Raw genomic sequence first — 46,088 nt, 5'->3', positions numbered from 1 at the left:
GCGTTATCGCACAGAGCGCGATGATGTTGCACCCAGTTTATGCCTGACGGCAATAGCGATACGGTACCACCTGATCCCATTTCGAACTCAGAAGTGAAACGTATTAGCGGCAATGGTAGTGTGGGGTTTCCCCATGTGAGAGTAGCACACCGTCAGGCTCCCATTTAAGAGCCCGTCCCTGTGACGGGTTTTTTCTTTCTAGACGTTAAACTATTTAGCTATATAGTTTAGTCTTCAACGATACAGTTCAGCGCGGCGCGTGAGTATCCGCAAGCACCATTCCGCAATAGGTATTGGCCTAAGCTGACCTCCAATAAGAAATACAATGCGGTTGTTATTCATCACTGCCAAATTTTGTATAATAGTAATTGTTTATGAATTTTAGCTAGAGCTCAACTAGCCTAAATTCAGTTTTTTTCCACTTTACCGCCCAAATATCCCGCTTTAGCGTATTTAACGCCTATTTATTAACCTTTGCGTTACAATTTTCACATAGAATTTTCATCGAGGTATTTCCCAAGCATTTTACGCTTGTAGATTTTATTTAGAAAATGAATTTGTCGTGTTATAGCAGTATATGAAGCGCTTAACGTTTTTTGCTGACGGGGGGTAAGTACCTACACGGCCTTGTAAACATTTGAACAGTATGACTAAAAAAAAGAAATTTAAGGACACACATGAAAACTAGAATTTTTACGAAAACCCCTTTGGCAGCTAGCCTGTCATTAATACTTGGTGCGGGTATCATGGCGCCTGGTTTTGCACAAGAATCGCCAGACACTGCAGAGTCAGATGCGACGGAAATTATCGAAATTAAGGGTATCCGTGGCAGTATGATCAAATCCATGGATGTCAAACGCACATCTACTGGTATTGTTGATTCTATAAATGCAGAAGATATCGGTAAATTCCCTGACAGTAACTTAGCAGAGTCATTACAGCGTATTACCGGTATTTCTATTGAACGTTCAAATGGAGAAGGCGCCAAGGTCAGCGCTCGCGGTTTTGGCCCAGATCGCAACCTAGTGATATTGAACGGCCGTCAAATGCCAACAACGACCGGAGAACGTAATTTTGATTTCTCTAATTTAGCGGCCGAGGGTGTGAGCGGCGTAGAAGTTTATAAAACATCTAAAGCAGATATACCTACTGGTGGTATCGGCGCAACGATTAATATTTTAACCGCAGAACCACTGAATAGCCCTGGTATGAAGGCAACGTTCAGTGTCGAAGCGTTAGATGATGCTACAACCAAAAAAGGTGGATTCACGCCGCAACTATCAGGACTATATTCAAATACCAGTGATGATGGGAAGTTTGGTATTGCACTTTCGGCCAGTTATTCAGAGCGTGAAAGTGGCAGTCAGCAAGCACAGACCTCGTTTTTCCGAAGCTTTGCCGGTGATTTTAACAACTGGGGCGGCGTAGCAAACGATGATTCACAAACGAATCGATTTGGCGACAGTGATATTTTTTCGGTACCGCAAGCCACAATCTATAAGTTTGAAGAACAGCAGCGTAAAAGATCTAATGCGCATTTAGTGTTGCAGTATAAGCCAATAGATAATCTTACCGCTACAGTAGATTATCTTTATGTACAAAAAGAAAATGATACGCAAAGCAACGCTATTTCTGCTTGGTATAATTTCGGTGACACAACGAACGTTTGGTCTGACGGACCTATTGCTTCTCCTTTAATATATTCTGAAGATCACAACGTTGACCTTAACGCTAATCCTCAGGTTTTACCTGCAGATCTAGCTATTGGTGGACAAAACTTCAGCGTTAAAGATGATACCAAGTCTCTAGGCTTAAACCTAGACTGGAAAGTGAATGATAATCTGACCCTGATACTTGATCACCATGAATCTTCTGCAAATAGCAGCCCTAATAGCCCACTAGGCTCTGGTAACGAAATGCAGCTGCGCGCTTTAGTTCGCCAAAATACAGCCACTGATTTCACTGGCGAAAGACCTGTGCTATCCGTCGTAGGCGGTAACTCAGCCACAGCCACAGATTTTCAGATTACAGGGAGCGTGTTTACAAACACTAAAAATGCATCTGAAATATCACAAACGCAATTTGGTGGTGAATATGTCTTAGAAGAACACGGCAGTATCGATTTTGGTATCGCATTAACTAATTCACAAAATAGGGCACGTATAAAAGGTGTGCAACGCAATAACTGGGGTGGCGAGGGCCCAACTGGTTTGTTTGACGATTTATTATTTCCTCGTGACATATTGAGCCAATTCGACAATCTAAGTGGTGGCAATTTTGACGGTCATACGGGTCCTGTGGAGATTTTGAATCAATATTTTGAATTCGATTTTGCTGCGGTAAGAGATATAGCCGCCGCAAACTTAAGCGTTCAATCTGCAGCTACAGGAGATTGCGGTAATTCCTTCTGCCCATCTACTAACTACGGTACGGATGCAGACCAATATACCAGAGAAGAAATGACCTCGGTATACGTTCAGTATAATTATGAGGGTGAGATTGGTGACATGTTCTATGACGTCCACCTTGGCGTCCGCTACGAAGAAACAGATATAGAGGCGATTTCTTCAGTACCTGTATTTTTTCCTGCAGCTCTCTGGAACGGTGTAACTGAGCTTGCACTTGTCGGCACCGGTAATGTGTTATACGAAACAAAAGAAGCTAGCTATGACCATACTCTGCCAAGTATTAACTTCAATTTAAATGTGACTGATGACATCGTCTTGCGTGCTGCCTATAGCAAGACTATCGGGCGTCCAAGATACAATCAAATGATAGGTGGTATTAGATTGGACGCTAATGCTCGATTTAATGGTGGTACTGGTTCTACGGGTAATCCGGGGCTATTACCTCTTGAGTCTACCAATATCGATTTCTCGGCCGAATGGTATTATGACGAAGGTAGCTATATTTCGTTGGGATACTTTACTAAAGATGTTGAAAACGACATTCTAACACTGCCTATAGACAACCAGTTCAATATACTTAACCCAGCTACTGGTCCTTATGTAGAAGAGGCGCTTGCCGCAGTAGGCACTGACGGTTTAGCGCAACGTCAATATATATTTGATACCTACGGTGCAACTGACCCTAATGTTTATAAAGACGAGGGCAACATTGTTATTGCGGGTAACCCAGCGCTCAACGACTTATTGAATTTCAAAATTGAGACACCACTAAATGTTAGCGGCACAACCGGTTACGATGGTATTGAGTTTGCAGTACAGCATTTATTCGGCGAATCTGGATTTGGCGGCATAATCAACTATACCGCGACTAATACCGATAATACTCACGATGACTTTGTTTTAGCCCCACAATTGGCTGAACTGGGTATTAGTGATTCTGCTAACGTGGTCGGATTTTATGAAATGGATGGCTTGTCAATACGTATTGCGTACAACTGGCGTGATAAATACATTGTATCGTTAGTGCAGGATGGCAGTGCAGGTCCTGGCCCTCGTTATATTGAAGAGTATGGGCAGTTAGACTTAACGGTAAGTTATGACGTACCACAAATCAAAGGCTTAACGGTTTACTTGAATGGTATCAACGTGACGGAAGAGAATCTGCGTGTAAGTGGACGTTCTGAACAACAGGTTCTTGCGGCTATTCAACAAGGATCTCGTTACTCGTTTGGTGCACGTTATACTTTCTAGTAAGCACACAAGCTGTTGACCGCAGTCAATAAATAGCTCACTAAGGCCGCAAGAATTAATCATAATTCATGCGGCCTCTTTTATTTTTTGTATCAAAATATTTTTCCAAAAGAATCACAATTACGCTGTAAATGAAAGTCTATATTTTTTCTCTGTGATCAATACTGTTTTCCAAACCGTTAAAAAGAGTTATGTGGTTTATTGAAAGCTCACGGGGAGCTTGTAGACGGTTACATACAGAGTTGTTAAAACCTTTATACACGGTGAGTTGTAATCGTAATGTTGGTTTAGTAATATTTTTGGGTCTTTTTGAAATATAGTTAAATTCAGGTAAGTAAATGCACAAGCCCTTAAGAAAAATAGTCATTGTCGGTGGTGGTTCTGCAGGGTGGTTAACCGCTGGAGTTATCGCCGCAGAGCATTCAACAGATCCTAATGTCGGTATCGAGGTCACTCTGATTGAATCGGCCGATGTCGCTCCTATTGGCGTAGGTGAGGGTACATGGCCTACTATGCGCAGCACCCTGAAAAAAATGGGTATTAGTGAAACCGATTTTTTGTTGGAATGTGATGCGAGTTTTAAACAAGGCTCAAAATTTTCAAATTGGCGTAGCAATACCAACGAACATTATTATCATCCATTTACATTACCGCATGGATTTAATGACACCAACCTTGCGTCATTTTGGCAACCCTATCGGCACAAAGTAAGTTTTGCCGACGCAGTTGGCGTGCAAAGCCATTTAGGTGAGCATGGCTTGGCGCCTAAACAGATTTCTACTGCAGAATACGACTTCTATGCTAATTACGGGTATCATTTAGATGCGGGTAAATTTGCGGCCTTGCTACAAAAGCATTGCACCACAAAGTTAGCGGTCAAACACATCATCGACCATGTAACGCAGGTTAATAGTTCTTCAAACGGAGACATCGCTACTATTACCACTAAAAATAATGGTGATATTACAGGTGATTTGTTTATAGACTGCACAGGTACTGCTTCTCTTTTGCTAGCTAAACATTATGCAGTTCCTTTTGTTAGTACAAAACATATTCTGTTTAATGACTCTGCGTTAGCGGTACATGTGCCTCATCAGGACTCAAACAGTCCGATCGCTTCTTTTACTTGCTCTACTGCGCAATCTGCGGGTTGGATATGGGATATAGGACTGCCGTCACGCAGAGGAGTTGGTTACACTTATTCCAGCCGACATATTACTGATGTTGAAGCAGAAAAAGCACTACGTGACTACATTACTCCGATAATGGGCGAGAGTGCAGCGCAGTCGACTAAAATCCGCAAGATAGATTTTTCGCCGGGACACAGAGAAAAGTTCTGGCATAAGAACTGTGTAGCAGTGGGTTTATCTGCTGGCTTTATTGAACCTTTAGAGGCCACAGCTTTAGCCTTAATAGAGCTTTCTGCAAAAATGATCAGCGAACAGTTACCAGCGGATCGTGAAGCAATGGATCTTGTAGCCAAACGTTTTAATGCTAAATTTTTACACCGTTGGCTTAATATCGTTGATTTTCTAAAGTTACACTATGTGCTGAGTAAGAGAACAGACTCAGCGTATTGGCGTGAGATATCTGATGCCGAGCAACTTCCTGATACCTTAAAAGAACAATTACTATTGTGGAAAACTCGGGCGCCTTATCATTACGATGCTACCCACACAGAGGAAATGTTTCCACCAGCTAGTTATCAATACATCCTTTATGGTATGGACTTCATTACACAGCCGGTCAACACAAAAAGGGTGGATGAGTCGAAAAAAGCGCAGGTATTATTTGCTGAAAACGTTAAACAAACGAAGCAACTTTTATCCTCACTACCGTCGAATCGTGAGTTAATTAATAAAATCAAACTATATGGCTTACCAAAAATTTAGTCGCAATATGTGTTTCAATAAGCAGTAGACTATCACACAGATAAATAATGAAATTTGGAATGAAAATGGCAACTACCGTATTACTTAATAGTATCGATCATCAAGATGTAAAAATAATTACCGAACGTTCGCAACAATACGGTGACAATCTTTGGTATAGCCTGACTTTCCCAGCTGAATTTAGAAGTGTACAAGCCTATTACCCTATATTTTTTAACAAAGATGTTAATACTGGCGAATTCTTTTCAGTCGCTATATTTGGGTTTCAAGACAAAGAAAATCTTTTTCTGACTGATAATAAGTGGGACGCGCCTTACATTCCATTGAGCGTTACCCGACAACCTTTTTTGATTGGTGTGCAGAAAACCAATGAGGATGGCGAAGACAAAGAGCAAAGAGTATTGCATATTGATATGGACCACCCTAGAGTAAACCAACAACAAGGGCACGCGTTATTTTTAGAATTCGGTGGTAACACACCTTATCTTGATAGTGTGGCGGATATGCTGGAAGCTATTCATCATGGCATGGTGGATAGTAAAATATTTATAAACCTGTTAGTTGAACATAAATTGCTAGAACCGTTCACCTTGGAAATTGAGCTGAATGACAAAACTCAAAATCAAATGCTGGGTTTTTACGTCATTAGTGAAGATAAGGTCGCTGAATTGAGTGCTGACACATTAGCGATATTGCATGCAAGAGGTTACTTGCAAGCGATATATATGGCTATCGCGTCTCAATCTAATGTACGTGGGCTTTTAAATAGAAAAAATATACAACTGGGTCTGTAATATTTAAATTACATGATTTAAAGGGTGTTTTTAGTGAAAGCGATAGATAAGAAAGTGAAAGAAATTAATAATTGCCAGCCCGGTGATATTCCTGATTTTGTGTTATCGTCTTCGCAACCACTTATTCTCAAAGGTTTTGCCAATAAATGGCCAGTCGTCATTGCAGGAAAAGAGTCACCGCTCAAAGCTGCTGATTATTTGCGTGATTTTTATTCCGATATTCCTATAAATGTGTACTACGGAAAGCCAGAAACTAAAGGTCGGGTGTTTTATAACGAGAAGATGAATGGTTTTAATTTTTCCAGTTCAAAAGCTAATCTGAATCAGGTACTGGATAAGCTACTAGCACATGTTGATGACCCCGAGCCTCCTACAATGTATATAGGCTCTACCGAAATTAATAATTGGTTTCCTGGCTACAATGAACAGAATAATGCGTCGATAGACCACCTCGATCCATTAACCACTATTTGGATTGGCAATCGGAGCAAAATAGCAGCACATTATGATTTTCCTAATAATTTGGCTTGTTGTGTCGTTGGAAGGCGAAAATTCACATTATTTCCACCTGAGCAAATTGCTAACCTATATGTAGGACCAATGGAATTTGCGCCCGGAGGCCAAGATATTAGCCTAGTCGATTTTGAGCAACCGGATCTAGTTAAATATCCGAAGTTTGAACAAGCAATGGCTGCAGCTCAGGTAGCTGAATTGGAGGCTGGAGACGCACTTTTTATGCCCAGTATGTGGTGGCATCATGTTGAGGGCTTAGATGCATTTAATGTGTTAGTCACTCACTGGTGGCGAGATAGTCCCGCTTTTATGGGCCGTCCAAATAATGCACTGATGCTAGCCATGCTGAGTTTACGAGATTTACCAAGGGCACAGCGGCAAGCGTGGAAAGCACATTTTGACTATTATATTTTCGATCACGATGAGCAAAATCTGGATCATATTCCTAACCAAGCAAAAGGCGTATTGTCAAAGCCTCATGATGAATTAGCGGCAAGAAAATTAAGAGCTGACCTATTAAATAAATTAAAACAGTAAGCCCCAAGCAAAAGCTTAGTCTGTCATATTAAACATTAAGATTAATTACCAAGGTTTTATTTTGAAAAAACAACAGAGAAAAATTAAGAAGGTGATTATTGCAGGCGGAGGCACCGCTGGTTGGATGGCCGCAGCCGCATTATCAAAATTAATTGGTAATAATCTGGACGTGTCCTTGATAGAGTCCGATGAAATACCCACCGTTGGTGTCGGGGAAGCCACAATTCCTACCTTACATGTTTTTCATCAGTTATTAGGTATTAGCGAACAAGAATTTATGGCGGCCACTAATGCGACCTTTAAATTGGGTATTTCTTTTGAAAATTGGCGCGACGTTAGTAAAGACTATATTCATTCTTTTGGCTTCTTAGGACAAGGTTGCTGGGCAGCAGGTTTTCAGCATTTTTGGCTGAAAGGACGCGAACGCGGTATAGCCTCACAACTTGGTGATTATGTGCCAGAGCATCTAGGTGCTAGAGAAGGCAAGTTCGCTGTGTTAGCTGGACAAGAACTAAATCATGCTTATCATCTTGACGCCGGATTGTATGCTAAATTTTTGAGGAAAATAGCCGAAAAATACCGCACAAAGCGTATTGAAGGCAAGATTGCTAAGGTCACTTTGGACGAAGAGTCAGGTTATATTGATTCACTTACCCTTGCTTCAGGTCAGGTAGTCGAAGGCGATTTATTCATAGACTGTACCGGCTTTAAAGGTTTGTTAATTGAAGAAGCATTGCACACTGGTTACGATGACTGGAGTCATGTACTACCTTGTGATAGTGCAATTGCGGTACAAACCAAAACTGTCGGCAAGCCTGTACCTTATACGCGAGCAATCGCGCGTGACGCTGGTTGGCAATGGCGTATTCCATTGCAAAATCGAACCGGTAATGGTTTTGTCTTTTGCAGTAAATACATGTCAGACGAGGAAGCCACAAAGACCTTACTAGATAATATCGAAGGCGAGCGTCTAAACGAGCCACGTGTCATCAAATTTAAAACCGGCCAACGCAGAAAACATTGGAATAAAAACTGCATAGCAATGGGTCTGTCATCTGGATTTATTGAGCCTTTAGAGTCTACTGGTATTCATCTGTTTCAAAGGGCAATTGTACGTTTATTGCTAATGTTTCCGTCACAAGGTATTAAGCAGTCAGACATCGAAGAGTATAATGTTCAGACTAAAGAAGAAGCAGAAAACATCAGAGACTTTATTATTCTTCATTATCATCTGACCGAACGCAAAGACACCGCTTTTTGGCGATATTGTAGCAGTATGGATGTACCTAACAGCCTGAAACATCGCATGAGTTTATTTAGAGAAAGTGGCCAAGTTTTTAAAAAAGCAGACGAATTGTTTGGCGAAACGTCTTGGATACAGGTGATGATGGGTCAGGGCTTGATGCCAGAGCAATATCATCCTATTGTCGATATGATGAGTGACAATGAACTGCGTGATTTCTTAAATAATATTAAATCCAGAGTAAAACGACAGGTTGAAAACTGGCCTGACAGCAATGATTTTATCAAGCATTATTGCCCATCGAGCGTTAACACTTAGCGTTATTTACTATTTAACAGGGTTGAGCAAGCAAACGGCTCCACCCTGTTACCATTTTATCTAGGGTTTGAATAACGCATGCAAGAACAACAACCCAGTTTTTTAATTAATCCTAATATTAAAGCTGAAATTATTCAGATCGGGGAAGAGAAAACACCAATCATAATAATCGATGACCTAGCAGTCGATAATAAAGATGTAATTAATTACGCCTGCACTACAAGTAAATTTACTAATGACCTTGCAACATTTTATCCTGGTATACGTTCCCCACTTCCACAACCTTATGTCATCACCATTCTGCAGGCTGTTTATCGAGGGATTTGTCAGGTCTACCAAGTACCCATAGAGTTAAAGTTAATACCACTCAATCAAAGTTACTCATTGTTGACTAAAGCACAAAGTGAATTACACCTCTTACAATGCATGCCGCATTTTGACACCAGCAAAGCCTATCATTTTGCTGTGTTACATTATTTAAATTCAGGAAGCCATGGAAATACCGGTTTTTTCCGTCATATTCCCACAGGCTATGAAAGAATTAGTGATAGCCGCAGCGAACATTATGTCAGTTCAGCAAAAGCATTCATCGCTGAAAACGGCGACCCAATGCAGAAATATGTGACCTGTTCAGATAAGCACTATGAGCTTTACCACGAAGTTGAATACAAACCAAACCGGCTAATTATCTATCCTGGGAATTTATTACATTCAACCATAGTTGATATTGATACTGACATTAATTCAGACCCAAAATGTGGTCGTTTGACCGCAAATATGTTTATTGATTTCCAGTGAATGTAAATTAGTAAGTCAAGCACACATAGCTTTCTGTGATATTACTTCAGTTCGCTCACAACTGTTTTAAAGTCCACTTGAACGCTTTAAAAGTTCACTTAGTCTAGTTTAAGTTGATCACAATTCCTTCTCCTTATAATCTCAAATGTGAATATAAAGTAAACGTAACGTAAATACTTGTTAACGTATTGCGGTGCAAATTTATAAATAACTAGATAGTTATATAGGAATGAACAATGAAAGCTAGTACACACGGATTCAAATTAAAAAGGCTAGTTCTGATAACAGGACTGGTATTCGGAATGGCGGCATGTGGAAATGACGATCTAGCACCGCCTCCGTCTCCGCCGGCGGCCAACAATGCGCCAGTAGTAGGTAGCACCGGAATAACCACAGCAAATGAAGACCAAGTATACACTTATACTTTCGCTGCAACGGATGCTGACGCAGATACATTGACTCTTGCAGCAACAACGTTGCCAGCATGGTTAGTATTTGATCCTGCTACTGGCGTTCTTTCTGGCACTCCCGTAAGTGCAGATGTCGGTAATCATGATGTTACGCTAACCGTTACCGATGGCACTGATACGTCAACTGAGTCATTTACCATTGTGGTTTCAGCTGCGCCAGACCAAGTTGCGCCTACTTTTACTAGTACTGGAATTGTAGCGGGCATGGTCGGTTCTGCCTACTCCTACACAGCCACTGCAGAAGATGATAATTTTGATGATCTGACTTTCTCTGCTTCAGTCGTGCCAGCGTGGGCTGCGTTTGATGTAGCTACCGCTATTCTATCGGGTACGCCTGATATCGCAGGTGATTACGACGTAGAATTAATGGTCAGTGATGGCACTGATGCAGCGACTCAAATGTTTACTATTGCTGTTGCTACAGCTAATGTGGAAACGTTGGAGCTTAGCGTATTTGAAAATGCTGAGTTACCTGAATGGGCAGCTTGGACGGACAATGGTGGCCCAACAACTATATTCACAGTTCCCGATGATGCTGATCGTGACCAAGCTATGAAGTTTGGCCCACTAACTAAACCAAGCGTGGCAGGCTTCATTGCGCGTGAAGGTGGAAGCAGTACAGCTGTCAACGGCGTGCCTTTCGATGCATCCGGCATCGTCTCTAATGGTCAGATTAAGTTCGAGTTACAACTGCTTGCAAATACAACTGCGCCTAATAATGGTTGGTTCTTTAAAGTTGAGTCTGGCAGTGGTGCGAACGCAGTTGAAGTTCCACTATCGAGCAGTGTTGAAGGTCATTCAGCGCCAGCATTGGACACTTGGCAAACATATACATTCCCACTTTCATCGCTTAGCGGCGGTAGCTTAAATTTTAGTGGAATCGATGTATTTATGGTATTCCCAAGCTATGGTGAAGCGGCTGGTGCAGAGTACCTTATCGATAACTTCAAGATAGTTAGTGTTGAGGGTGGCGGCGATGTAAGCGGCGGAGATGGCACAGTTACTGATTTTGAAGGAGCAATTGAGTCTTATGCTTTTTCTAATTTTGAAGGCGGTGTAGCAAGCATTATTGCTAACCCGGACGCTTCTGGCATCAACACTAGCTCACAGGTTGGTCAAATGGTTAAAAACGCCGGTGCCACTTTTGGTGGCAGTACGTTAACCCTAGACAGCGCTGTCGATATCCCGGCTGGCGCCATGATCACGATGAAGGTATGGTCTGAGCGAGTAGTGCCTGTTTTGTTTAAACTTGAAGGTGGACCCGTAGGCGAAATAACGGCAACTCATGGTGGTTCGGGTTGGGAAGAGTTAAGTTTCGACTTTACTGGGATCTCCGGTGCAGGTAATACTGGCGTCACTCTAATCTTTGACAATGGCACAGCAGGCGACGCAGAAAATGATGCAGCAAACTGGACATTCTACTTTGATGACATCATATTCCCAGTAGCAGGTGATGATGGTGGCGGCGAAGTTGGTGACACCACGGTTACCGATTTTGAAGGTGCAATTGAGTCTTATGCTTTCGCTGATTTTGAAGGCGGTGTAGCAAACGTTATTGCTAACCCGGACGCTTCTGGCATCAACACTAGTGCACAAGTTGGCCGAATGGTTAAAAATGCTGGCGCTACTTTTGGTGGCAGTACATTAACGCTAGATAGCGCTATTGATATTCCTGCTGGCGCCATGATCACGATGAAGGTATGGTCAGAGCGACAAGTGCCTGTATTGTTTAAACTTGAAGGCGGACCCGTAGGTGAAATAACGGCAACTCATAGTGGTTCGGGTTGGGAAGAGTTAAGCTTCAACTTTACCGGGATCTCCGGTGCAGGTAATACTGGCGTCACTCTAATCTTTGACAATGGCACAGCAGGTGACGCAGAGAATGATGCAGCCAACTGGACATTCTACTTTGACGACATTACGTTCCCTGGAACGGCAGGCAGTGCTGAGCCGCCTGTTACCCTGAGCACTTTAGGTTTTGATTTTGAGCCTGCTGGCAACACAGGTACGTGGACCGTATTTGAAGATACTACCGCTCCATTAGAGTTTGTGGCTAACCCTGATATGACGGGTGCGAATACGTCAGCGACGGTTGCTAAGTTTACTGCACCTATCGGTGCTGCGTTCTATGCAGGAACAGAAACTGAGTCTGCTCCAACCTTTACGCTAGACGCGACTAATTCGATTGTGCGTATTATGGTGTGGAAAACGACGATTAGTGATGTTGGTATCAAGTTTGCTAATGCAGCAGGCGGAGCTCAAGGAGAGCTTAAAATACCTAATACAGTCGTTAATGCTTGGGAAGAAATGACTTTTGATTTATCGGGTAATATCGGTCTTGGTGATACTTCGGACCTTGTTGACGTGATCGTATTTCCTGACTTCATTGCGGGCGAGAGAACCGTAGAAAGTGTTGTTTATTTCGATAACATCACCTTTAGCGCTAATTAATAAAAGTTTGTTTTATTAACGGTAGCAGGCTATCTCTTTATTGAGATAGCCTACCTCTTCAAAAACCACTATACGGTGGTTTTTTTATTTTTAGATAAACGTTGGTCCTTAATTTTACGTCTACTTTTCTGCGCACAGAACATGAACCGCCTTTTTTGTTAACCACCTTCTTTGTTAACCGCCTTCTTTATTAACCGCCTTCTTTATTAACCGCCTTCTTTGTTAACCGCCTTCTCTATTAGTCACTAGCGTATCCATATTGATCATTTCCAAATATAAGTGTCGTCCATTTCATACAATAAATTATCTAATAGTTACATGTACTTACTCGTTTATTCATAAAAGCTATTTTTATGCGTTGCAGAAAAGAAACACATTACCTTATATGTAATACGAAATTTTGCTGCCGATGAATTTAACTATATGAAATGTATGTAGAAATTAAAACTGGCATAGATTCTGATATAGCTGTCTTGAGAGAGTATTGTTTCTCACCAACTTTTAATGTAACTGGAGAATTATCACTATGAGTACAAAACGCAATATATTCCTATCTATAGCGGCTTTGGCCTTCACATTAGCCCTCACATCAACAAGTGCATTCTCAAATGAAGACCTGTTTAAAGCTTTGGATAGCGATGCTGATGGCTTGATTTCTAAAGCGGAAGCAGTATCTCATGACGTGCTCAATGAGTTATTTGATTCACTGGATATTAATACTGATGGTTTTATTAGTCCTGACGAGTTTTCAGTTGCTAATTTAGATAAATAATTTTTAAAATACGCAGTTGATGTAATACAAAAATCCCTTTTTTTGCCTCATGGATGAGGCTTCCCTTCTTGACTCAGCCCTTCATTACTTTGTTATTTTTTATTGACCTGCGACAAAAGTCGTAGTTAATAAGTTTGCTTTTATGGCGATAACCTCCCTATTATCGTGGTCTTATAAGTTTTTCCACATGCATGTTGCTCACATAATTAATGACTGACTGAGGGCTGTATTTTGAAATTATTTGTTTTTGCTAGAATGCTAGGTTCGATTGCTTTATTTGCGTTAATGTATATTTGTTTTGGCTTAGAATTAGGACCCATGTTCACTGGTTTTGTTGCTGCTATTGCCTTTTTAGCTGCCAGTTTTCTTATTGACCTTGCAGCTGGGACTTCGCAGTCTCCCGCAATTGAGCAAGCTGATAGTAGGCTAATAAAGATGCGAAACGCAGGCGAAGATATTGCTCAGCAATCGAGTAGCATAGCGATAGGCAGCGCCAATATTTCTCATTTTGTTGACAAACTAGCAAATTTATTTGACGCTCAAGTTGATAGTACCAAACAGATTGCTGAACGTGTTTGTATAATTGAAACGTCAAATGAGTCAATCATTCAGCTTAGCCAGCAAGCATTAAGCAATATTTCTGATTCCTATGGGGATGCAAATGATTCAGTGCAATTACTGCAAAAAGTGTCAACTCAACAAAATATCCTGCAGTCTCAAATAAACGATACAAATTCTCTGCTACTAAGTTTGAGAGAAAATGCAAATGACATAGCGAGTATCGTAGAAACTATTAATCAACTTGCTTCGCAGACTAACATGTTAGCATTAAATGCTGCTATTGAAGCGGCTAGGGCGGGGGAGCAGGGCCGGGGTTTTGCGGTTGTTGCCGATGAAGTGAGAAATTTAGCAAAAAGAACGACTGAAGCAACCCAAGGTATTGAGTCTGTGTTGGAGCAAATCACCAATGGTAGTAATGCGTCCGTGGTTGCCATTGATAAAGTAGCTACGGCTGGTAATCAAATGGCTGATTACGTAGCGCAGGCTGCAGAGCGTGTAGGTAAATCAGCATCAACGTCAATGTCAGCCAAAGAATCGATGGATGCTCTGTCTGCTTGTGTGGCCCAGACAAAAGAGGTTAATAGCGGTATTTCTACGCACGCTGAGAGTCTATTTTTGTCTACAGGCTCACTAAAACACGAACTTGAAGATGTCTCTGAAAAAGTACTTCAGCTATGCCATCAAACAGAGGGGGTTTTTCGTTCTTTAATCAATTTTGATTTAGATAACAGAAACGCATTAGTGCAAAAAATGGCTATTGACGTCGCTTCTAAAATAGCCGCCTTGTTTGAACAATCGATTCAAAATGCATGGATAAGCGAGATTGATTTGTTTGATACCGATTATAAAGTTATTTTAAATACGAACCCAATAAAGCATGCTACCAAATTTGATAAATTCACCGACAAAGCGTTACCTGTGATACAAGAACCAATCCTAGAACAACATGCGTTTATTATTTACGCTGGCGCAGTTGATAGAAACGGTTATTTTCCCACTCACAATAAGTGTTTTTCGAAACCTCTGTGTGGCGACTACGAAAAAGATTTAGTCGGTAATAGAACAAAACGTATTTTCGATGACTACACGGGAGCAAGATGTGGGAGTAATAAAGAGTTGTTTTTACTACAAACTTATAAGCGTGATACAGGTGAGGTTATGCATGATTTATCCGCTCCCATTTATGTCAATGGAAAGCATTGGGGTGGTTTTAGAATAGGTTACAAAGCGTCTTAGCCAATGCCCCCATAGTAAACGTTGGCGTAAAGTTGCATGCCAATGCCGTGCGCGTATTATTAACGTAAATAGTTAACATTTGAAGGAGTTTACAAACCACGCTACGATATGCTCAACGTGGCTATCTGAACTTTGACCATAGATAAAAATCTTCTATTAAGAAATCGATCAAATCCTGTTTTTTTTGACTTCGATCAAGTAACATTCACCGCTCTAAAATTACAGTCAACAAATAAGGTTGTGCCAATGAGTGATGACACTGAATTTAAAGAGGCTTTTAACGGCTGGTATCTGTTAGTTATTTTGGTTACTCTGCTTGCACTCCCTCTTATGCATATAATCTCTGGTTGGTATGTATTCTTTTTCAGCAATTAATCTGTTTTAGGTAGCTAAGTGACAATTGAACTAATCAAATCTGCAATAACCACAATCCCTGATTATCCAAAGAAAGGGATCATGTTTCGTGATGTAACGAGCATACTTCAAGACCATGAAGCTTTTACCGCGTGTATCGAACAATTGAAATCTCAATTTAATGGAATGACTTTTGAAAAGATAGTTGGCACCGAAGCCAGAGGTTTCTTTTTTGGTGCGCCGTTAGCATTAGAAATGGGCATTGGTTTTGTCCCAGTCAGAAAACCTGGAAAGCTACCCAGAGAGGTGATTTCCGAAACTTATGAGCTCGAGTACGGCACCGATACATTAGAAATTCATACAGATGCTATTTTACCCGGTGATAGGGTACTAATGATTGATGACTTGTTAGCTACTGGTGGTACTATGGTCGCTACTGCTAACTTGATCCGTCGTTTGGGTGGAATTACTGAACATGCAGGTTTTGTTATATCACTGCCTGAAATTGGCGGTGATAAAAAGTTAAAAGAACATGGTGTAACACCATTTAGTTTAATTGAATTTGAAGGTGAGTAACTAATTACTATGAGCTATCAAGTATTAGCAAGGAAGTGGCGACCACAAAAATTCGCTGAGCTAGTAGGCCAAGAGCATGTTGTTAGTGCTATTTCCAATGCACTTGATAACGACAAATTGCATCATGCATATCTTTTTACCGGCACAAGAGGCGTCGGTAAAACAACCATCGCTCGCATATTTTCAAAAAGCCTAAACTGTGAAACAGGGCAAAGTGCAACGCCATGTGGAACATGCGATGCGTGCAGAGATATTGACGAAGGTCGCTTTGTTGATTTACTTGAAATTGATGCTGCGTCGAGAACAAAAGTCGAAGATACTCGCGAACTACTCGATAATGTTCAGTATAAACCTACTCGTGGGCGTTTTAAGGTGTATTTGATAGATGAAGTGCATATGCTCTCCAAGCATAGTTTTAACGCACTATTGAAAACATTGGAAGAGCCTCCTCCTCACGTAAAGTTTTTATTGGCCACGACTGATCCGCAAAAGTTACCCGTCACTATTTTGTCAAGGTGCTTACAGTTCAGCCTTAAAGCGTTGTCCAGAGAGCAAATTCAAAAGCAACTTGAGTATATTTTAATTCAAGAAAGCATTCCATCTGATCCCATCGCTTTATCGCATTTAGCAAGAGCTGCACAAGGCAGTATGCGTGATGCCTTGAGCTTAACTGATCAAGCTATCGCTCAGGGGAATAACCAAATAACGTCACAAATAGTCACGGACATGTTAGGCCTCCTAGACAAAAACCAAGTGTTACGTTTGGTAAAAGCCGTGATTGAAAAAGACAGTCAGGAAGCGCTCAAACAGCTAGATGAAATTTGTGTGCATGCGCCAGACTATTCACAAGTGCTATCAGAACTCTTAAGTTTGTTGCATCAAGTGTCGTTAACTCAAATCGTGCCTGATATTTGCAAAATTGAAACTGTGAGTGCGCGAGCGGTTTACCAATTGTCCAAGTCGGTATCTGCTGAACATATTCAGCTACTATATCAATTAGTTTTGCAAGGTAAGAAGGACTTACCTTTTGCGCCAGATGCTTTTACAGGCTTGCAAATGACTATACTACGAATGCTCGCATTTAGTCCCGCGCAAACAGTTGAGCTTGATTTAAAAAGCGCACACAGCCACGCTATAGCAGAAAAAAAAACAGCTGACCTAGTTGAAACTGATCCTGTCGCTACAACAGAGCCTAATATTACTGACGTTTCTGAACCACTAATACGACATAAAGAAGCGGGTTTAGTTGAAATAAAACCTGAAATCACGCCACAACCACTTGACACAGAAACCACCAGAAATACGCTATTAGCTGAACAAGCTGAACAAGCTGAACAAGCTGAACAAGCTGAACAAGCTGAACAAGTTGAACAAGTTGAACAAGTTGAACAAGTTGAACAAGTTGAACAAGTTGAACAAGTTGAACAAGTTGAACAAGATATTTTTAACAGGTCTTTTGTTGATGAAGATGCAGATCAATCGATGTTTGACGAGTTTCATGAATTACATGATGAGGCGCAAACACAGCGGGAAAACGCCGCCAGTTTGTTGACAACAGAAGTAACAGATTCAATGCTGCATACCCTGAGTGGCGAAGCAACGGGTGAAGAAAAAACACAAGACAATCTAAGCACGACTTCGGACCTACTCGCACTTCACGAGTTACTTGAAAACGAGGAACCGGAAGAAGAAGTCGCAAACGTAGAAGTTGAGAGCAGCACACTGTCATTGTTTGATCGCTTAATGAAGCAGGAAAATTCAATATTCGTTACCAATGATGGTTTACCTGAGTCGCCGCAAAACAAAAGCGCAGGCGAACGAGGAAGTAAGTTAGTTCGAAATCCATTGATTGAAGGCGAAATTCCACCTTGGGATAACGGTACTTCAGCAACTGGTAATGCGTCTGGTCTAGCAGTCGACCAATTTACTGCTTCGGATGTTGAGCCTCCATCGGAACCAGTCTATGCGCAAGATGAAGACGATATTAATTTTGATGAAGCTGATGATGCTCCCTTTGAGAAAGTAGCTATAATATCTGCAACAGAAGTTCAAACACACACATCAGTTGAGCTTGAACAACAGAACTCTGAAGCACAGAAGTCTAGTCATCATTCTTTTGATATGCCAACTGCTAAGGTTATTGAAAAAACACAAAGCGCGGCGTTCTTTAATGATCCAGCTGATAGCCAGCAAATAGCAACTTATGAACAAACTGACGTTAGCACAGCACAGGTTCACGATGATGAGGTGGATAGTCTTTCTGAAAAACAATTTTTAGATACAGCAGATGAAATCGCTGCGATGTTTGGTCACGGCGTGAACGATTTAAGCAACGTCAAAGTAACTCATCCACAAATTGCGCCTTATTTAGAAAATGGCGACAAGCTTTTAAGAGCCAAACAAATCAATAAATGGAGTGATTTTATTGAAGAGCTTGGTGTCGGTGGGTTGAATAAGCAACTTTTGCTACAATCTAATTTAGTGCAACATGGTGAACATTTTATTATTCGTATTGAAGAACGTAATCGGCATTTGGACGAAGAGCAACATCACGCAACGATTACACAGGCGTTAAGCGCATTCTATCAAAAACCAGTTGCCTTTGAAGTGCAATATGGCGGAGTTGACGAAACCCCTTTTCAAATACAGCAGCAGATATCGTTAATACGACACCAACATGCTCATAATGTTGTGGCAACGAATGATTCAATTCAAGAATTGTTAAAAGCGTTTGAAGGGCGAGTTATTGAAGGTTCTATAAAACCAAGGTAACAACGGGCTCTTAATGATAAATATCCACAGAGTAGATTTATAATTCTGTCTAAAATAATCAGGAGATGACAATGTTTAAAGGCGGCATGGGTAACATGATGAAACAAGCCCAGCAAATGCAGGAAAAAATGAAAAAAGCACAAGATGAGCTTGCTACTTTAGAAGTAACGGGTGAGTCAGGTGCGGGCTTAGTGAAGGTGACAATGTCTTGTAATCACAATGTGAGACGAGTAGATATTGACGCGTCGCTAATGGAAGATGATAAAGAAATGATTGAAGACTTGGTGGCCGCGGCAACAAATGATGCTGTTCGTCGTGTTGCAGAAATGAGCCAAGAAAAAATGGGTTCTCTAACGGGTGGGATGGATTTACCACCTGGCTTTAAGATGCCTTTTTAGTTTTTCCACAAGACCTAAATCAAAAAAAGCTGATTTTGAGCATGCTGCTAGCATCTAGGCACATTGCTTTAATCGGCTTTTCTATTTTAATTTAAGCCGACATAGTGCGCTGAAATCTATCTCGATTAAGCATCTCTGATACCCTAACATCCGTATACGTAAAGTTCCTCAACTCAACGCATTCTTTAACACCAATATATGCCTTGTTAAATGTGCCCTTTCTATTAGCTGTTGTGAACCAGACGCCACTAATAACCAAGTTAAAAATACAGAAAATCTTGCTTGCGTAATATAACAAATCCATCACTTCATGGTATTATTTGGTTTTATTATTTAAGAAGTTTTATACATGTCATTTAGTCCTCTTATTAACGAATTGATTACAGCCTTGAAATGCTTACCAGGCGTTGGTGCAAAAAGCGCTCAGCGTATGGCGTTTGCATTGTTGGAAAGAAACCGTGATGGCGCAATGACCTTAAGTAAAGTGTTACATGACGCTATGGAACATGTCTCACATTGCGAACATTGTCGCACTTTTACGGAGGCACGCCTGTGTAAAATATGCGAAAATCCTATGCGCAGCGAAACGGGCCAGCTTTGTATTGTTGAATCACCTCAAGATGTATTAGCGGTAGAACAAACCTCAGAATACAAAGGCAAGTACTTTGTATTAATGGGCCATTTGTCTCCTATCGATGGCATTGGCCCGGCTGAAATTGGTTTGACTGAGTTAGTTCAATTATTAGATAGGGAATCTATTCAAGAAGTTATTCTCGCTACTAACCCAACGGTGGAGGGCGAGGCAACAGCGCATTATATTGGGCAAATATGCAGAGAAAAGCAAATAAAAGCGACTCGTATTGCGCACGGTGTTCCAGTTGGTGGCGAGTTAGAATATATCGATGGGAATACCATAAGTCATGCCTTTGCTGGAAGAAGACCGGTATAAGCCGACCTATGGCGTATAAATACTGACAAAATCCAAATTATTTTTGGCTTCATTTCGTTTTTTCCCTTGAAAATATCCCTCTGTGTCCTTACATATCTCTTCAATCGACGAATTTTATGGTGGCATTCTACACTTTTTATTAATAGAACGGTGTTTTGTGCCACTTGGCTTCATATAACAGAAAACAAAGTAGGAGATACTTGGCTATGGCTGAGACAGTCAAACAAGAAACCCACGGATTTCAAACCGAAGTAAAACAGTTGCTTCAACTGATGATCCACTCACTTTATTCGAATAAAGAAATATTCTTAAGAGAGCTTGTATCAAACGCGGCCGATGCTGCTGATAAGCTTCGTTTTAAGGGCCTCTCTAACGGCAGTTTGTATGAGAATGATCCTGACCTCAACGTTAGAATTAGCGTGAATAAAGAGGCTGGTACGCTAACCATATCCGATAATGGAATTGGTATGAACAAAGAAGAAGCTATTGCTAACTTAGGCACTATCGCTAAGTCGGGAACAGCCGAGTTTTTTAGTAAATTATCTGGCGATCAGACCAAAGATTCTCAACTTATCGGTCAGTTCGGTGTTGGCTTTTACTCTTCGTTTATCGTTGCTGAAAAAGTAGTTGTTAAGAGTCGTGTTGCAGGTGCTGATAAGTCCGAAGGCGTGCGCTGGGAGTCTGCTGGTGAAGGTGAGTTTTCAGTTTCCACAATCGACAAAGAAAGTCGCGGTACTGAAATTACCTTATTTTTGCGTGAAGATGAAAAAGAGTTTGCTGATGATTGGCGAGTACGTTCAATTATTACCAAGTACTCTGATCACATCAATATTCCCGTGCAAATGTTTAAAGCAGAAGTGCCTGAAAGTGACGGTGAAGGCGACGAAAAAATACCTGCAGTTCCAGGTTTTTGGGAATCAGTCAACAAAGCGACAGCGTTGTGGACACGCGAAAAGTCAGAGCTTAGTGACGAAGAATACATTGAATTTTATAAGCACGTATCGCATGATTTTGCCGATCCAATAAAGTGGTCGCATAACCGTGTTGAAGGAAAAACAGAATACACCAGCTTATTGTATATTCCAGCTAAAGCGCCATTTGACATGTGGAATAGAGATCAAGCCCACGGCCTGAAACTCTACGTTCAACGTGTTTTTATTATGGATGATGCAGAGCAATTCATGCCAACCTATTTACGTTTTGTAAAGGGCTTGTTGGATTCAAACGATTTACCATTGAACGTATCTCGTGAACTTTTACAAGATAACAAGATTACTCAATCAATTCGTCAAGGTTGCACAAAACGTGTGCTTCAGATGCTTGAAAAAATGGCAAAAAATGACGTTGAAAAGTATCAGGCATTTTGGTCTGAATTTGGTAATGTTGTTAAAGAAGGTCCAGCTGAAGACTTCGCCAATAAAGAAAAAATTGCAGCACTACTTCGTTTCTCTTCAACGGCAGATGAGTCAGGCGTACAATCAGTTTCGCTTAAAGACTATATTGACCGTATGCAAGAAGACCAAGAGAAAATTTTCTACGTAACTGCTGATAGTTATCAAGCGGCTAAAACGAGTCCGCATTTAGAAATTTTCCGCAAGAAAGGTATCGAAGTTTTATTGATGGGTGAGCGCATTGATGAATGGTTAATGTCACACTTGACAGAGTTTAGTGAGAAACAGTTCCAGTCTATTGCGGGAGCTGACCTAGACTTGAGTGACTTGGATGATGAAGAATCTAAGAAAGCCAAAGAAACTGCTGAAAAAGAAGTTGAAGGAATTATTGAGCGAATTAAAACAGCACTTGGCAATAAAGTGGAAAACGTTAAATTTACTCACCGCTTAACTGATTCTCCAGCATGTATTGTTGCAGATGAAAACGGAATGACAACGCAAATGGCGAAATTGATGGCTTCAGCCGGTCAACCTGTACCTGAAACGAAGTATCATTTTGAATTGAATCCAGAACATCATCTGGTTAAATTAATGTCTAACGTGCAAGACGAAGCGCAATTTAAGTTGTGGTCTGAAGTGTTATTTGATCAGGCATCATTATCTGAGCAGGGGAGTTTGAAAGATCCGTCTGCTTTTGTAAAAAACTTAAATGGCCTGTTGGCTAGTTTAGCTAAGTAGTGGTTAATACTGTGCCTTTTAATAAACCTGCATAGGCTTATTTTTGGGAAATCATTGGGATAGTGAAAGCGGGCTTAGGCTCGCTTTTTTATTTATTGAGTAAATCAGGCCTGGTCGGCTGGCCGTTTTTTCGACAGTTCGAGATAATTATTCGCTATTAGTCTTAAGTTATGATTTTTAAGCATAATTTGACTTGTGAACTGGAAGCCTAAGTTGTAAGGTTTGCTCGTTTACAATTTACCTTAATTATTTGTTGGAGGATGCTCAATGCGCATCATATTACTTGGCGCACCAGGTGCCGGAAAAGGAACACAAGCTCAGTTTTTAATGAAGAAGTTTGGTATTCCACAAATTTCTACTGGCGATATGTTACGTGCAGCTATTAAAGCGGGTACTGAAATGGGTCTTGCAGCTAAGAAAGTAATGGACGCTGGGAAACTGGTTTCTGACCATATTATTATCGGTTTAGTTAAAGAACGTATTGCACAAGAAGACTGTGCAAACGGTTTTCTTTTAGATGGATTTCCACGAACTATTCCGCAAGCTGACGCAATGAAAGACGCTGGTGTTAAGGTTGATCATTGTATTGAGTTTGACGTGCCAGACGACGTTATCGTTAACCGTATGAGCGGTCGCAGAGTCCACCCTGCTTCAGGGCGTGTCTATCACACTACTTACAATCCCCCTAAAGTGGATGGCAAGGACGACGATACCGGTGAAGATTTGATTGTACGTGATGACGATAAAGAAGCCACAGTGCGTGACCGTCTTGCCATTTACCACGACCAAACCAAGCCGTTGATTAACTATTATGAAACAGCTGCAAATCAAGGTTTATGCCATTATCACAAGCTTGACGGCACAAAAGTCGTTGCCGTCGTAAGTGCTGAATTAGAGAAAATTGTTAGTTAAGAAGAGTAACGGGACTGTGCTGTTATGACAGTCCCTTTTACTATTTTACGCTAAAGCTGAGTTTTTGGGCGTAGCAATTATATGCAAACTAGCTTTGAGCAGATCGGCTGCTTTTTCAGCGATCATGATTGTAGGCGCACTTGTGTTACCACCAACAATAGTTGGCATTACGGAGGCATCTACAACCATTAAATTGGTAATACCTTTAACATTCAAATTAACATCAACAACAGCAAATTCATCTCCATCAACGCCCATTTTGCATGTACCTACTGGGTGGTATACGGTTTCAGCGTTGCTTTTTAAGTAATCGATAATTTGCTCATCGGTTTGCACTGCTTCACCAGGCGTCCATTCCACTGCACCATCGCCAAGTGGAGAGGTATTGCTTATCTTTCTACACCACTTAAAACCAGCAATTAAGGGTTTTATATCATCTTCGTTAGCCAAGTAGTTTGGACGAATATCAGGGTGTAGTTCACCATCGATTTCTTTTAGCAAAATTTCGCCTCGACTTTTCGGATAAAGGTTACAAAAATGGATCGTGAAGCCATGCCCCCAAGGTTTTGAACGACCATGGTCTACAAGTAAAGCGGGTAAAAAATGCAGCTGTATATCGGGTAATGTCATTGTAGGGTCTGATTTTAAGAATGCCCCACCTTCAGCAATATTTGAAGTAAACATACCTTCTTTATTTAGCCAATAGTTGAGTGGCTGTAATGCATTTTTTAGTAACGCCGGAACAGACAAACCATAAGAACGTTGAGCCTGAGTTTTAAATAAGATGGTGCCATCCAGATGGTCTTGTAAATTTTGTCCAACGCCAGGTAAATGCGCTTTTACCTCAATACCTAAGGATTGCAGGTGTTCTTTATTACCAATGCCGGATTGCATCAGAATTTGCGGAGACCCAATAGCACCAGCACTTAAAATGACTCGCTTTTTAGCAAACAAAAATTGCTTCGTGCTGTTCGAAAAAACTTCAATTCCAGTGGCTTTTTTATTATCAAAGGTGATTTTTTTAACTTCAACATCTGTCATTATATACAAGTTTGGACGCGCTTTTATAGCATCAGATAAAAAGCCTTTGGCCGTGCTGCAACGTGAGCCATTGCGCTGAGTAACTTGATATATGCCAACACCCTCTTGGAATTCACCGTTGAAATCAGCAGATTCTGCTAGCCCGTTAGATACAGACGAGGCTACAAAATCATGGCTCACAGCATTAATATACTTTAGATCTGATACGCTTTGGCAACCTCCGATAGCGTGGAAATCAGATATGCCTCGGGTGTTATCTTCACTTTTTTTGAAATAGGGGAGAACATCATCCCAAGCCCATCCGGTTAAACCAGACGCAGCCCAGTCATTATAATTTTGTGCTGCCCCACGAATGTAGCACATGGCGTTAATTGAGCTAGAACCGCCCAATGTTTTGCCTCTAGGCCAAAACATTTCGCGGTTATTTAAGTTACTTTCTTGATGGGTTTGAAAGCTCCAATTAACTGACTTCATGTCCGCTAAAGCGGCTAGACCAAAAGGAATATGTATTGCTAGATTGGTGTCTTTTGGACCAGCTTCAAGCAGGCACACGGACATTTGCTGATTTTCAGATAATCGATTTGCAAGAACGGCACCGGCAGAGCCAGCGCCAACAATAATAATGTCAAACTCAGTCATAAGGCTTCAAATAATAAAGGACATGCTTTCGATATTAACATTATTAGCACATCTGACCAGTTGATTTTTTAATTACTTGGTGGTCAGCTAATTTATTTCCAATCCAACCTGATAACAGGGCTCTCTGTGCTGCTGTCAAGCCCGCACATTTCTTCATAAGGCGTATTCTGTTTTAGCCATACATTTTCGAACTTCTGTCCTTCTACTCTTAGCTTTATATTGTTTATGCACTGAAAGGACAGTGTTTTGCTATACTTGTCTAAAAAAAACGTGTCGACTTTTGTTTCACCTGTCCCTGCTATATAAGCTCCACCTTCAATTGATTCAATAAATAAGTTCATGTTTAACTATCCTGTTGTTTTTAATTTAAACGATGAGCACAAGCAAAGGATCAAGGTTGTTAATAGAGAAACGATGGTCTTAATTAATTACTGGCTTAATCTTTATTCTTCCACCAATGCTCTCGGCAAATAAGTAGGCCTAAGTTCTCTAACTCATTACGCAGGATCACCATATCATCAGCATTTAGAAATTGGCCGATTTGCACCCGTTGCCTGCCATTATGCAATGTGATTTTGGGCGTATGCCAATTACGGTCGGTTTCTGAGTAATAAATATCGGTACCAGAGCGAGGAAGTGATTCTGTTGATTGTCGACGGTCAATACCCATTTCAATAGTGATGTCTTGCTCTGTAAACGTCACTATTTGTTTCAAATACGTGAAGCGCGTTACTTTGTACATTAATAATGCAAACAAACCTGCTTCTAAGCCAGCAAAGGGCAAAACCACCCAAGCACCAACAAATGTCCAGGCAATGGCAATTATCATGACAACAGCAACCATGAATGCGATAATCCATTTTGCTTGCGCCCACGTAAGAGAACGATTGGGTGTTAGCAAAATGATAACTGTATCATCGTGGCTTTCTAACTGGACCATTTTTCACGGCTTGAATGAAATTGTTTACCTAAGACTATCTCTTTTTCCAGCATGTATTAACACTCTTTTATTATTGGCGAGTCGTATTGTTAACTATTCTTCGAAGGGCTTTTAGTAGCCATCCTTATAGGGCTGCGCTTGCAATCTGCTGGCTCATACTTATTTTTAGCGTGCCTAACAGTTTTCAGATCATTTTTGATTATGCTGGTTTTTTATTTGTAGGTATTGTTGGTGCTATTTTTGCCAATTCAACAGGTGCGGGTGGTGGGGTTGTTTTCGTTCCGTTTTTCAATCAAATTGATATGCACAATAGCGCCATTATTGCCACAAGCTTTGCAATTCAATGCTGCGGCATGACTGCTGGAGCACTTACCTGGCATCGCCACCGACGGTCTATTGGTATCGATAGTAAGGCGAACACCAGCAAAGTACTTGATGACGGTGCTCAATGGTTGTATGTAAACAAAGGACTGTTAATTACTATTCCGTTTTCTATATTGGGTATCCTTATCGCTCAATTTGGTTTAAGTGAATATACACAGCAAATGCAAACATCCTTACATATCGCTTTTGGTGTGTTTTCCATTCTATTGGCTATCGCCATTTATGGTTCGATCCCTCTATTGAAAAGGAAAAAGCTAACTAAACATCTTTTACCGATTGACGTACTATTGCTAAGCGTTATTGCATTTTTTGGCGGTATTATCACGGCATGGTTGTCAGTGGGAGTCGGGGAGTTGGTTGCTGTATACCTCATCTTGCGCGGCTTTAATGTAACTTCAGCGATAGCCTTGGCCGTCATACTAAGTGCGTTTACGGTTTGGTCAGCAATATTTCACCACCTGTTTGTCACCCAAGCTATTTACTGGTATGTGCTTCTATTTGCCGGTGCTGGTGCCATTGTTGGTGGTATTATCGCAAAGCGAGTCGTTCTTTATTTTTCTGTTGTGAAACTCAAACTATTTTTCGCCACTTGGGTGCTTATAATGGGTATTACAAGCCTAATTACTTGAGCTGTCTTGGTCTTTTTCTGTGGGAAGCTGCAATGTTGGTTCTGCTATTTTTTTATCTCCCACTACTCTATTGCGCTGATATTCATATTCTTTAAATGTTTTTTCATAACCTCGTAAACAATCTTCTCTAGCTTGGCCTTCAGCCATGCGCCCACAAGCTTGTTTTTTATTAGTCATCATTAATTCATAAGCAGCTTTATTTGAGCATCCAGTGCCAACTAAAATAGTTAAGACTGCCACTCCGAGGAAATATTTTTTTTGTTGCATGTCATTCTTCTCAAAAGGTCATTCACTCTCTAATGGCTACAACAGTGCCTAAAAGTTCTATTTAAAGCAATTAATAGTGAATGTAATTCAAATTATCAGCCTTTTATTTTTTTATGCGGGCTTTGGACGATAAGTGGTCATAAATAATTTTCTTAGTCTGTCTTTAATACCCCTTTTTTATCATTATTAACACTGCGCTTAATTACTTCAAACAAGGTCCTACCTTGCAACAGGTCAATCGCCATATGCAAAATAATAGGTAGCCAAAGAGACTCAGTTATTAGATAAAGACCAGTTAATACTGTCGCCATCGCGGCTACTCGCGGCAAGTTTTTGATGCCCTGATAGCTGTGTACTAGGGTAAATAGCACAATACTAGCTATTGCAGCTAGCCAAAGTGGCATGAATAATCCTAAATACCAAATCAGGTAACCTCGCCAGAGTATCTCTTCTACAATACCTGCGGTTACTGCTAAGCCATTAAATACCCGCAATTCTTTGTAGGTATTTGGCAACATACTTAATAGTTCACCTAAACTATTTTTGATCGTTAATAACGCTTCTGGCGCCATTTTTTTTGTGTCTTGAAGCCATTTAACTAGTAAATAAATACATATCATTACAAACACGACTCCTGCCCAAAAACCTGTTGTTATTTCTAAGCTCAAACCCAAATCATGCCATGCTCGTTTATTGCTCGACCATAAAAGGAATAGGAGAACACAGGCGAGCCACTGCCATATTATGATTTGCCAATACTCCTTTGTAAGCTCAGTAGGTTTAACTTGCGCAATACGCTTACGGTGGTTTTTTTCTGAGTAGAGCAAGATAGCAGGTAGTATTATGACCAGCATAAATACATAAATATGATCTAATAAAACCATAAGCATTTCCTATTTTGTAAATATTCACTATTATGTGAATATTATATTATTCACATAATAGTGAATGGTCAAGTTATTTTTTTTATGGTTTAATACCAACTTACTTTTTAAGTGCTTAAAAAATGCCAACACACATTATTAAACGTTTAGATCAGGCGGCTTTGCTTACTGACCCTTTAAAGCTTCAACTGATGGAGCAGTTTTCTGTTGAACCTCGCACAACCAAACAGGTTGCTGATCTCATGGTGTTAAAAGCGCCTAGGTTATATCGTCATGTTGAAGCTTTAGTAGAGGCTGGTTTACTTGTTTTTATTCGAGAACAGCCTAAACGCGGCACAGTAGAACGCTACTATCAGACCATTGCATCGCGTTTTGAGCTAGATCCTGAGTTATTAAACGCTGGCAACTTAGCGGAAGACGAAAACAATGAAATGACCAAGCTTATCCGTCAAATATTTCATGATACTCAACAAGAGTTAATTAGCCTTATTCAAAACACGGCCATAGCTGAACTTGAAAACGATATTTCTCCCATCGTAATGAGGTTAACCGGAAGTGTTTCGCCCAAGGAATTTGCCGCCTTGCGTCACAAACTCATCGAGTGGTTGGGGGAATGTGAATTAAAAAGCGAAGAAGAGGGTCAGATCCCTTTGCGCGGTTTAATTACATTTTTTCCTTTAAAAGCTGTTGACACTAAATAGCAATTAATGGGTCTCAAACAATTGTCAGTCTGTAGAAAAGTTAAAGGCTTTCAAGTCACTGGTCGAAATATGCAAACAATCACTGCAGCTTTAGCCTCTTAAGCAGAAATTAAAGCGCTTAGACAGCGCTATTAATCAGCCTGTTAAGCAATAAAAGTACCATGAAACCCTAATGGAAGAGTTCTGTCAGTAGTAGCTTGACCAATTGGGCCCGCCTCAATATGTGCAGCATTAAAAATATTAATTCCACTTTGCTTGTTAACTACGTCCAAAAAAGTTTGTACAATCCAACTGTCGTTTGTGTCTTTGGGCTTAATCAGTAAAGGCTCTTCAGCAAAAACGCCAGTATCATAAATATATTCCTTGTGTTCACCCGACTGCGGCTTGTAGCTCACTAAGGTGTCTTTATGTCGACGAGTGGGAACACTTTTTGATGAGAAAAGAGCGCGGGCAGTTTTACGACCTACGCCAAAAATGCTTGAATTTGCACTTAGATCAATTTCATCAAACCCAGGAAATTCCATCGCAACGTTTGTTTTAAGTAATTGGCACGTTTTGGTATTCCTGTTTGCCACTATAGTCGCCGAAACAGCATGCTCGCTATTTTCTACTTGTCCTGTGGCCATTAATTCAGTCATGCCTTGAGACATTAAACTCGCATCTTCATACCAGCTCACGTTAACTCTGAGTTCGTTATTTTGCTCAGTAGCATAACCAAAATGAAACACAAACCCAGCAGGCAACTCAAACCACTGCTGGTCGTTTAAATCGTTTTTACTGACGACCAACAACCTAGAGCCCATTTCAGGCTGCCATAAAAATTTGTCGATAAACGTTTGACCACTACTATTAGCAAAATGATGCGGAGGCACTAAAAATATTAGCGATCCTTGGGTTTGTGCAAAATCGTGCATATAACCTGAAAATGGCAAATTGATCGCCTTCACTTTTTGGATGCCGGTTTTTGGTTGAATATGGTAAACAAACAACATGCCTTTGCCAGCGTAGGGTGCAAAACCGAAATTCCACATACTGCCATCAGTTGGGTCAATCAGAGGATGGGCAGAAAAGGGCATGTGTTGCATTTCTTTACTCCATGTTTTGATACCCTTCGTTGATAGTGAATTTGGGTCTAAGCGATAAGCTGAGCCACCCTCCCATAGGGCTAATAGTTCATTGTCCCATTCAAGCAGTGCCGTGTTGGCTGTATTTATCGAATCGTTGTTGCTAGTGGGCATGGTGTTTTCGAAGGTCGTGCCAGCGCCTGCGTATAAAAATTTACCCGCCGCTTGTTCTGCCATATACTTTTCGGTTTGCACAAACTTTCCTTGATGCGAGACTTTACCTGCATCAAACGAAAATTGTTGTACCATTCCGTCACCATCAAACCAATGCTTATAGTGCTGATTGCCACGCTGCATTTTGGCAGGGCCGTTGCGAAATAAGTTACCAGAAAGCGAAGGCGGAATATGGCCGATAGTTTTCATTTGCAAGGGTGAAAAACTATCCACATCTACCGATTGCCAACCTAAAGACCAATCAATATCAACTTTTGACGAACTAGCCGCCTGTACCATCGTCGGGACAGTCAATGTGGCGCCAGCATAGGCACAGGCTTGTATAGCATTTTTTAGAAAAGTACGGCGTTGCATAGTTGTCTCCTTAACTTTCTGCTTAACGAATATTAATGGTAATTGGTGTATCACCGACTACCGCAAAATTAGCATCAGCATATGAGGCGGGGCCAAATCTTCCGGCATTGTTGCTAAATCCATAACCTTCAGTTGGCATACCAACAAGGTTGGTATCTAATCTTCCGTTGTCGTTTTCATCGTGGAGTAACTTAATTGCGTACTCGCCATCAATTAGGTTAGGAAAGCTGACGTCGAGTTTGTCGGCGGTCACTTTAATACTTTTAGTTACTACCGCCTTGCCGTTATTGTAGGTTTCCTCGCTATTGAAAATAGCTATTTGAATAGAGCCTTTAGCTACTTGAATATTGCTAACGGTTAGCTGTATTTCTGCTGCTTGGGTAAAAGCGGTTGCAGATAAAACCAAAATAGAGCCTAAAGTGAGTTGTTGAAATAAGTTCATAGTCGTTATCCTTTGGGTGAGTTGACGTAATTAGAATATGCCAGTTCACGATTGACCGAATGTGCCAAAAGTCGTAAGTATTTTCGTGACTTTTGGGCTATATGGGGATTCTTTTATCAAGGCTATTACTAGGCTATATAAATCGACAATAAAGATTCAAACTATTGAGGCTGGAATTGGCGGCTAGCCGCCGTAGGTAATTGACTTATCTTGCAGGCAAATATCGTCTTTCGATCAGGGATGTTGTGAATAAATTTCCGCACCATGACATTATTATACTTAGCATTATGTTGGTGTTTTTTCTCTTATATTATTAGCGGCTGATATTTCGAATACAGTTACTCAACACTTGGGGACATTGTTTGCATCCACGACGTCTGATATTTATCCTAGTTAGCGTCGCAATATCGCTATATTAGGCGAGTTAAAGAAGACCCCTTGCCCGCCGTCGCAGCGTAAGTATCAATGTTTTTGGTAGTAACGATAAAAGTACTCTGTTCTAGTGCACTCAGTACAGGGGATTACAGTAATTGAAGGAATCGACCCCTCGAGGCTTGCCCCTACACCTCACCGAAATTCAACTTAACCCAGTTGACGGGAAACATTCCCCTACTTGTATTTTTGCATTTCTTAAAATTCTCTCTTTTAACTGCGACACCTTCCTTTGTAGGTCGGCCCTGATAGATAGAGCTTCTGCTAATTTCAACTAATTACTTCTTAATAGTCTAATAATTCAATAACTAACGCTCTGGGTTCCAGAATTCAATTTTTTGACTGCGGTATGGCTTATAACATACTCACAAACTTCAATAGAACCAAACTTTTTTAATTACAGACCCTCTATGGTTCATGCGTAATTTTGGGAAGAGCTTAGTTTATTTCCGACGTGTTTTTTTTACGTGGTAATGAAGATAAAGTAGCAAGCATTCTTGAGATAAGTTTTAACCCTTATTGTGCATACTAGAGTAGAAAGAATGGTTGGATTAAGTTTACATTCATTTCATGGAAAGAGCATCCTTTAGTCATTGAATACTTAGAACGCATTAAACATGATCAGCAAAGCATGCTGGCCAAGTTCGATCTGAAATAATAGGATAGATACCGGAGTGAGATTATTCTGACCCCGTAGATCCCAAAATGAGGTTTCATGATTCAAATATTGTATAGGGTTTGGCCTCTCTTACTGGGCATTGTATTAATTATGCTCGGCAACGGCATGCATTTTACCCTTATCGGTCTGCGCGGTGGGATTGAAGGCTTTACCTCTGCTGAATTAGCCATTGTCACCTCGGGCTATTTCATGGGCTTTCTGGCGGGCGCGCGCCTTTCTCCGCTGATGATCAAACGGGTGGGACACGTGCGCGTCTTCGCGGCGCTTGGCAGCTTTATGTCTGCAGGATTAATCGCCTTTCCGCTATTTACCGAACCTTGGGCCTGGACGTTCCTGCGACTAATCGTGGGCTTTTGTATGTCGGGCATTTATGTCGCCGCCGAGAGTTGGCTGAACAATGCCGCCACTAATGAGAATCGTGGCAAAGTGCTGTCAGCCTATATGACTGCGCAGACTCTGGGTATTATAGGGGCGCAAGGCCTTCTGACCTTAGCCGATGCAGGGACCTCTGTGCTGTTTATCTGTGCATCAATTCTTGTATCGATTTCTTTTGCGCCAATCCTTCTTTCCGCTACTCCAGTGCCGGTTGTCGACGTCGCACGCCCGATGTCCTTGCGTGACCTTTTCTGTGGCTCGCCGCTTGGCACTGTAGGCATATTCTTGTTGGGCAGCATCTTTGCCACGCAATCGGGTATGAGTGCGGTCTTCGGCACTCAGATCGGGTTGACGGCCTCACAGGTTGCACTGTTTGTCGCGATGCTATTTGCTGGGGCACTGGTGTTGCAACATCCTATAGGCTGGCTTTCGGACCGGATGGATCGGCGTAATCTGATCTTTGGGGCGGCCATTCTAGGCCTAATATCTTGTGCAATTGGCTGGTTCACAAGCGGGGGTCTACTGCTCTTGATGGTGTCTGCTTTTTTCGCAGGTGGGGTAACGACGCCCCTCTATGCACTTTTTCTGGCCCACGCTAACGATACTCTTTCGTCCGAAGATATGCCGGCGGCCTCAGGGGCGCTTGTTTTCACTTTTGGACTGGGTGCGATTGCAGGGCCCCTGATATCTGGCTGGGCGATGCAACGTTTCGGCCCTTTTGCGTTTTGGCTGGTGCTTGGTGCAACCTTCGGTGCCATCGCGCTTTATGCACTCTACCGAATGACACAGCGAACAGCGACTCCAATAGACGAACTTGAAAGCTACATTGGTGTCCTGCCCACTTCGTCAATAGTGGCGGTAGAAGCTGCCGGTGCGTGGTCCGCTGAAAAAGCTGAGGCCGAACGAGAAGATGATGCTAAGTCCCAACAAGAAAACTAGACTGCGGTGCTCGGATATAATGTGTTAGCTTCTCCTGCTACAGCAATCACTGCAAATATTACATTGCCTAAGTCGACCAACGCTAATTTATAACTAGTGCTTAACTAATATCACTAATTCGATAATTTTTCTTATGCTGAGCGCTTCCAAATTCAAACTCATCATCGACAAACTTACCCCGTAATATTTTCCCCAGTGGTGATGATGGGGTAATCACAATCATAGTTTGATCTTCAAATACAAATTTGAGGCCCCCTGACACTGGCGCTAAAAAGAGCGATAGTGACTTTTCATTCTGATCAATTAATATGACTAAAGCACCAACAACAATGGGATCATTTAATGAGTAGTCCAGCGCTGTTAAATTTTGAATAGCCTCCAAATCAGCGCGACATTCTGATGCACGTTTAGCTTGACCTTCCGCTAAATAAGCGGCTTCTAAGCCCAGTGTGTCGTATTTATTTTCTGCAACATTAGCTTTGTCTGTCGCCGTCGAATGGGCTCTTTTGGCCGCAGTCAAAGCGATTTGATAGATTGCTTTAAGTTCTATTATCAAATGCTCAATTAATTCTCTTTTACGATGCATTGGTTTTTTAAGACTCTTCACGGAGGTTAAATGATTGGCTGTTTAGTAAACAATACCCTGTGTACGTTGGTACTCGAGTAGTTGCAAATTTTCGTTTCCACCATCCATTGATAGACCATGCTTTAACTCTACAAGCGCTCGTTGATTGTGTTTTAAGTATGCGTTGAAGAACAACATTTCCCAGTTCTCTTTGTCTTGCCGTGAGTTAGGTTCAAAAATATGGACTTGGTCAATTAGCTCCACCACATAAGTTGGCCCTGAATTTTCGCTCCCGCTATAGTCAGTGATGTAAAACTACCAAAACTATGCCCAGAGATCCCTATATTATCGACGTCTACATGAGGGCCAAAAGTATCACTTTGCAATATTGAGTCTAGCACGGCATGAGTAATTAAAGGCATAGTCTTTCCTCTGGCAGGCCATATAAAGCAGCTTGCTGTGGTATCTCTACATGAGTTACCCAAGCTAAGTCAGGAAATTGTAACAGGTCCGCTATATAACGAGGATGTTGCTCTGATGCTGGAGTGCCTAACAAATATTGATGCATCGTATCAACGTCAATATTGGTAAATTTTGGCGCCACTTGCAAATTAGTAGACCCTACTGCATAGGATCCGTAGTGTGAGGCGTCAATTTGGTCGACATTTTTGTTCCTTTTTCGATTACGCTATTGTTGGCAAAGAATTTACCTCTTTCCACCAATCTTAAGGCGGCAATAACACCGACAAAGTTAAGCAATGAATAAAGTACGGAAATATCTAATAAATCATGACGTACTGTAAAAAAAGCAAAAATAGCTACTAGCAATACGGCTTAGGTGCCAAATAAATCGATAGCTAAAATACGGTCAAACACACTTGGGCCTAATAGTGCGCTGCAAACGCCTAACGCCATTGCAATAACTATGGCTAATGCTGCAACGAGGTAATAATCCGTCATTGCTTAATGTTCTCTATCGTTTTTACTTGATATTGCTTTGGCATGATATTCAAAATATCACCTTGGGCGAGGTCTTAAGCCCCTTGCTCACTGATTGTGTGCACCAGGAGCGTATGGTCTGACAAGACTATGCTGGCTGAACCGGGATTGAGTGTGATTGCTCTTGATCTATTCGCAACATGCGTTTGGTCAACCACAGAGAAATAAAAACAGATATAACCCCAAAAGACAGCATCAGAGGTTCGTAGATGCTGGACAACAACAACCAAACGATGACTAATATCGCGCCTAGTCTAAATAAATGACTCAAATATTTTCTCATAATACAGTAAAGGATATGGAGTTGTTAGTAACAGAAAATGACAAAGGTCATAAAATTAGGTGTTTATTTGCTTATCACGCTAATTTAATAATTCGTTAACGTTAATACAATAAGTAACTTTAAGTTGTTACTATATTTCACTGTAATTTAGGATTAACCATCAGTTGATTCGTTATACTCACTATAAACTAACGAAAGAAAATACCAAATGAATTTAATTATTACCGGATTATATAGTGGTCTTCTAGGGCTTGTTTTTATTGCCTTGTCTATTCAAGTTATCAGTGTTAGAAGAAAGCATTTAGTTAGTTTAGGTGATGGAGAGATAGCCGATTTGCAAAAAGCGACAAGAGCTCATGCTAACTTCAGTGAATACACGCCAATTTGTTTGATTCTTTTGTTGGTAGCAGAAATAGCTTCAAATGCTGATGTTTTTTTGCATGTTTGCGGTGTCTTATTAGTCTTTGCACGTATTGCTCATGCCTATGGCTTAGTTACAAAATCAGGTGCAAGTTGGGAACGTATTAGCGGGACCTTAGGTACGTTTGCTGTGTTAATTGCATTGTCTTTGTGGAATTTGTATGTTGTTGCGGCTAGATTAATTTAGAACCGAAATATAATATTCTGCAACCAAAAAGGCCACCGCAAATGCGATGGCCAAAGGGAACTAACGGGTGTTTACTGTTTATTTATTTTCAATAACCTGACTGCCTATTTCGATACGTCTTGGCTTTTTAGCTTCAGGGACAACCCTTTCAAGATCGACATGCAATAAACCATTTTCCAAATCGGCGGTCAGTACTTTTACATTATCACCAAGTTGAAATTTTCGTTCAAAGTTTCTTTCCGAAATACCTTTATGCAGAAATTTCCGGCTTTCATCAGGCGTTTGTTCTTTGCTGCCGCTGATAATGAGTGTGTTTTCCACTACCTCAATGATCACATTTTCTCTCGCGAAGCCAGCAACAGCCATCGTAATTCTATATTTATCATCTTCGAGTAACTCGATATTGTAGGGAGGATAAGTGTTTTGTTTTTCATTCCTTGCTGCAGCATCAATGATAGATGCTAGATGGTCTGAACCAATGAATGAACGGTATAGCGGAGATAGATCGATAGTACGCATGGTCATATCCTTTTACTTTTAAGCAATATGTTTTAATTTATATGCCCCGACAATACGGCGGCGGTTTTTGCGGACCCTTTCGGCGTCCACCTAACATATATGAGAACGGACTGAATTTTTTCAAGAAAAAAAAGTAATTAATTTGCATAAAATTTAATTTATTAATTAAAATTAAATTAAATCAATGATTTATGTTTTATTTTTGACTGCAGATTTTGAACTGTTTGTATTACATATTTTTCGCCGCGACGCATATAAGGTGTTTATTGTCATTCGAATTGCTTTTCTATCATCTCTTCCAATACTGTGAGAGGAAGAGAGTCACTGCCGATGATGGCGACGTGAAACTCACGGATGTTGACAATAACACCTTGCTTTTTTTCGACTCGTGTAAGCAGTTCACTAATTTTGTAAGAAGGCGTGTATTCCGGTATCAACACCTAATCTTACTGCACGTCACATTTCATAGCCTAAAGGTCCAAAATCGTTATATGGATCCGTATAAAAGCCGGCTTCTTTGCCGAGTCGCTTAGGATTGTAAATAGCTAGTTGGTCGATAAGGGCATGCAGTTCATTAAAGTCCTTATATTTTAATCACAAGCCTATTATAAAAGTGCATTATTTATTGTGACGAGCCTTTAACACAGCAATAGCGTCGTTTAATGAAAGGTTGCTCGCTTGGAGTAACACAATCAGATGATATAACAGGTCGGCAGATTCATTTTTCAATTCTTCTAAGTCTTGAACTGCAGCGGCAAGTGCGGTTTCAACCCCTTCTTCGCCCACTTTTTGTGCAATACGCTTAATGCCTTTGCTGTAGAGTTCTGCCGTGTAGCTGGTGGATGGATCCGCTTCTTTGCGTTCTGCTAATATTTGCTCTAACTCAGCAACAAAGGTCATGGTTGGTAGTTCGCTATTAAACCAACAAGAGCTAGCACCGGTGTGGCAAGTTGGGCCGTTTGGCTTCGCTAAAATTAGCAGTGAATCTTGATCACAATCAGCTGAAATATCGACTAAATCTAAGGTATTGCCAGAGGTTTCGCCTTTCATCCATAAACGTTGTTTTGAGCGACTGAAAAAGGTGACCTTGCCAGACTCAAGGGTTTTCGCTAGCGCCTCTTGATCCATATAACCTTGCATCAAGACCCGTCCTGAATGGGAATCTTGGATCACCGCGGGTAATAAATTTTCCATTTTCTCCCATGCCAATTGCTTCGATGTGTCGTTTGTGATTTTCATTCTTCTTCCTATTGAGTCAATGCGCATTAGCTGCGCATTTCTATTCCTTGAGTGGATAGCCAAGCTTTTAGTTCAGGTATATCGATAATCGCTTTGTGAAAGACGGATGCAGCAAGTGCACCATCAACATCAGCTCGATTATAAACGTCGGCAAAATGCTGCATTTCGCCCGCACCGCCCGATGCAATAAGCGGGACGTTACAAACGGCTCTCACCGCGTTAAGTTGCTCGATGTCATAGCCTGTGCGAACGCCGTCTCGATTCATACAGTTTAAAACAATTTCACCCGCACCAAGTGACTGAACTTCCTTTACCCAGTCGATGGTCTGCCATGCCGTTTTTTGAGTGCGCGTTTCGTCACCCGTAAATTGATACACTTCATACTGCCCGGTTTCTTCATTAAAAAAACTATCAATCCCAATAACAACGCACTGTTGGCCAAAAGTGTCATGTAAGTCTTTAATTAATTCGGGGTTAGATAATGCAGGACTATTTATCGATATTTTATCCGCGCCCATTTCGAGAATTTTACCCGCATCTTTAACCGACTTAATGCCGCCAGCAACGCAAAAAGGAATATCAATCACTTGCGCAATTTTAGTCACCCAACTTTTTTCGACTACGCGCTGGTCGCTGGAAGCGGTAATATCATAGAACACCAGTTCGTCAGCACCGGCTTGTGCATAACGCTTTGCTAGTGGCACAATATCACCAATAATTTCATGATTACGAAACTTAACCCCTTTAACCACAACACCGTCTTTTACGTCGAGACATGGGATTATGCGTTTGGCTAACATTGCGGTCCACCTAAATTATCCTTTTGATTTGTATGTCTTTTAATTTTAATCTTGAGAGTTTTTGATTTTTTACAGGTCGACATAAGATACACTTCATATATATTTCTGTTAATAAGATTGAATAGAAATTCAGGCAGGAAAATGAAACCACATAATTACACTGCAAATGACACCTCTAAATATACAGTACATTCATGCAAAAATTAAGATAAAAACTAACATCATAATAAAATAGACTCTAATGACATGGGTTATCATTGAGGTCGAGTACTTACGATAATGTGTTTGCTTTAAAAGATCTCGATATGAATTATGAAAAGGTGCTATGTTCAGATTTTGTAATTATTATGGTCCAAGTATCTAGTGGATCGTTATTTTTAGGGTGGTGGTATGTGGAAAACTGACAATCATTCAATACGTGAGTCATTGGATTTATTGCAGCTGGCGATTGATGGTGCAAAGGACGGTATTACGATTGCAGATATGCAGCATCCTGACTTGCCATTAATTTTTGTTAACGAAGGCTTTGAACATACCACTGGATATAAACGCGAAGAGGTATTAGGCAGGAACTGTCGCTTTTTACAAGGCGCTAATCAAGAGTTAGAAAATCAAGTGCCTCTGAGTGTATTGAAAAAAGCGCTTTATAATGCTGAGTCTTGCACTGTGCTATTAAAAAATTATCACAAAAATGGAGACCTGTTTTGGAATAGATTATCGCTTACGCCTATATTCAATCAAGAAAAGATCCTAACTCATTTTGTGGGCGTGCAAACAGACATCACGGCAGAAATTTTAGCAACAGAGGCTGCTGCAAAAGCCAATAAACAATTAAAAGAAAACTTTGCGATAATGGAACAGGATTTGGCCCATGCCAGTTTTGTTCAACAATCGATATTACCGACCAAATTTCCAGACAGTAAGTGTCTTCATTTTTCTGCTAAGTTCGAGCCTATGACCCATATCGGGGGTGACTTCTATGACATATTTGAGATAGAGGCCAATATATATGGGGTGATGATCGCCGATGTAACTGGGCACGGGGCATCTGCTGCGCTGCTTACGCTAATGACATTTGATATGTTTAAAGAAGCAGCTAAAGCTAATTGTAATCCTGAAGACGTCTTACGAAAAACCAATCAAAAACTATATAAACGAATTCCACCAGGTAAATTTATAACCATGTTTTATGGCGTTATTAATGAAAACGCTAAAACTTTCAGTTATTGCCAAGCTGGGCATCCCTGTGGTTATTTAATCAAGGGTGAAGATCAGTCTATCCACGAGCTAACAACTAAGTGCTCGTTATTGGGCGTTTTTAACGATTCAATGGCTGAGTTTGAACCAAAAACCATAGCATTAGCGACAGGAGATAAAGTGGTATTGTATACCGATGCGATAATTGAGGCACAAGCACAAGATCAGAGCTATTTTGGTAGTGATAAACTGAGTGCGTTGTTATCTGAGATTGCCCTTCAGCCGATTGACCAAGTATTAGAGCATCTTTACCGAAGTGGTTTAGCATTTATCGATGGTGGTGAACATTGTAAAACTGAAACAACTGCGTCCGGCTATCAAGATGATGTTACCTTGTTAGGATTCGAAGTAAGCATGTAAGGACCTGTTTCGCGAAACGCCGGCTCCTAATTTTCCCACTTATTATCTCTTAACGTGCGTGCTCAAATCAATTGGTTCCATTCAAGAATCCCCCCTTCCATTGGACCTTATCAATTAAACAACTCCAATTTAGCCAATCCACCAAGAATCAAAGACTTGATTGCTACATTAATGACTGATACCTCAGATAAAAGGGTAACTTAATATCGCAATATTGTTATTGCATTGTAACTATTAATATACCAGATCAAGCTCACTTAATCGCGTTTAGGTAGCTGTCATTAGTTACACGAAAAAGTAAGTGAATTCCCCATACCCTGCACTTATAGTGATTTTTATCAACTAAATATTAATTTTAATCCTATTTAATTGACTTAAATCAAATTTTTGTTTGTAAACGCATTGATCCAGTAAAACAACTAAAGCTGCTGATATAACTTCCGATAATATATGCATATAAGTTAGGGTAATAAGTTAGTTTAATAAGTTAATGTAATAAATTTAGGTGTTATGTCTAATGATACCTTTTCAGAACTTTTAACTTAACTTATTAATTACAAGCACTCTATGGTCCAAATTAGTCAGTTGGAAAGCCCAAACAGGAATGCCTAATTCAACAAAGGGTCAATTTGATAGATGAAATTTTCGATATGGGTTTTATTCCTGATTGATTTCAAAAACCGAATTGAGTTGTCTAATTACATGCGCAAATGAGGATTTATGGAGTCAGATAAAATATTAAAATTACCAGCAGAACTGACTATTGCTGAAGTATCCGAATATAAATTGCAGTTTATTGAATATATCGATGAACACGAAAAAATTATATTTGATGGTAGTGAAGTTACGCGCATTGATACGGTAGGCATTCAATTGTTACTCAGTGCATTGGTCTATGTTTCGGCACAAAAAAAATCTTATATCTGGGAAAAGCAATCATCAATTATTTATCAGAGTGTTAAACAACTTGGTATGAATGGATTTGCTTTTTAGTGAACATCTAAACTACTAAATTTACTATATTGCGAACTTCATTGTTCTTTGATTTTATATAAATTCGTAAAAGGGAAAACAATAATGACCAAAATTTTGGTTGTAGATGATTCTAACTCAATCAGAGACATGGTGAGTTTTACTCTTAAAAGTGCAGGTTTTGAAACGACAGAGGCAAAGGATGGTGTTGAGGGGCTAAATAAAGCAAAAGCAGGCAATTATGATTTAGTTATTTCCGATATAAATATGCCGAATATGGATGGTATCGCCCTTTGTACTGAGCTACGTAAATTACCAAGTTTCAAATTCACGCCTATTTTAATGCTAACCACTGAAAGTTCTCCCGAAATGAAAATGCGTGGCAAAACAGCTGGCGCAACAGGTTGGCTGGTAAAACCATTTAATCCAGAGAAGTTACTGGCGACCATTAAACGTGTTGTGAGGTAAGGCTATGAGTATCGATCTGTCTCAATTTATTCCTAGTTTTCTTGAAGAGAGCTTTGAAGGGCTTGAATTAATGGAGTCCAGCCTGCTCAATTTAGACGCAGGTGATAATGAAATTATTAATTCTATTTTTCGTGCTGCACATTCCATAAAAGGCGGCGCTGGCACTTTTGGCTTTGATAATGTTACCGAATTTACTCATCTGGTTGAAACATTATTAGATGAGATCAGAGACGGTCGACGCGACATTACCGCCAAAGACACAGAGTTGCTGTTAGTGTCTGTTGACTGCATGCGTTTATTAATTGAAGCGGCTAGAGATGACGCTGACTATGACCAAGATAAAATAACAGAAACAACCCATCTGCTAGAACAAACCTTGGAAATTGACGGCCCAGCAAGCCATATTGAAATTGCAAAAAGTGATGAGGATACTCAAGAACCAGCAGGCAAAATTTGGCACATCACTTTTATTCCTGAACATCACTTAGTACAAACCGGCAATGACCCATTATTGTTATTTAGCGCTTTAGCTGACCTTGGTGAATTGACTCTAAAAGCTAAAACTGACTTATTGCCAGCTATTACGGAAATGGATGCTACAGAGCTTTATATCAGTTGGGAATTATCATTAATCTCTGATGCTAGCGAAGAAGATATTCGAGAAGTTTTTGAATGGGTAGAGGATGAATGCAAATTAGAAATTGTAGAGCTGGAGGTATCACCTAAATCTAGCTCAAGTGAAACCCAAGATAGTCTGCGTAATTCTGCTAGCGTCGACCCAGAAATATCAGACAGCCAAACTGCATTAGTAACTGAGCAACCGGCAAGTGCTATTCAGTCTTCTGAGAAAATAGAGAAAATAGAGAAAAATAAAACCAAGACAAAACAAGATTCAGGCTCTATTCGTGTCGGAGTCGATAAAGTCGATTCGCTGATTAACTTAATGGGCGAACTTGTTATAACTCAATCAATGTTGTCTGAGTTAGGCAACGACTTTGAGATATCCAAACTTGAAAAACTAAAAAGCGGTTTAGACCAACTATTACAAAATACCAAAGAACTGCAAGAAAGTGTGATGAAAATACGCATGTTACCGATCAGTTTTGCGTTTAACCGCTTTCCTCGATTAGTGCATGATTTGTCAATCAAAACGGGTAAAGAAATTAACTTAGTGATTCGAGGGGAGCAAACCGAACTCGATAAAACAGTCATGGAGCAAATTGGCGATCCGTTAGTCCATTTAGTTCGAAATGCAGTTGATCATGGCATTGAGTCGTCAGATATGCGCATTGCAAATGGTAAACCTAAATCAGGCACTATTACACTAGATGCTTATCATCAAGGTGGCAATATTATAATCGAAATTAGTGATGATGGTGGAGGTATTAATCGAGAAGCCGTCTTAAGCAAAGCGATTGAAAAAGGCTTAGTAGATTCTGGTGCAACGCTAAGCGACAGTCAGGTATTTGATTTATTGTTTGAACCAGGTTTTTCAACAGCAAAAGAAATTAGTGATATTTCTGGACGTGGCGTAGGCATGGATGTTGTTAAAAGGAATATTCAATCGTTAGGAGGTCGAATTCAAGTTGAATCGCAGCCTGGTATAGGCAGTAAGTTTAAAGTGAACCTACCTCTAACGCTCGCCATATTAGACGGTCAACTAGTCCGTGTTGGCACTGAAGTTTATATTATTCCACTTATTACCATTGTTGAATCATTGCAAGCAAAAGAAGAGTTTATCAATAAAGTTTCTGGCGATATGACCCTCTACAGATTGCGTGACGATAACGTTCCCGTTATTCCTATTTATCAATTATTTGACTTACCCGCTGATACCAAAGAAGTCAATAACGCCTTATTAGTTGTTGTTGAGGCTGATGGTCAAAAAGTGGGTTTGTTAGTTGATGATTTATTAGCTCAGCAACAAGTCGTTATCAAAAGTTTGAAAGACAACTATCAGCAAGTTGAGGGCATCTCAGGCGCGACTATTTTAGGTGATGGCTCTGTTGCGATGATACTTGATGTACCGGGTATGATTGAGATGGCGATGAAGCGAGCACAAGAAAAGCAAAATGAACACATTCTCGAAGGAGCATTGGTTTAATGGATATACAAGCGTTAGCCAAGGATATTCCCGAGCAAGGAGAATATTCACTGGAAGGAATTGACTTTATTACCAGTGGTAAGCAATACCTGACATTTTTATTAGGCGAAGAACAGTACGCCGTTGATATTTTATGTGTGGAGGAGATTAGAAGTTGGGAGCAGCCGACTGTCATACCCAATGCACCCAAGTATGTCAAAGGCGTGATAAACATGCGCGGCATTATCGTGCCGATTATTGATTTACGTTTAAAATTTAATATCGGTCAAGCAACTTATAGCGACATAACGGTAGTCATCGTTTTAACGGTCGAAATTGAAGACCAGTCAAGAACGATTGGCTTCGTTGTTGATGCAGTTTCTGATGTGCTAAACGCGGAAGACAACGAAATTAAAAATTCGCCGTATTTTGGTGGTTGCGTGCCGCAATCCTGCATTGACGGTTTAATAAATGTCGGCGCAAAAGTGGTTACTTTGTTGAATGTTGAAACATTGCAGCTCATCGAAAAACATAAAGTAGATTAGGTGAAATAGACATGTCTGAATTAGAACAAGAATACCTTACCTTTATGTTGCAAGGTGAAGAATATGGTGTCGATATTTTATGTGTACAAGAAATTAGGGTGTGCAGTGAAGTAACAGAATTACCTAACAAGCCTAATTATCTTAAAGGAGTAATTAACCTTCGAGGGGTGATTATTCCAATTATAGATTTACGCCAACGCTTTGGCCAGATTCCATTAGATTATAACGAAAAGACAGTCACCATTATTTTACGCACTCAAGAAAAAATAAAACCAATGGTTGTAGGGATCGTTGTAGACGCTGTTTCTGAAGTTTATAAATTTTCTACAAGTGCAATACGAAAAGCACCATCGTTTGGTAACAAAATTGATAGTTGTTTTTTAAAAGGCATTGCTAGCATTGAAAAAAAGTTAATTATTTTGCTCGACACACAAACGCTCTTAAATGAAGACGATCTATTTATCGTCGAGCAAAAGTCAGTTGAGAATAAGATATCAGAGTAATAGAGATATTAAATTTAACCCTACAGTGTTTACGATAGGAATTTGGCTATGACACCAAAACAAATTACGACAGTTCAAGAAAGTTGGGGGAAAGTGAAACCCATTGGCCCACAAGCAGCGCAAATTTTCTATCAAAGCTTGTTTGAGATGGATCCGTCGCTTAAGCCTCTGTTTAAGGGAGATATGATTGAGCAGGGTTCCAAGCTCATGACGATGCTTGATGCTGCAGTAAAGTTACTTAACGATCCAGATAAACTCATTCCAGCACTGAAAAAACTGGGAGAGCGTCATCTGAATTACGGTGTCAAAGCAAAACACTACGACACCGTCGGAGCCGCGTTACTAAAAACGCTTGAAATAGGTTTAGGTGATGAATATACAGTTCCCGTAAAAAGAGCGTGGACAGCGGTGTACAAAATATTAGCCGATACGATGATTGATGCGGCCAATGCAGCGACAACACTTTCTACTAAATCAGAAATAGATAATAAAGGTAATAAAGAAATCATGGATACCACAAATAGCAACAATGAATTAGCCGTCCGTCTTCAGGGGGCTTTAGATCAATCTGCAACACCCATTATGATGGTAGACCGTGACTTTATCATTACTTATGTTAACGCGGCGAGTTTGTCTTTACTGCAAAGTAATGAAGCTACATTTGCAAAAGTGTATCCAGGTTTTAGTGCAGATAAAGATAAGGTGTTAGGCGCTTGCATTGATATGTTTCACAAAAACCCAGCACATCAACGCAAGCTTCTTGATGATGTTAATAATTTGCCATGGCAAACCGATATTAAAGTCGCTCATTTAACGTTTTCTCTCAACGTGACGGCAATACTAGATTCCCAAAGCAAATACATAGGAAATTCGCTTGAATGGCAAGATGTCACAGAAGCGCGTACCAAAGCAATTGAAGTCGGTCGTTTATCGTCTGCTATAGAGGGTATGACAACTAACCTCATGATGGCTGATACGGACGGTAAGATCGTATATTGTAACCCTGCGGTAATTAAAATGCTGGCGCGCCGCGAGACAGAATTAAGGTCAATTTTACCTGCTTTTTCTGTTGCCACTGTTGTTGGGACTAATTTTGATAGTTTCCATAAAGATCCCGCTCATCAGCAAAACTTACTTGGCAATATAGCTAACCTGCCTTTTACCACTGAAATTTCTGTTGGCAGTTTAACCTTTCAGTTAATTGCGATAGCACTTAAAGATGAAAATGAAAATCATGTCGGTACAGCTGTTCAATGGTTAGATTTAACCGAAGAGAAAGATGCTCAAAGTCAAGTCGAAGGACTTATCACCGCTGCAATAAGTGGTGAGTTGGATCGCCGTATCGACACCACAAGCTATTCTGGTTTCATGCTGGGCCTGGGTAACAACATTAATGAGCTAATGGAAGCGATAGTTGAGCCTATTAATGATGCAATTAATATTGCTCAAGCTTTAGCTGACGGTGATTTAACGCAGACTATGGATAGTAAATACGGAGGCCAATTCTTGCTCCTTGCTGATGCGATGAACGGCTCTATTGAAAACCTAGG

At 40.5% G+C, this 46,088-nt stretch carries 43 protein-coding genes, 1 rRNA gene and 1 pseudogene (1 of these 45 cut by a window edge); 28 read left to right on the top strand and 17 right to left on the bottom strand.

The features are described from left to right. Positions 1–42: 42 nt before the first annotated feature. The 17 genes from rrf (at position 43) to adk (ending at position 23,334) form a co-directional block, all read left to right on the top strand. Positions 43–158 (top strand): 5S ribosomal RNA (gene rrf, locus G399_RS0107060). A gap of 519 nt (positions 159–677) precedes the next feature. Further along, positions 678–3,659, top strand: coding sequence for a TonB-dependent receptor (locus G399_RS0107055; RefSeq protein ID WP_006011336.1), 2,982 nt, complete (start codon positions 678–680; stop codon positions 3,657–3,659). A gap of 338 nt (positions 3,660–3,997) precedes the next feature. Continuing rightward, positions 3,998–5,551 carry a tryptophan halogenase family protein gene (locus tag G399_RS0107050; RefSeq protein WP_006011334.1) on the top strand — a complete coding sequence of 518 codons (1,554 nt, stop codon included), beginning with the start codon at positions 3,998–4,000 and terminating at the stop codon, positions 5,549–5,551. Between the two features lie 65 nt (positions 5,552–5,616). Beyond that, positions 5,617–6,345, top strand: a complete 729-nt coding sequence (locus tag G399_RS0107045) for a SapC family protein (protein WP_006011332.1) — start codon at positions 5,617–5,619, stop codon at positions 6,343–6,345. A 33-nt stretch (positions 6,346–6,378) separates the two neighbouring features. Continuing rightward, positions 6,379–7,395 carry a cupin-like domain-containing protein gene (locus tag G399_RS0107040; protein WP_006011330.1) on the top strand — a complete coding sequence of 339 codons (1,017 nt, stop codon included), beginning with the start codon at positions 6,379–6,381 and terminating at the stop codon, positions 7,393–7,395. A 61-nt stretch (positions 7,396–7,456) separates the two neighbouring features. Beyond that, the gene (locus G399_RS0107035) at positions 7,457–8,956 is read left to right on the top strand and encodes a tryptophan halogenase family protein (protein ID WP_006011328.1); all 1,500 of its coding nucleotides are present in this window, start codon (positions 7,457–7,459) and stop codon (positions 8,954–8,956) included. Between the two features lie 78 nt (positions 8,957–9,034). Further along, complete coding sequence (locus tag G399_RS0107030) at positions 9,035–9,754, top strand: DUF6445 family protein (protein ID WP_006011327.1); 720 nt, start codon at positions 9,035–9,037, stop codon at positions 9,752–9,754. Positions 9,755–9,990: 236 nt separating this feature from the next. Next, entirely contained in the window at positions 9,991–12,675 is a 2,685-nt protein-coding gene (locus tag G399_RS21220; protein WP_051288503.1) for a putative Ig domain-containing protein, read from the top strand. Between the two features lie 526 nt (positions 12,676–13,201). Further along, the gene (locus G399_RS0107020; RefSeq protein WP_006010773.1) at positions 13,202–13,447 is read left to right on the top strand and encodes an EF-hand domain-containing protein; all 246 of its coding nucleotides are present in this window, start codon (positions 13,202–13,204) and stop codon (positions 13,445–13,447) included. Positions 13,448–13,678: 231 nt separating this feature from the next. Next, entirely contained in the window at positions 13,679–15,244 is a 1,566-nt protein-coding gene (locus tag G399_RS0107015) for a methyl-accepting chemotaxis protein (protein WP_006010772.1), read from the top strand. Positions 15,245–15,490: 246 nt separating this feature from the next. Continuing rightward, entirely contained in the window at positions 15,491–15,619 is a 129-nt protein-coding gene (locus G399_RS22745; protein ID WP_006010771.1) for a hypothetical protein, read from the top strand. 18 nt (positions 15,620–15,637) lie between these two features. Beyond that, positions 15,638–16,174 carry an adenine phosphoribosyltransferase gene (gene apt / locus G399_RS0107005; protein ID WP_006010770.1) on the top strand — a complete coding sequence of 179 codons (537 nt, stop codon included), beginning with the start codon at positions 15,638–15,640 and terminating at the stop codon, positions 16,172–16,174. Positions 16,175–16,183: 9 nt separating this feature from the next. Then, positions 16,184–18,946 carry a DNA polymerase III subunit gamma/tau gene (dnaX, locus tag G399_RS0107000; protein WP_026843541.1) on the top strand — a complete coding sequence of 921 codons (2,763 nt, stop codon included), beginning with the start codon at positions 16,184–16,186 and terminating at the stop codon, positions 18,944–18,946. Between the two features lie 71 nt (positions 18,947–19,017). Further along, positions 19,018–19,344, top strand: a complete 327-nt coding sequence (locus tag G399_RS0106995) for a YbaB/EbfC family nucleoid-associated protein (RefSeq protein ID WP_006010768.1) — start codon at positions 19,018–19,020, stop codon at positions 19,342–19,344. Between the two features lie 349 nt (positions 19,345–19,693). Next, positions 19,694–20,293, top strand: a complete 600-nt coding sequence (recR, locus tag G399_RS0106990) for a recombination mediator RecR (protein ID WP_006010767.1) — start codon at positions 19,694–19,696, stop codon at positions 20,291–20,293. Between the two features lie 206 nt (positions 20,294–20,499). Continuing rightward, entirely contained in the window at positions 20,500–22,422 is a 1,923-nt protein-coding gene (gene htpG / locus G399_RS0106985; RefSeq protein ID WP_006010766.1) for a molecular chaperone HtpG, read from the top strand. Positions 22,423–22,689: 267 nt separating this feature from the next. Further along, entirely contained in the window at positions 22,690–23,334 is a 645-nt protein-coding gene (adk, locus tag G399_RS0106980) for an adenylate kinase (RefSeq protein ID WP_006010765.1), read from the top strand. 45 nt (positions 23,335–23,379) lie between these two features. Here the strand turns inward: adk and G399_RS20305 are convergent, their stop codons facing one another. From G399_RS20305 to G399_RS0106965, 3 genes are all read right to left on the bottom strand, one after another. Continuing rightward, positions 23,380–25,014, bottom strand: a complete 1,635-nt coding sequence (locus G399_RS20305; protein WP_006010763.1) for a GMC family oxidoreductase — start codon at positions 25,012–25,014, stop codon at positions 23,380–23,382. 92 nt (positions 25,015–25,106) lie between these two features. After that, a complete protein-coding gene (locus tag G399_RS0106970) occupies positions 25,107–25,355 on the bottom strand; it encodes a DUF6482 family protein (RefSeq protein ID WP_006010761.1) in 249 nt (82 codons plus the stop codon). Positions 25,356–25,450: 95 nt separating this feature from the next. Next, positions 25,451–25,954: a DUF2244 domain-containing protein gene (locus G399_RS0106965; protein ID WP_006010757.1), complete on the bottom strand. Its 504-nt coding sequence runs from the start codon at positions 25,952–25,954 to the stop codon at positions 25,451–25,453. Positions 25,955–26,040: 86 nt separating this feature from the next. Between G399_RS0106965 and G399_RS0106960 the strand changes: the two genes are divergently transcribed. Then, positions 26,041–26,967 carry a sulfite exporter TauE/SafE family protein gene (locus G399_RS0106960; RefSeq protein WP_006010755.1) on the top strand — a complete coding sequence of 309 codons (927 nt, stop codon included), beginning with the start codon at positions 26,041–26,043 and terminating at the stop codon, positions 26,965–26,967. Here the strand turns inward: G399_RS0106960 and G399_RS0106955 are convergent. Both G399_RS0106955 and G399_RS21215 read right to left on the bottom strand, forming a co-directional pair. Then, positions 26,956–27,234: a hypothetical protein gene (locus tag G399_RS0106955; protein ID WP_006010753.1), complete on the bottom strand. Its 279-nt coding sequence runs from the start codon at positions 27,232–27,234 to the stop codon at positions 26,956–26,958. The genes G399_RS0106960 and G399_RS0106955 overlap by 12 nt on opposite strands. 152 nt (positions 27,235–27,386) lie before the next feature. Then, positions 27,387–28,118, bottom strand: coding sequence for a CPBP family intramembrane glutamic endopeptidase (locus tag G399_RS21215; RefSeq protein ID WP_006010752.1), 732 nt, complete (start codon positions 28,116–28,118; stop codon positions 27,387–27,389). 122 nt (positions 28,119–28,240) lie between these two features. On the opposite strand from G399_RS21215, the gene G399_RS0106945 reads away from it, so the two are divergent. Continuing rightward, the gene (locus G399_RS0106945; RefSeq protein ID WP_006010751.1) at positions 28,241–28,819 is read left to right on the top strand and encodes a winged helix-turn-helix domain-containing protein; all 579 of its coding nucleotides are present in this window, start codon (positions 28,241–28,243) and stop codon (positions 28,817–28,819) included. Positions 28,820–28,962: 143 nt separating this feature from the next. Here G399_RS0106945 and G399_RS0106940 read toward each other — a convergent pair whose 3' ends face one another. Next, on the bottom strand, positions 28,963–30,471 hold the full coding sequence (locus tag G399_RS0106940) for a carotenoid oxygenase family protein (RefSeq protein ID WP_006010750.1): 1,509 nt from the start codon (positions 30,469–30,471) through the stop codon (positions 28,963–28,965). Positions 30,472–30,493: 22 nt separating this feature from the next. Next, positions 30,494–30,913: a DUF2141 domain-containing protein gene (locus G399_RS0106935; protein ID WP_006010749.1), complete on the bottom strand. Its 420-nt coding sequence runs from the start codon at positions 30,911–30,913 to the stop codon at positions 30,494–30,496. Between the two features lie 1,147 nt (positions 30,914–32,060). On the opposite strand from G399_RS0106935, the gene G399_RS0106930 reads away from it, so the two are divergent. Next, a complete protein-coding gene (locus tag G399_RS0106930; protein WP_006010748.1) occupies positions 32,061–33,338 on the top strand; it encodes an MFS transporter in 1,278 nt (425 codons plus the stop codon). A gap of 100 nt (positions 33,339–33,438) precedes the next feature. On the opposite strand, the gene G399_RS0106925 is transcribed toward G399_RS0106930, so the two are convergent. Genes G399_RS0106925 through G399_RS22740 form a run of 6 tightly spaced genes read right to left on the bottom strand, consistent with a single transcriptional unit; the run spans position 33,439 to position 34,863 of the window. Further along, entirely contained in the window at positions 33,439–33,924 is a 486-nt protein-coding gene (locus G399_RS0106925; RefSeq protein WP_006010747.1) for a hypothetical protein, read from the bottom strand. A gap of 42 nt (positions 33,925–33,966) precedes the next feature. Further along, a complete protein-coding gene (locus tag G399_RS0106920; protein ID WP_026843539.1) occupies positions 33,967–34,170 on the bottom strand; it encodes a hypothetical protein in 204 nt (67 codons plus the stop codon). Next, on the bottom strand, positions 34,158–34,325 hold the full coding sequence (locus G399_RS21970) for a hypothetical protein (RefSeq protein ID WP_006010745.1): 168 nt from the start codon (positions 34,323–34,325) through the stop codon (positions 34,158–34,160). The genes G399_RS0106920 and G399_RS21970 overlap by 13 nt, the downstream gene beginning before the upstream one ends. Then, positions 34,316–34,513 (bottom strand): hypothetical protein, encoded by a 198-nt coding sequence (locus G399_RS0106910; protein ID WP_006010744.1) that lies wholly within the window; start codon positions 34,511–34,513, stop codon positions 34,316–34,318. The genes G399_RS21970 and G399_RS0106910 overlap by 10 nt, the downstream gene beginning before the upstream one ends. An 11-nt stretch (positions 34,514–34,524) precedes the next feature. After that, on the bottom strand, positions 34,525–34,731 hold the full coding sequence (locus G399_RS22945) for an MrpF/PhaF family protein (protein ID WP_006010743.1): 207 nt from the start codon (positions 34,729–34,731) through the stop codon (positions 34,525–34,527). A 6-nt stretch (positions 34,732–34,737) separates the two neighbouring features. Then, a complete protein-coding gene (locus G399_RS22740) occupies positions 34,738–34,863 on the bottom strand; it encodes a hypothetical protein (protein ID WP_006010741.1) in 126 nt (41 codons plus the stop codon). Positions 34,864–35,393: 530 nt separating this feature from the next. On the opposite strand from G399_RS22740, the gene G399_RS0106900 reads away from it, so the two are divergent. Beyond that, entirely contained in the window at positions 35,394–35,792 is a 399-nt protein-coding gene (locus tag G399_RS0106900; protein ID WP_006010734.1) for an MAPEG family protein, read from the top strand. A 78-nt stretch (positions 35,793–35,870) separates the two neighbouring features. Here the strand turns inward: G399_RS0106900 and G399_RS0106895 are convergent, their stop codons facing one another. The 4 genes and pseudogenes from G399_RS0106895 to hisF form a co-directional block, all read right to left on the bottom strand. Then, positions 35,871–36,311 carry an Hsp20 family protein gene (locus G399_RS0106895; protein ID WP_006010732.1) on the bottom strand — a complete coding sequence of 147 codons (441 nt, stop codon included), beginning with the start codon at positions 36,309–36,311 and terminating at the stop codon, positions 35,871–35,873. A 269-nt stretch (positions 36,312–36,580) separates the two neighbouring features. Beyond that, positions 36,581–36,842 (bottom strand): annotated as a pseudogene (locus tag G399_RS22490) (DUF885 family protein); the annotation flags it as partial. An 87-nt stretch (positions 36,843–36,929) separates the two neighbouring features. Further along, positions 36,930–37,550: a bifunctional phosphoribosyl-AMP cyclohydrolase/phosphoribosyl-ATP diphosphatase HisIE gene (gene hisIE / locus G399_RS0106885; RefSeq protein ID WP_006010728.1), complete on the bottom strand. Its 621-nt coding sequence runs from the start codon at positions 37,548–37,550 to the stop codon at positions 36,930–36,932. A 26-nt stretch (positions 37,551–37,576) separates the two neighbouring features. Then, on the bottom strand, positions 37,577–38,350 hold the full coding sequence (gene hisF / locus G399_RS0106880; RefSeq protein WP_006010727.1) for an imidazole glycerol phosphate synthase subunit HisF: 774 nt from the start codon (positions 38,348–38,350) through the stop codon (positions 37,577–37,579). 390 nt (positions 38,351–38,740) lie between these two features. On the opposite strand from hisF, the gene G399_RS0106875 reads away from it, so the two are divergent. The 7 genes from G399_RS0106875 to G399_RS20280 form a co-directional block, all read left to right on the top strand. Beyond that, a complete protein-coding gene (locus G399_RS0106875) occupies positions 38,741–39,967 on the top strand; it encodes a PP2C family protein-serine/threonine phosphatase (RefSeq protein ID WP_006010726.1) in 1,227 nt (408 codons plus the stop codon). A gap of 720 nt (positions 39,968–40,687) precedes the next feature. After that, positions 40,688–40,960: an STAS domain-containing protein gene (locus G399_RS20290; protein WP_006010724.1), complete on the top strand. Its 273-nt coding sequence runs from the start codon at positions 40,688–40,690 to the stop codon at positions 40,958–40,960. An 84-nt stretch (positions 40,961–41,044) separates the two neighbouring features. Continuing rightward, entirely contained in the window at positions 41,045–41,407 is a 363-nt protein-coding gene (locus G399_RS0106865) for a response regulator (RefSeq protein WP_006010723.1), read from the top strand. Positions 41,408–41,411: 4 nt separating this feature from the next. Continuing rightward, positions 41,412–43,511 (top strand): chemotaxis protein CheA, encoded by a 2,100-nt coding sequence (locus G399_RS0106860; RefSeq protein WP_006010722.1) that lies wholly within the window; start codon positions 41,412–41,414, stop codon positions 43,509–43,511. Next, positions 43,511–44,035 carry a chemotaxis protein CheW gene (locus G399_RS0106855; protein ID WP_006010721.1) on the top strand — a complete coding sequence of 175 codons (525 nt, stop codon included), beginning with the start codon at positions 43,511–43,513 and terminating at the stop codon, positions 44,033–44,035. The genes G399_RS0106860 and G399_RS0106855 overlap by 1 nt, the downstream gene beginning before the upstream one ends. Positions 44,036–44,046: 11 nt before the next feature. Further along, positions 44,047–44,538, top strand: a complete 492-nt coding sequence (locus tag G399_RS20285) for a chemotaxis protein CheW (protein WP_006010720.1) — start codon at positions 44,047–44,049, stop codon at positions 44,536–44,538. 48 nt (positions 44,539–44,586) lie between these two features. After that, positions 44,587–46,088: the 5' portion of a methyl-accepting chemotaxis protein gene (locus G399_RS20280; RefSeq protein WP_006010719.1), read on the top strand. 928 nt of this gene lie beyond the right edge of the window; the window shows 1,502 of its 2,430 coding nt (coding positions 1–1,502); the start codon lies at positions 44,587–44,589; its stop codon lies beyond the right edge, outside the window.

Source organism: Brumicola pallidula DSM 14239 = ACAM 615, assembly GCF_000428905.1.
GTDB classification, from domain to species: Bacteria; Pseudomonadota; Gammaproteobacteria; order Enterobacterales; family Alteromonadaceae; genus Glaciecola; species Glaciecola pallidula.
This window is presented reverse-complemented; position numbering and strand designations above follow the sequence as displayed.

Bases quoted from the DNA above. Each gene is read 5' to 3' on its own strand.
- G399_RS0107055 (WP_006011336.1), top strand. From the start codon at position 678: ATGAAAACTAGAATTTTTACGAAAACCCCTTTGGCAGCTAGCCTGTCA.
- G399_RS0107050 (WP_006011334.1), top strand. From the start codon at position 3,998: ATGCACAAGCCCTTAAGAAAAATAGTCATTGTCGGTGGTGGTTCTGCA.
- G399_RS0107045 (WP_006011332.1), top strand. From the start codon at position 5,617: ATGGCAACTACCGTATTACTTAATAGTATCGATCATCAAGATGTAAAA.
- G399_RS0107030 (WP_006011327.1), top strand. From the start codon at position 9,035: ATGCAAGAACAACAACCCAGTTTTTTAATTAATCCTAATATTAAAGCT.
- G399_RS21220 (WP_051288503.1), top strand. From the start codon at position 9,991: ATGAAAGCTAGTACACACGGATTCAAATTAAAAAGGCTAGTTCTGATA.
- G399_RS0107020 (WP_006010773.1), top strand. From the start codon at position 13,202: ATGAGTACAAAACGCAATATATTCCTATCTATAGCGGCTTTGGCCTTC.
- G399_RS22745 (WP_006010771.1), top strand. From the start codon at position 15,491: ATGAGTGATGACACTGAATTTAAAGAGGCTTTTAACGGCTGGTATCTG.
- dnaX (WP_026843541.1), top strand. From the start codon at position 16,184: ATGAGCTATCAAGTATTAGCAAGGAAGTGGCGACCACAAAAATTCGCT.
- G399_RS0106995 (WP_006010768.1), top strand. From the start codon at position 19,018: ATGTTTAAAGGCGGCATGGGTAACATGATGAAACAAGCCCAGCAAATG.
- recR (WP_006010767.1), top strand. From the start codon at position 19,694: ATGTCATTTAGTCCTCTTATTAACGAATTGATTACAGCCTTGAAATGC.
- htpG (WP_006010766.1), top strand. From the start codon at position 20,500: ATGGCTGAGACAGTCAAACAAGAAACCCACGGATTTCAAACCGAAGTA.
- adk (WP_006010765.1), top strand. From the start codon at position 22,690: ATGCGCATCATATTACTTGGCGCACCAGGTGCCGGAAAAGGAACACAA.
- G399_RS20305 (WP_006010763.1), bottom strand. From the start codon at position 25,014: ATGACTGAGTTTGACATTATTATTGTTGGCGCTGGCTCTGCCGGTGCC.
- G399_RS0106970 (WP_006010761.1), bottom strand. From the start codon at position 25,355: ATGAACTTATTTATTGAATCAATTGAAGGTGGAGCTTATATAGCAGGG.
- G399_RS0106965 (WP_006010757.1), bottom strand. From the start codon at position 25,954: ATGGTCCAGTTAGAAAGCCACGATGATACAGTTATCATTTTGCTAACA.
- G399_RS0106955 (WP_006010753.1), bottom strand. From the start codon at position 27,234: ATGCAACAAAAAAAATATTTCCTCGGAGTGGCAGTCTTAACTATTTTA.
- G399_RS21215 (WP_006010752.1), bottom strand. From the start codon at position 28,118: ATGGTTTTATTAGATCATATTTATGTATTTATGCTGGTCATAATACTA.
- G399_RS0106945 (WP_006010751.1), top strand. From the start codon at position 28,241: ATGCCAACACACATTATTAAACGTTTAGATCAGGCGGCTTTGCTTACT.
- G399_RS0106940 (WP_006010750.1), bottom strand. From the start codon at position 30,471: ATGCAACGCCGTACTTTTCTAAAAAATGCTATACAAGCCTGTGCCTAT.
- G399_RS0106935 (WP_006010749.1), bottom strand. From the start codon at position 30,913: ATGAACTTATTTCAACAACTCACTTTAGGCTCTATTTTGGTTTTATCT.
- G399_RS0106930 (WP_006010748.1), top strand. From the start codon at position 32,061: ATGATTCAAATATTGTATAGGGTTTGGCCTCTCTTACTGGGCATTGTA.
- G399_RS0106925 (WP_006010747.1), bottom strand. From the start codon at position 33,924: ATGCATCGTAAAAGAGAATTAATTGAGCATTTGATAATAGAACTTAAA.
- G399_RS21970 (WP_006010745.1), bottom strand. From the start codon at position 34,325: ATGCCTTTAATTACTCATGCCGTGCTAGACTCAATATTGCAAAGTGAT.
- G399_RS22740 (WP_006010741.1), bottom strand. From the start codon at position 34,863: ATGACGGATTATTACCTCGTTGCAGCATTAGCCATAGTTATTGCAATG.
- G399_RS0106900 (WP_006010734.1), top strand. From the start codon at position 35,394: ATGAATTTAATTATTACCGGATTATATAGTGGTCTTCTAGGGCTTGTT.
- G399_RS0106895 (WP_006010732.1), bottom strand. From the start codon at position 36,311: ATGCGTACTATCGATCTATCTCCGCTATACCGTTCATTCATTGGTTCA.
- hisIE (WP_006010728.1), bottom strand. From the start codon at position 37,550: ATGAAAATCACAAACGACACATCGAAGCAATTGGCATGGGAGAAAATG.
- hisF (WP_006010727.1), bottom strand. From the start codon at position 38,350: ATGTTAGCCAAACGCATAATCCCATGTCTCGACGTAAAAGACGGTGTT.
- G399_RS0106875 (WP_006010726.1), top strand. From the start codon at position 38,741: ATGTGGAAAACTGACAATCATTCAATACGTGAGTCATTGGATTTATTG.
- G399_RS20290 (WP_006010724.1), top strand. From the start codon at position 40,688: ATGGAGTCAGATAAAATATTAAAATTACCAGCAGAACTGACTATTGCT.
- G399_RS0106865 (WP_006010723.1), top strand. From the start codon at position 41,045: ATGACCAAAATTTTGGTTGTAGATGATTCTAACTCAATCAGAGACATG.
- G399_RS0106860 (WP_006010722.1), top strand. From the start codon at position 41,412: ATGAGTATCGATCTGTCTCAATTTATTCCTAGTTTTCTTGAAGAGAGC.
- G399_RS0106855 (WP_006010721.1), top strand. From the start codon at position 43,511: ATGGATATACAAGCGTTAGCCAAGGATATTCCCGAGCAAGGAGAATAT.
- G399_RS20285 (WP_006010720.1), top strand. From the start codon at position 44,047: ATGTCTGAATTAGAACAAGAATACCTTACCTTTATGTTGCAAGGTGAA.